This window comes from Dorea sp. AF24-7LB, from assembly GCF_003478575.1.
In the GTDB taxonomy this organism is placed as follows: Bacteria; Bacillota; Clostridia; order Lachnospirales; family Lachnospiraceae; genus Dorea_D; species Dorea_D hominis.
The window spans coordinates 1-57,671 of record NZ_QUFR01000001.1; the positions used below are offsets into that span (position 1 = coordinate 1).

A 57,671-nucleotide genomic window follows, 5' to 3' on the forward strand; every position below is an offset into this window, starting at 1 on the left:
AATGGAAAATACATATATGTGAATTCCTGGGATGCTCTGCGCCAGTATGATGCGGATGGAAAACTGGTTGTTGAGAGGAAGCTGGATGCGGATAAAAGAATTTTGCAGGCGTTTCTCGGAGAAAAATACATTTATATTATCTGTGGTGCGAATGAAGGTGACTCATATCAGCAGACGTTATATGTGTTAGATGCAGCAGATGTCCGGAAGACAGTGGATTTAGGCGAATTAAAAGAAAAGTCTGGTAAAGGTGCATTTATAGATAAGGACAAACATTGGGCAGAGCATAGGAAGATTACGACGCCGGATGTGAACCTTTATTATATTGGCAGTTGTCAGCGGGAAAAGGTAAAAGACGGAGAAGTGAGTTATAGTCTGACAATCAAAGATGCCTCCAAAGGATATTTCTTCAATCCGGTTATGGTAAATAAGCAAACAGGAGAGCGTGTACATCAAGAGGAATCTGATTTGCAAGATGGAAAATTACTGGCATCTTACAAAGACACCTTGTATGCATGGGATTTTCGTAATGAATCAAAGGAGTTTCGTATTTATAAAACAAATGCCGATGGAAAGAGCGAAGAGTTGTATCAGTCAGAAAAATACAAACCGGTAGATATGAAAGTATCCGGAAATATGCTCATGCTTCAACTGGAAGATTACCGTTTTGGTGGCATGGAACATTACACAGGAGCGGATTATGAAGCGGCAAGATACAGTGGCGGTGAACTGATTTACTATGATATGGAGAAGCAGAAGATTGCAGCGAAGTATGAGCTCAAAAAAGAGCAGGCTGTTTTCATGTCAACAGATGCCTATGCAACATTCAAGGATGGCAAGGTGAGTTATTACAAAACCGGTCAGGATACGCCGTTTTGGACAAAGAAGATAAAAGGTTACAAAACCGGTAAAGGTGACGAGATTATCCGTTATGATTTCCAGACATATGGAGACAAGCTGTATGTTGTGTACGTGGATGATGAAAGTGGGGAGAATATGCGGATAATGGATGTTATGGAACTGGAGAAATAAATTTACAAGGGAAGTGGATAATATGTACAGGAGAAAAGTCTGGAGCGTTGTGGCGATTTTGCTGGTGCTTGGAAGCATGATTTTCTTTGCGGGATCACCGGATCAGATGAATTGTCAGGTGACGATACGTGTAAATGGAAAACAGATTTCGTCGTATGACAATTTAAAAGTGAAAGTGTATAAAGAAGGAAAGTTGCAGAAAGTAACGGTGGCATCAGATAAGAAACAACTCAAGATAAATTGGGAACCGGATATTGATAAATATTTTCTGAAGCTGCAGATGCCGTTAAAAGATGAAATAGGTAATGTTCCGGATATGAATGCGGTAATGGAATATTATCACTTCCCGGATGGAACATCTACAGTTGCAAAGTGGGATATTAATTATGTGCAGGAGCATGGCAAATGGATTGTAAAACACACTTGCAAGATGAAAATGGGTGATAAGAAAGAGATGACAGACAAGTATAAGTTCAAACCGGATGAAAAACAATTTTTATATTATGGTGTGTAAAAACGAGCTGTAAAGAAGGCAGTGAAGAGCTGTGAAAAAATGAGCTGAAAAGAAAGCTACAAAAAGCTGTAAAGGAAGGATTACTATACAGTCAAAAATGCCCGCGTTCGGGCGAGAAATTCATTTTTGAGAAGAAGAGATAATTGAATATAGAAGTCCGGGGATGGGGTAGAACTTAGAAGTTTGTTTTGCGTAGATATTTTGATATGTGCAGGTGATTTTGAAATATTTTAGTAAAATAAACTAGCATAAAAACACAAATAAATGGAATATATTCCGGATATGAATTGAAAAAAGACTTGCAATTGCAAGTCTTTTTAAAGTAGCGGGAACTGGATTTGAACCAGCGACACCACGGGTATGAACCGTGTGCTCTAGCCAACTGAGCTATCCCGCCATGAAAATATTGCCCGTAAGTACTGTTAATATTACGGATGTAAAAAGACTTGCAAGAACAAGTCTTTTTAAAGTAGCGGGAACTGGATTTGAACCAGCGACACCACGGGTATGAACCGTGTGCTCTAGCCAACTGAGCTATCCCGCCATAAAGAAATATTTTTATAAGTATGGGACCAATAGGGCTCGAACCTATGACCCTCTGCTTGTAAGGCAGATGCTCTCCCAGCTGAGCTATGATCCCATATTTACCCGGCTCTCTCAAACCGACTTCGTTATTATACAATCAAAAGTGAGGAAATGTCAACACTTTTTTTGCAAAAAATTGTAAGTATGTGATATAATATGCTCAGATGTGCGAAAAACAGCCGATTTATGCGAATTGTAAGAAGTTTTATAGAAGTTATAAAATCGGCAGACATTAATAAAACACAGGCAGGAGGACATGAAATGACAAAAGGTCGCGTATTTTTTCGAATTATTGTAGGGGGATATCTTGGATATCTGGGAATTGATCTGATAAAGAAGACGATGACAAACAGGCCGGAGAATGCAACGCTTTATCTGGTGCTGGGTGTGGCATTTGCTGTACTTGGAATCGTATGGTGTGCGAAGGCAGTCGTGATGGCAGTGAAGCATGAGTATGTGGAAAATGACGGAGAAGAGCTGGACTGCGAGGAATTATTAGAGAGCGATGTGGATGAAGACGGTAAACTGAACCGGGACAAGCTGTTAGGCAATACAGATACACAGAAGAGTGATGAACCGGTGGGAGCAGATCACAGTGAAACCAAAAAACAGGAAGAGAATACAGATCACAATAATGTTACAGAATAAGAAATATATTCTGGGAAAGGAAATAACAGTATGAGAGTTGGAATGGGATATGATGTTCATAAACTGACAGAGAACCGCAAACTGATTCTTGGAGGAGTAGAGATCCCTTATGAGAAGGGGCTTCTGGGACATTCGGATGCGGATGTGCTGCTGCATGCGATTATGGATGCACTTCTGGGAGCGGCAGCTCTTGGTGATATCGGAAAACATTTTCCGGATACAGATCCGGCATATAAAGGAGCGTCCAGTATTGAACTTCTGAAACATGTTGGAAAGCTGATCGACGAGAAATTATATATCATCGGTAACATTGATGCAACCATTATTGCGCAGAGACCGAAGATGGCACCTCATATTGAGCAGATGCGTAAAAATGTGGCAGAAGCACTTCACATTGATGTAGATCAGGTAAATATTAAAGCAACTACAGAAGAAGGACTGGGATTTACCGGAACAGGTGAAGGAATCTCCTCACAGGCTATCGCATCACTGGATACGATTGCTAATTACAGTTACCAGGTCGGTCCGCAGACCGGCGGCTGCGCAGGATGTGGTGGCTGCCCGAATGTGGGAAAGTAAAGGCGGGCAGGACAAGATGTAAGTATTATAGTTGAGTTGGGAAATTACTATATCATTATATGAAATATAAAGGACTGGAAGAAGAATGGAGATTCGTAAGTTAAGTCAGGAAGAGCATAACAAAGTGCGTCTATTGTATGAGGAAGTATTTACGGAGGACAGCAAAGGATTTGTGGATTATTATTTTTCAGAAAAAACGAGAGATAATGATATATATGTAGTGGAAGAAGATGGTGAGATCTGCGCAATGCTGCATCTGAATCCATATACGTTAATGGTAAATGGTGTGGAAAAACAGGCGCATTACATCGTTGCAGTAGCGACAAGAAAAGAGTATCGCGGACGTGGGTTTATGGCGGCACTGTTAAGGCGGGCACTTCAGGATATGTATGCATCAGGAGAGAATTTTACATTCCTGATGCCGGCAGCAGAAGCAATCTATACACCACATGATTTCCGGACGGTTTATGAACAGGAACGCAGAGTATATAATTTAGCAGATGCGGTGAAGAAAGAAGCGGCAGGCATTTGTATTCGCCCGCTTACGGAAGAAGATTGCGATACATTTGCCGAGTGGGCAAATGAAAAGCTTGCGGCAGATAAAGATGTATATGTGAAACGTGACGGCGCATACTATCTAAGGTTAATGCGGGAATGTAGCAGTGACGGTGGAAAACTGATGCTGTTTCAGAATGAAACGGGGATTGAGGATTGCAGGATCTGGTTCCCGGATGAGGATGAAGATGAGACCCCGAAGATTATGACAAGGATTGTTGATGTACGCCGGATGTTGATGTCGCTCAGATTGCAGGAACTGTTATGCGTATGTTTTACAGTAACCGATTCTGCCATTGAAGAGAATAACCGCACACTGGTGCTCACCGGAACAGAGATTTCCGGGGCAATGCTGATGGATGGCAAACCGGAAAATTCCGAAGGGGAGATCCCGATTGCGGCACTTACAAGCTTTGTATTTGGTGCAAAGACAGTGGAAGAACTTTGTGAGGAAGATGGCGTCCATATGACCGAAAGAATGAAAGAGGAAATGAAAAAAATCATCCCTCTTTCCCAAATATACTTAAATGAAGTTGTATAATGCTTAACCGGAAAATAAAAGAAAAGTACTTAAATCTGGTTTAATACATCAAGAAGACGTCGGTTATCGGCAGGATTCATGATACAGAAACGGAAAAATTCACCGGCTAATGATTCAAAAGAGGAGCAATCCCGGATCATGAGCCGGTTTTTGATTGCTTTTTCAAATACATCAAAGGAAGTAACGCCCTCTTTCAAAATCTCAACAAGAATAAAGTTCGCATAGGCTTTGTATGGTTTGACGTTCGGATTTTTCTTGAGTTTATCAAACATGTATGTGCGTTCGGAACAGATCAGTTCGCGGGTTTTCTTATAATAATCAGTATCGGAAAACATGCGCTCACCGGCATATGCGGCAATGCTGTTCAGACTCCATGGATTCTGGTAGAGAAGCAGATCTTTTAAGAAAGCCTCATTGCTTGTCATACCATATCCGAAACGAAGCCCCGGGGCGGCATAGAATTTGGAGACGCCGCGGATGATCATGAAATTATCGTATTTTGGAATAAGACTGACTGCGCTGACTGCTTCAATATCCGGTGCAAATTCTACATAAGTTTCATCGATCATAACAAAGATTCCGTATTCCCGGCAAGCTGCGAGGATACGTTCCATCTCACCTGTTGTGAGCGCAGAAGAAGTCGGGTTATTCGGATTGCAGATGATCGCAAGCTGATAGTCTGTTTTTAACGTCGTTATAAAGTCATCGATATCTAATTGGAAATCCTGTTCCTTTTTCAGATTATAAAAATCCATGGAACCACCATTTAAAGATAATTCTCTGGCATATTCAGAATAAGTAGGTCCAAGTACCAGTGCCTTTTTCGGGGTGCGTGTGGAAATGAGAAGCGAGATCAGCTCTGTCGATCCGTTTCCTATAACAATATGATCGGCAGATACACCGGTGTATTTGCTGATTGCTTTTTTCAGAGATTTATAATCACGGTCCGGGTAACGTGTGATCACATCCAGATGCGAAGCCAGATCTTTCTTCAACTGCTCGGACAATCCAAGCGGGTTTACATTTGCACCGAAAGAGACGATTTCTTCTTTTGGAATATGATAATAGGCTTCGATCTGCTCCAGATCGCTTCCGTGAAATTCAGGTTTTTTATCCATATCTATGTTCCTTTCCGGGGTTATCCTTAGATTTTATTCTAACAGCATTGCAATTACCAAACAAACAATGCTATAATTCATTATAGTATGTTTTTTACAAAAAGCAACGAAAGATGCAGGTGTAAGTCTTGAAAAATAAGATACAAAGATTTTCTAAAGGAGACTTCAGCGTAGAACAGCCGGAAGTTGTGTTCGAAGAGACGAATCTGGTCATGATTATCGGCGAGGGAGAAGTATATAGAGGAAGTTTCTTAATAAAAAGCAATAATGACAGAAAGATACGGGGAATATTATACCCGTCTTCTTTTCGTATCCATTTTAAAGATCAGGGATTTGACGGAGTCACATCCAGGATTGAATTTACTTATGATGGGAAGGGATTAAAACCGGGACATGTAGAACGCGGTAAGATCACGGTCGTATGTTCCGGAGGTGAATATGAGCTTGCTTTTACAGCGATTATCGAAAAGCCATATGTTATGACAACTTATGGTAAAGTACAGAGTACAGATGATTTCAGGAAGCTTGCAATCAAGGATTTCTCGGAAGCAGGAAGACTGTTCCGCTCCAGAGAATTTTACGAGATTGTCAAATATGAGAATGAGCGGACGTTTTATCTCTATGATAATATGCGAAAATGGTCGCTCGGCGAACAGGCAATGGAAGAGTTCCTTGTCGGTATTAAGCAGAAAGAATGTATTTTCCTGACGCTGCAGGGAGAAGGAATGCTCTTTGAAGATATCAAAGAACCGAATAAAGGAACGATTACGATCGTAAAGAACACATGGGGCTTCATGCCGATCCATATTGAGACAGAAGGAGCGTTTTTACGTGTTACCAAGCCGGATCTGACAACAGAAGATTTTGTCGGAAACAGTTATGAGATGGAATATCTGGTACGTCCGGAATATTTGCATGGCGGAAGAAACTATGGAACGATCCGGTTCATTACTCCGTATGAGGCATTGTCCTACGAGATTGAAGTATTACAGAATCAGGAATATGATGAGGAACATTATGTACCGGAACTGTTATATGCGCAGTCTTTAAAAGAATATATCGGTTATATGGCAGGACGTATCGAGCTGGATACATGGGTGGAGAATGCGATTGAAAATGTTGCCGCTATCCGCAGAATTAAGCCGATGAGTGAGATTTACCAGCTTCTGCAGGCACATGTTTATATTATTGGTAAGAAGTTTGAAGAAGCAAAATGGATTTTGGAGAATTATAACTATAACCGTTTCGCAATCGGAAAGGATCCGATCACAAACTGTTATTACCTGTTCCTGACGGCGCTGATCCGTGAGAATGACAGCCATATGGAGCGTGTACTGGATGAGATTGGCAAGACCTATATGCGCCATCAGGATTCCTGGCTGCTTCTCTATATGATTTTACAGATAGACGGAAGATACAAGAATCCATACAAGAGACTGGAAGTGCTGGAACAGCAGTTTGAGTTTGAAACACATGGTGTTATGTTCTATCTGGAAGCTTATTTGTGCTATCAGGCGAAGCCGACACTTCTGAAAAAGCTTGGCAAATTTGAATTACAGGTGTTGAATTTTGCAACCAAATATCGGCTGATGACGAAGGAACTGGCATTATATGTGGCGAATTTTGCAAGTCAGCATAAGTCCTACAGTGATTTGTTATTCCGCATTTTAGAGCGGATTTATAAGGTTTATAAAGATCCGATGATACTCAATACGATCTGTATCCTTCTGATCAAGGGAAATAAGAATCAGAAAAAATATTTTCACTGGTATCAGGAAGCAGTAGATTCCGAGCTTAAGATTGCCCAGTTATATGAGTATTATATGAATACTTTGGATCCATCCAGTGTAAACGGACCGCTTCCGAAGTCTGTTTTCCTGTATTTTATGCATGGAAATACACTCGGATACGAGAAGGCTGCATTTCTTTACGCTAATCTTCTGACTTATGAAGCAGACAGTGAAGAACTGTATGAAGGATACAAAGAGCAGATGAAGACATTTGCGATGGATCAGCTCAGAAAGCGACATATCACAGAATATCTTCGTATTTTATATAAGCATTTCTGTACTGAAGATATGGATTCCGAGCATATGGAAGCAATGCGCGATGTTTGCTACGCATATTCGATCTCAACGAAAGTGCCACATATGAACTGTGTGCTTGTCATTGAGAAGAATGGAGAAATCAGACAGCGTGTCCCATATACCGAAGATGAGCCGGTGATTGTCTATCTGTATGACAAAGAAGCAAGGATCATCTGGGAGTCGATAGAGGGACGTTATTATACGGATTCTATTCCATATGAGACAAAGCGTCTGTTCTATGAACCGAGATTCCTGGAAATCTGTAAGAAATATGGTGCATCTGTCGGCAAATGGAAAGACAGCGAGGAGAAAGAGACTCCGACTTTTGAAAATATTTATGTTAAGGGCTTAAGCTATTTTGAAGATAAAGATGTGTTCTGCATTTGCAGCAGAAGGATCCGGGAAGAGAATTACGAAGAAGATGATTTCCTGACGTATCTGTGTTTTGAGATGTTCCGCAGACACCAGTATGACAAAGCAACGCTGACTTACCTGGCGAATTATTACTGTGGTGCAACTGCAGATATGAAGCGGCTCTGGAAAGTGCTGCGGGAATATCAGGTTGCATCCGGCAAGATCAGTGAACGGATCATTACGCAGATGTTATTTTCAGAAGATATGTTTGATGAGGAAGCTATTTTTGAAGATTATTATCTGTCTGATAATGTATATTTTCGCCTGAAACAGGCATACCTGACGTATGCGTCAAGAGAGTATGTAATAAATGGCAGAGATACGAAATCCAGTGTTTTTGAGATCATTGCTAACGAGTGTGAGAAGAAGGAAACGCTGCCGGATATCTGCAAGATTGCGCTACTTAAGTACTATGCCGGAAGAAAATATCCGGATGAACTGGAAGAAGTTCTGCACAGAGAACTCCGGAGACTGACGGAAAAGCAGCTGATCTTTCCGTTCTATATGAAGTACCGGGCGCAGTGGCTGACAGAGCTTCAGCTGTATGATCGTACTATGTTGGCATACCGTGCGGAGCCGGGACATAAGGTGAAGCTGTTCTACAAGATCCGCAAAGGTGGGAAAGAGACACTTGGATATAAGACAGAGAATCTGCTCCCGGCATATGAGAATATTTATGTAAAACAGTTCGTGTTGTATGAAGATGAAGAACTGCATTATTATTTCCAGGATACAATTGGAAATGAAATCACAACAACGGAGAAGAAAGTGCTGTCGAATGCGCATACAGTGAAGACCGGCAAATACGGAAAACTGAATGCAATGCTTTCTATGTCCCCTGCGAACCAGAGAAAAGCGATCATGGATTTTGAAGAGGAAGAGAAGATGGCAGACAGTCTTTTTAGGATGTATGAATAACAGAGAGGAAGAAATAACGTGAGAAGAGGCAGTATTATTGGCTATGATCTGAATGAAAATACCTGTCAGATCAGTTATTACGATGAGAAAAGCGACGAACCGCAGACGTTTGAGTATGCACAGGGACAGTCGCTGATCCCTCTGAAATTAGGTTATATAAAAGAACAATGGGTATATGGAAAGGAAGCAGAACTGCTGGAACAGAAGAATCCGTCCTGCGTGGTGTCAGATCTGTTCGGCAAGGCAGTGCAGCGTAAGAAAGTGCGGATTGGAAGTAAAGTCCACGATGCAGTCTGGCTTTTGGCAAAATTCGTAGGACTTACACTGGAGGATTTTGAAGATATCCGGTTTATTACATTTTCTACGCCATATACGAATATTGATATGTCTAAGATGCTCAAAGGAATCGGCAGGCATCTTGGCGTAGACAAGGAGAATATTTACGTGCAGGATTACAAAGAAGGATTCTGCCACTATATGTTTTATCAGCCAAAAGAGCTGTGGCAGTATGAATCAGCGATGTTTTTCTGCGATGGACAGACGATCAGAGCGTATATGCTCCGGAGGATGAATGTGGCAAATGGTCAGAACCGTGATATGTTTGTGACGGTAGATGAAGTCGCAAGTGCGCAGATCCAGGAGATGGAAGCGATTTACCCTGTGCTGAATAGGGAAAAAGCGAAGAGCGCGGATGAAAGTTTCCGGCTGTTTATCCAGAATGTGTTTGAGAAAAAGGTCGTATCGTCTGTGTATCTGACCGGGGCGGCATTTGAAAATAAATGGTATCCGAATTCATTGAAAGTGCTCTGCAACGGAAGACGTGCATTTGTGGGTGATAATCTGTACAGTAAAGGTGCCTGCTACACTTCCATGCGAAAATACCGCAATTATAATGAAGGACCGGTATATCTGGATGACACACGCATGACAGAACAGATCAGTCTGCGTATGCGCATTGGTGGCAAAGAAGGATGGTATCCGGTCGTTGCTTGGGGAACACACTGGTATGAAGCAGATGGACAATGGGAGGTAATCCTGGAAGATACATCTGATATTGAGATTCATGTGGAGACTCTTGCCGGAGATGAACTCCAGGTAGAAAAAGTATCTCTGGATGGTCTGAAAGAGCGGAGAGATTATTCACTCCGCCTGCGGATCGAAGTGATGTTTCTGGATGAAAGAACCTGTAAGATGACATTCAAGGATGTCGGCTTTGGAGAATTTTTTGAAGCTTCGGATTTTCAGGTGGAAAAGGTTATACATTTAGGAGGAATCAATGGGCAGTTTAATTCTATGTCATAAAAAACATGCCAGACAACCATATGTGATTGCCAGAGGCCATATCAGGATCTATACATTAGAGGAGCTGTGTTATTTCATCTGTAATAATCTCTATCTGATCGATTATACACTGATCAACAGACAGCTGTGTGAGTGGATCAGGACGGAGCTGCAGATGTATGAACTTGCAGATGCGCTGCAGGAAGAGCTGGATAACCATTGCACGGAAGAAGAGTTTATTCTTAAGATATTGCAGCAGTCAACAATGTATGCATCTTCGGAGATTATAAAGATACAGAGTATTCTGGAAAAGCTGCAGGATCAGAGAGAAGTGGAGAGATTCAAGCTGAAAGCGGACAGCCTGATGAAAAACGGAGAATACGCAGATGCGATTCTTGTTTACCGGACGATCATTGATGGTAAGCGGGATGATTCGGTAGGAAAGCCGTTTTATGCAAAAGTGTATGGTTGTCTGGGAAGTGCATACGGCAGACTTTTTTTGTATGAGGAAGCGGCACAGGCGTATGAAGAATCTTACAAACTGCAGGAGAACGAAGATGTGTTAAAAGCGTATCTTTACTGCAACTATCATGCGCTTCCGGAGGAGGAGTATACAAAGATGTTGTCAGGCAATTCCAGATATCTTGGTATTGATGCGGAATTAAAAGAAAAAAGAGCGGATATCCGTGCCGATATTGAGATTGGAGAAGAAGGAAAAGAAATTGAATACCGAAAACGCCGATATCGTGGGATTGACAAGAAATAAAGAATATGATACTATAACAGAGCAATTTAGCGTGGTAAAGTAATCAATTGATGAATTGATAAAACAACGCAGTATGCAAAGCAGACATACCATGAATACAGGAGGATGAAGTTATGAAAAAAAGACTGGCAATGGTGCTTGCAGTGACGTTACTTGCAATGACAGTGTTCGTAGGCTGTGGAAGCAAGGATAATAGCTCTGACAAAAATAGTAAGAAAGAATATACCGAGAAGAAGTCCGGTGACAAATTTACCGTAGGATTTGACCAGGATTTCCCACCGATGGGATTTGTTGGTGACGATGGCGAATATACAGGATTCGATCTGGAACTGGCACAGGAAGTGTGCAAGAGACAGGGATGGAAGTATGTCGCAAAACCAATCGCATGGGATTCTAAAGATGCAGAATTAAAATCCGGTGGAATTGATTGTATCTGGAACGGATTTACCATGGATGGAAGAAAAGATAAGTATACATGGTCCAAACCATATCTTAACAATGAACAGGTATTTGTAGTCAGAAAAGATTCTGGTATCAAATCCGAAAAAGATCTGGAAGGAAAAGTCGTAGACGTTCAGACAGATTCTTCTGCACAGGCTGCGTTAAAAGAAAAGGCAGATCTGTCTTCAACTTTTGGCAATCTGGAAGTTGTAGCAGATTATAATACAGGACTTATGAATCTGGAATCCGGATCCGCAGATGCAGTTGCTATGGATACAGTTGTAGCTGCTTACCAGATTGAGAAGAGAAAAGCTGATTTCACAATCCTGGATTATGAGATTGCAGCAGAGGAATACGGAGTAGGATTTGCCAAAGGAAATAAAGCAGTCCGTGATCAGGTAGAGAGCACATTGGAAGAGATGGCAAAAGACGGAACGATGGCTAAGATTTCCCAAAAGTGGTTTAAGAAAGATATTACGATCATTGGTAAATAATTAAAATAATTATAAAATAATCAAAAGGGGCTGTCTTTACAGACGGCCCATTTTTCTAGGAGAGGAGACATTCCTATGACAGTATCAATTATGTTATCGAAACTGGGGGAAGGAATGGTAGTCACATTAATGCTTTTTGTAGTGACACTGTTGTTTTCATTGCCGCTTGGGCTTCTGGTTTCGTTTGGACGTATGGCAAAAAATGTAGTTATCCGTACTATTTTTAAGGCATACATATCAATCATGCGTGGAACGCCGCTCATGTTACAGCTTATGGTAATTTATTTCGGCCCATATTATATATTCGGCATCACAAACAGTCCAAGCTGGAAGAACAGTGCAGTAGCAATCGGATTTGTGTTAAACTATGCGGCATATTTTGCCGAAATCTACAGAGGTGGCATTGAATCCATGCCGAAAGGACAGTATGAAGCTGCACAGATATTAGGATACAGCAAGGCACAGACATTTATGCGCATTATTCTTCCGCAGGTAATCAAGATCATCCTTCCATCTATTACGAATGAGACGATTACACTTGTGAAGGATACATCCCTTGCATTTACAATCGGAATTATGGAGATGTTTACAATTTCTAAAGCACTGGCTGCATCACAGACGACGATGCTTCCATATGTATTTGCGGGAATTTTCTATTATGTATTTAACCTGATTGTGGCATTTTTGCTTGAGCTTTTGGAAAAGAAACTGAATTATTATAGGTAGGAGGAGATGTCATGAGCTTATTGGAAATTAATCATATGAAAAAAAGTTTCGGAGAAGTGGAAGTTCTAAAAGACATTTCCATGAAAGTAGAAGAAGGAGAAGTGTTTGGTATTATTGGACCGTCCGGTTCGGGAAAATCCACACTGCTGCGTTGTGCAACGGGACTGGAGACACCGGATTCCGGCGAGATCCATTATAATGGTACATTCGGTCTTGTTTTCCAGAACTTTAATTTGTTCCCTCATTTTTCAGTTCTGAAAAATATTGTGGATGCGCCACTTCGTGTGCAGAAAAGAAACAAAGAAGAAGTATACAAAGAGGCACGGGAGCTTCTTAAAAAGATGGGACTTGCTGATAAGGAAAACGCATATCCTTTCCAGCTGTCGGGAGGACAGCAGCAGCGTGTATCTATCGCAAGAGCACTTGCAATGAAACCGGATATTCTCTTCTTTGATGAACCTACATCAGCACTTGATCCGGAGCTGACAGGTGAGATATTGAAAGTTATCAAAGACCTTGCGGCAGAGCATATGACGATGGTGATTGTTACACATGAGATGAATTTTGCAAAGAATGTATCCAACCATATCATATTTATGGACGGCGGTGTGATCGCACTCCAGGGAACGCCGGAAGAAGTATTTGGGTCGGACAACGAGCGTATGAAAGAGTTCTTAGGAAAGTTTGCCGAAAATTAAATGTATTGATTTTCGGCAGACCTTGTATTATACTAATCGAGTAATGGAGTAAATTGAAAACGAATAAGGAGTCTTGCATTCATGGGTGAATTGGAAAAAATGACAACAGGTTTGAGCGAGGAATGCGGAGTGTTTGGAGCCTATGATATGGACGGAGGCGATGTTGCCCCATCTGTATATTATGGGCTTTTTGCGTTACAGCACAGAGGACAGGAAAGCTGCGGTATTGCTGTGACAGATACATATGGTGAACGCAAAGTGCATTCAAAAAAGGGACTGGGACTTGTAAATGAAGTGTTTGATGAAGAAGCGTTACAGACACTGCACGGTAATCTGGGCGTTGGACATGTCAGGTATTCAACAGCCGGAGGAACGAGAGCAGAGAATGCGATGCCGCTTGTACTGAAATATGTCAAAGGTACACTGGTAATTGCGCATAACGGTAATCTAACGAATGCGATCGAGCTGAGAAGAGAACTGGAGTATACCGGAGCTATTTTCCAGACAACGATTGATTCGGAAGTGATCGCTTATCATATTGCGCGTGAAAGATTGAATGTTTCCTGCGCAGAAGATGCAGTAAAAAATGCGATGAAGAAGATCAAAGGTGCCTATGCGCTGGTCGTAAGTTCACCGCGTAAACTGATCGGAGCGAGAGATCCATTTGGATTGAAACCACTGTGTATCGGTAAGAGAGACAATACATATTTTCTCGCATCAGAGAGTTGTGCAATTGCTGCTGTAGATGCAGAGTTTGTACGTGATGTGGAGCCGGGAGAGATCGTAACAATTACGAAGAATGGTATTACTTCTGATAAGTCTATGGCAATTTCGCCTGAGAAGCAGGCAAGATGTATTTTTGAATATATTTATTTCGCGCGTATGGACAGTACGATCGATAATGTGAATGTTTATCATGCACGTATCCTTGCCGGAAAGGCACTGGCAGAGTCCTATCCGGTAGAGGCAGATCTGGTTGTTGGTGTGCCGGATTCCGGTCTGGTGGCTGCAAAAGGCTATTCTGAACAGTCAGGAATCCCTTATGGAATGGCATTTCATAAGAACAGCTATGTCGGAAGAACATTTATTAAGCCGAAACAGAGCCAGAGAGAGAGTAGTGTAAAGATCAAGCTGAATGTAATTGAAGAAGTTGTAAAAGGCAAGAGAATTGTTATGGTAGATGATTCGATTGTTCGCGGAACAACAAGTGCGAATATTATTAAGATGTTGAAGAAAGCAGGTGCAAAAGAAGTGCATGTAAGAATCAGCTCGCCGCCGTTTTTGCATCCATGTTATTTCGGTACAGATGTTCCGTCAGATGATCAGCTCATTGCACATTCACATACGACAGAACAGATTCGGGAGATGATCGGAGCCGATTCTCTTGGATATATGGAAGTTGAGAAGTTGAAAGATATGGTTGGGGATTTAAGTTACTGTGATGCCTGTTTTACAGGCAATTATCCGATGAAAGTGCCGGGCAGAGATGTATCCCTTGCCTTTGAGTAGAAGATATAAATTATTTAAATATAATTCAAAATAAGGAGAAAAAACGATGACAAACGACAGATATCAGAGCCCACTTTCAGAAAGATATGCCAGCAAAGAGATGCAGTATATTTTCTCGCCGGACAAGAAGTTCCGCACATGGAGAAAACTGTGGATCGCACTTGCAGAGACAGAGAAAGAGCTGGGACTTCCAATCACCCAGGAACAGATTGATGAATTAAAAGCGCATGCAGAAGACATTAATTATGATGTCGCAAAGGAACGTGAAAAGGTAGTGCGTCATGACGTAATGTCTCATGTATATGCATATGGAAAACAGTGTCCGAAGGCAAAAGGAATTATTCATCTTGGAGCAACATCCTGTTATGTAGGAGATAATACAGATATTATCCTGATGTCCGAGGCACTGGATATTGTGAAGAAAAAACTGGTAAATGTAATTGCAGAACTTGCCAAATTTGCGGATGAGCATAAGAATCTGCCGACGCTTGCATTTACACATTTCCAGCCGGCGCAGCCGACAACGGTTGGAAAACGTGCAACTTTGTGGATGCAGGAATTTATGATGGACTTGGAAGATCTGGAGTATGTAAAAGGAAGCTTGAAGATGCTTGGTTCAAAGGGGACTACCGGTACACAGGCAAGTTTCCAGGAACTGTTTGATGGAGATCAGGAGACGATTGATAAGATCGATCCAATGATCGCACAGAAGATGGGATTTGAGGCATGTTATCCGGTTTCAGGACAGACTTACTCCAGAAAAGTAGATACAAGAGTAATTAATGTACTGGCAGGAATTGCTGCGAGTGCACACAAATTCAGCAATGACATCCGTCTGCTTCAGCACTTAAAAGAAGTAGAAGAACCATTTGAAAAGACACAGATCGGATCATCCGCAATGGCTTACAAGCGTAATCCGATGAGAAGCGAGAGAATTGCATCTTTATCCAGATATGTGATAGTAGATGCGCTGAATCCGGCAATCACATCTGCAACGCAGTGGTTTGAGAGAACGCTGGATGATTCCGCAAATAAACGTCTGAGTGTGCCGGAAGGATTCCTTGCAATTGATGGTATTCTGGATCTCTGCCTGAATGTTGTAGATGGACTGGTTGTATATCCGAAAGTAATCGAGAAACGTCTGATGTCAGAGCTTCCATTTATGGCAACAGAGAATATTATGATGGATGCTGTAAAAGCAGGCGGTGACCGTCAGGAGTTACATGAAAGAATCCGTGAGCTTTCTATGGAAGCAGGACGCAATGTAAAAGAAAAAGGGCTGGACAATAATCTTCTGGAACTGATTGCAGCAGATCCGGCATTCAATCTGAGTGTTGATGAACTGAAGAAGACAATGGATCCGTCCAAATATGTTGGACGCGCACCGGTTCAGGTAGACAATTATCTGAACAATGTTGTACGCCCAATGCTTGAAGAGAATAAAGAAATTCTTGGAATGACAGCGGAAATTAACGTGTAAAATATATGGAATATATAAAGAATATCTATAGATGAAACGAATAGATAGAAGTTACAAACGTGCAATAGTAATTGTGACGAAAAAATCTTTAATGATGAAAATAACTTGACAAAAAAACGGTGTAAGCGAACGAGTTTACGCCGTTTTTTGTATGTAAAATAATAAGCGCGATTGCACACAATGTATAAAATACACAAAGAAAATATAGAAGGTTTTGTACATATTGCGCTGTATATAGATAAGTGTTATGATAGGTGTAATGAATAAGTTCGTATAAATATACGGAAAATCTATACAAAGAAAAGGGGGATGTAACAATGAAAACATTAAACGATCTTGTTCTGACAATTCAGCACTATCTGTCTGATTATGTGTTGATCATCGCACTTCTCGGAGGTGGAATCTGGTTCACATTTAAGCTTGGTTTTATTCAAGTACGTGGATTTGGAGAAGGAATGCGCCGGACTTTTGGCGGCCTGTTCAGTAAAAAAGGCAATGCTGACAAAGATGGAATGTCATCATTCCAGGCACTGGCAACAGCAATTGCAGCTCAGGTAGGAACCGGTAATATCGCCGGAGCGGCGACCGCTCTTGCAATCGGAGGACCGGGAGCTATTTTTTGGATGTGGATCGCAGCATTCCTGGGAATGGCAACGATCTTTGGCGAGGCTGTACTTGCACAGAAGTATAAGCAGGTAGGAGTTGACGGAGAGATCACAGGAGGACCTGTATATTATATCCGTGCAGCATTTAAAGGAACGTTTGGAAAAGTACTTGCCGGAATTTTTGCAATATTGATCATCCTGGCGCTTGGATTTATGGGTAATGCAGTACAGTCCAATTCCATCGCAGCAGCCTTCCATACAGCATTTGGTGTGCCACAGGCAGCAGTTGGTGTTGTAGTTGCACTGATCGCGTTATTTGTATTCGTAGGTGGTATGCAGCGTATCGCAAAAGTAACAGAGACGCTCGTACCAATCATGGCAGCTTTCTATATTCTTGGTGCGCTGATTGTTATTATTTATAATTATAAGAATATTCCATATGCATTCCAGGCAATTGTCGTTGGAGCATTTAATCCGTCAGCAGTATCCGGTGGTGCTGTGGGTGCGACATTAAAACTTGCACTTACAAAAGGTGTTGCAAGAGGATTGTTCTCTAATGAGGCTGGTATGGGTTCTACCCCACATGCGCATGCAGTTGCAAAAGTAGATCATCCGGTCGAGCAGGGATTTGTTGCAATGATCGGTGTATTTATCGATACGTTTATCGTACTAAACCTGACAGCATTTGTAATTATTACAACGAAGTCTATTCCAAGTGGTAAGACAGGTGCAGAGTTAAGCCAGTATGCATTCTCTACATTGTATGGAAAAGGTGGAGATATCTTTATCGCGATTTGTATGTTCTTCTTCGCATTTTCAACAATTATTGGCTGGTATTTCTTTGGACAGGCAAATATTAAGTATCTGTTTGGACCAAAAGCTGTAAAAGTATATTCCGTATTAGTTGCTGTGTGCGTAGTGCTTGGATCACTTGCACAGGTAGATCTCGTATGGAATATGGCAGACTGCTTCAACTCCATGATGGTAATTCCGAACTTTATCGGTCTGATTGTTCTGAGCGGTACGATTAAGAAGTTGCATGATGATTACTATCAGAACTTTAAAAAGAATAAATAGATATTATCTATAAGTGGATGAAATGCAGGACAATCATAAATGTTGTTTTTTATAGACGTTTTAATAAATATTATAAAATCGACTAATAAATATAACAAAAATCAGGAATGGAAATTGTGCATACTCACTAAAATAATATTAATTAGTATAATGGGTTGCAAAAAAAGTTACAATAAGTTATTATAGATACAGGCAATAAATAATATAAAAAATGTCTATGAAAATTGTGTAATGATTTTCTATGAAAAGAATATTCGTGGGATGATGTTTTCCAAGAGAGAGTTGAACGGATCAGCCGCCGAAGAGGCAAGCCGGACATACATGGTGGGTATGCAAAAAGGTGAAACTTTCAGGCAAAAGGACTGGAAAATGTACCACATTCTGAATCTTGTGCTGTGTGATAAAGCTTATCGATGATTTCAATTTATCAGGGCAAAAGACAGGAAGGACGCCGTAGATATAATGGTATATCTGGACGTCCTTTTTTATTTGGAATACCGATGACTTTTATTGTATTTATCGATTGCCGAGGCAACAGGCCGGAAAGGAGGATACGGTTCAGGATGAACAGGGGGAAATATATAGTCTTGACCAATAATCCACTGGTCTTCGATAAGCTTGAGAAGACGCACGAAGTAATATATCTGGAAACTACTTATGAAGGACTTCTCCGGGAAGTCAGAGACAGAATACATGACGGACATTTACTTCTGACGCATCCGTTATCCGGAAGCGTGAAGCCAAATGAGACACCATACAAATCGGTTTTGATTTCAGCTGGAAAGGAGGAAGTGGACAGAAGGTCGCTTACGATTATAGAAAATGCAATCGATGCATGCCATAAATTCCAAGATAAGACTGGACGATATGGAGAAAGCGTACTGGAAGATTTTCAGTTGATTGACTGGACTCTGCTGGAAAGCGGCCTGGCATCAGCAGATGCCTGGTAAGTCATTGAGTGAGGTTGTCGAGCGTTGCAGCTTAAACAATATAATTTTTTTAAGGAGGGAACTTAAAGTGAGATTAGAAATGGGACACATTTACATCAAGGATATTCAGTTTGCATCTGAGTCAAAGATTGAAGACGGAATCCTTTATGTATCCGAAGAAGCCGTTAAGGCAGTAGCTCTTGAGGACGAAAAGATTAAGAGCGTATCATTTGACATTGCAAAACCGGGTGAGTCTGTAAGAATCACACCTGTTAAAGATGTTATCGAACCTAGAGTTAAAGTTGAAGGAAGAGGAGGAATCTTCCCGGGAGTTATCTCTAAAGTAGACACAGTTGGAGAAGGAAAGACTTACGCATTAAAAGGAATGGCTGTTGTTACAGCTGGTAAGATCGTGGGATTCCAGGAAGGTATCATTGATATGACAGGTCCTGGAGCAGATTACACACCATTCTCCAAGACATTAAACCTGGTTATGGTATGTGAGCCAATTGACAATATCAAACAGCATGAATACGAAAAAGCAGTTCGTTTCGCTGGATTCAGAGTTGCAACTTACATTGGTGAGTTAGCACGTGATCTGACACCGGATGAGACAAAAGTTTACGAGACATGTACAATTAAAGAAGGAATGGAAAAATATCCGGATCTGCCGAGAGTTGCATATGTACAGATGCTTCAGAGCCAGGGACTTCTTCATGACACATATGTATATGGTGTAGATGCTAAGAAAATCGTTCCTACAATTTTAAGCCCTACAGAGATCATGGACGGAGCAATTGTTTCCGGTAACTGTGTATCTGCATGTGATAAGAACCCTACATATGTTCATCTGAACAACCCGGTTGTACATGACTTATTTGAACAGCACGGAAAAACATTAAACTTTGTTTGCCAGATTATCACAAACGAGAACGTATATCTTGCTGATAAACAGCGTTCTTCTGACTGGACAGCAAAACTTTGCAAGATGTTAGACCTGGATGGAGTTATTGTATCTCAGGAAGGATTCGGTAACCCGGATACAGACCTTATCATGAATTGTAAGAAGATTGAAGCAGAAGGCGTTAAGACTGTAATCATCACAGACGAGTATGCCGGACGTGATGGAAAATCTCAGTCACTTGCTGATGCTGATCAGGCTGCTGATGCAGTAGTAACAGGCGGAAATGCAAACCAGGTAGTTATCCTGCCGAAACTTGACAAAGTAATTGGAACTCTTGACTATGTAACAAAGATTGCTGGTGCAAGTGAAGAGACACTGCGCGAGGACGGATCTCTTGAAGTTGAGCTTCAGGTTCTGACAGGCGCAACAAACGAAACTGGTTTCAATAAACTGAGTGCAAGATAAGGAATGGAGGATATAGAATAATGGCTAAATTAAAAGTTGTTCATTACATCAATCAGTTCTTTGCACAGATTGGTGGAGAAGAAAAAGCAGATTACCCGGTTGAACTGCGTGTTGGCGAAGTTGTTGGACCAGGTATGGCATTAACACAGAATTTTAAAGATGAAGCAGAGATCATTGCAACAATCGTATGTGGTGACTCTTATTTCAACGAGAATCTTGAAAAAGCAAAAGCAGAGATTCTTGAGATGGTTAAAGAACAGGCTCCGGACATCTTTATTGCAGGACCGGCTTTCAACGCTGGACGTTACGGAGTTGCCTGCGGTACTATCGCAGCAGCAGTTCAGGAAGAACTTGGTATTCCTTCCCTGACTGGTATGTATGTAGAGAACCCAGGTGCTGATATGTTTAAAAACCAGGTATACATGGTCTCTACAAAGAACAGTGCAGCAGGTATGAGAGACGCTGTTAAGAAGATGGCTCCTCTGGCTGTTAAACTTGGAAAAGGTGAGAAAATCGGTTCTTCTGCAGAAGAAGGATATATGCCGAACGGTATTCGTGTAAACTTCTTTGAAAAAGAAAGAGGATCTCAGAGAGCTGTTAAGATGCTCATTAAGAAACTGGCTGGAAAACCTTTCGAGACAGAGTTCCCAATGCCAGACTTCGACAGAGTTGATCCGAATCCGGCTGTAAAAGACCTTGCACATGCTAAGATCGCATTAGTTACTTCCGGTGGTATCGTTCCGAAGGGAAATCCGGATCACATCGAAAGTTCAAGTGCTTCCCACTATGGTGAGTATGATATTACAGGTGTTACGGATCTGACAGAAGACACATATGAGACAGCTCATGGTGGATACGATCCAGTATACGCAAATGAAGACGCTGACCGTGTACTTCCTGTTGACGTTCTTCGTGATATGGAAAAAGAAGGAATTATCGGTGAGTTACATCACTTATTCTATACTACAACAGGAAATGGTACTGCTGTTGCATCTGCAAAAGCATTTGCTGATGAATTCTCCAAGAAACTGGTAGCTGATGGGGTAGATGCAGTAATCCTCACATCTACTTGAGGTACCTGTACACGTTGCGGTGCAACGATGGTAAAAGAAATTGAGAGAGCAGGAATTCCGGTAGTACATATCTGTACAGTAACACCAATTTCCATGACAGTTGGTGCTAACAGAATCGTTCCGGCTATCGCAATCCCTCATCCACTTGGAAATCCGGCACTGGATAAAGATGAGGAAAAAGAACTTCGTCGTAAGATCGTAGAGAAAGCTCTGAAAGCTCTTACAACAGAGGTTGACGGACAGACTATTTTCGAGTAGAGTATGAGAATACTATTAATGAAAAGGAGACGTAACAGACATGGATAAGATTTATGATGTTATCGTTCTTGGTGCAGGACCTGCCGGATTAGCGGCAGGACTGTATGCAGGAAGAAGTCGTCTTTCTGTACTGATTCTTGAAAAAGGACAGGACGGAGGACAGATTGCAATCACAGATGAGATCGAGAACTATCCGGGACAGATCGTAGAAGGTGAGTCCGGACCGTCCCTGATCGCAAGAATGACAGAACAGGCAGCTAAATTCGGAGCTGAGCGTGTATCTGACACAATTACAGAAGTATCTCTTGAGGGAGATGTGAAAGTGTTAAAGAGCTCAAAAGCAGAATACAAAGCAAGACATGTCATCCTCGCTACAGGAGCTCATGCAAGACCAATCGGATGCAAAGGGGAAGCAGAGTTTACAGGAAAAGGTGTTTCTTACTGTGCAACATGCGATGCAAACTTCTTTGAGGATTTCGAGGTATACGTAGTTGGTGGAGGAGACTCCGCAGTAGAAGAAGCTATGTATCTGACAAAATTTGCAAGAAAAGTTACAATCATTCACAGACGTGACGAACTTCGTGCTGCAAAATCCATTCAGGAAAAGGCTTTCAAGAACCCAAAACTGCACTTTATGTGGGATACAGTTGTAGAAGAAGTCGGTGGAGATGATATTCTCCAGTGGATGAAAGTGAAAAATGTGAAAACTGGTGAAGTTACAACAGTGGAAGCAGATGAAGAAGACGGAATGTTTGGTGTGTTCGGATTTATCGGAACAGTACCGAATACAAAACCGTTTGAAGGAATTATCGACATGGATGAGCGTGGATACATCAAGACAGATGCAGACATGCATACAAACATCCCGGGTGTATATGCAGCAGGTGATGTTCGCGTGAAGAGCCTGAGACAGGTAGTAACTGCAGCAGCTGACGGAGCAATCGCAGCCGTTCAGGTTGAGAGAAGTATGTCAGATTATTTCTAAAAACTTTTTAATTCGTCAAATTTTGTATTTAATAAGGAGAGATAAGCAATGTTAGAAGTAGATAAGAAAACATTTGAAGAAGAAGTATTAAAAGCAGAAGGATATGTATTTGTAGACTTTTTCGGTGATGGATGTGTTCCATGCCAGGCTCTGATGCCAAAAGTACATGAATATGCAGATACATATGGTGACAAGATGAAATTCACATGCCTGAATACAACAAAGGCACGTCGTCTTGCAATCTCTCAGAAAATCTTAGGTCTGCCGGTTATGGCAATATACAAAGACGGAGAGAAAGTAGAAGAGCTGGTAAAAGATGATTGTACACCAGAGTCTATCGAAGAGTTGATTAAGAAATACATCTAATCTGGATGTTGTTTCTATAATCATAGATGTTTGATCAAGTTGTTAGTATACAATACAAGAAAGGAGAAAGAGTAATTATGGCTATTTTAAAAGGCAAAAAAGCAATAATTATCGGAGACCGTGATGGAATTCCGGGACCGGCTATCGCAGAATGCGTAAAAACAGCTGGTGCTGAAGTAATTTTCTCATCAACGGAATGTTTCGTCTGAACAAGCGCAGGCGCAATGGATCTGGAAAACCAGAAGAGAGTAAAAGAGTTCGCAGAGGAGTATGGTGCAGAGAACTTAGTAGTAGTTCTTGGTGCAGCAGAAGGCGAAGCTGCAGGTCTTGCAGCTGAGACTGTAATGTTAGGCGATCCTACTTTCGCAGGTCCATTGACAGGAGTCCAGCTTGGACTTACGACTTATCACGTATGTGAGCCAGAGATCAAAGAGGAATTTGACGAAGCAGTTTATGATGAACAGGTAAGCATGATGGAAATGGTTCTTGACGTAGACGACATCGTAGATGAGATGAATGCTATCAGAGAGCAGGCAGCAGAAAACTAATCGTTTTTTGTTAAAGATCATGTTGTGTTTAGAGGGCGAACCCGGTGCGATCCCCGCATAAGGGGAGCCCTCTTTTTGTCTTGATTGTATACGACAAAGGAAAAGTTTACGTAAAAGGAAAGGTGGAAAACCAATGAACAGTGTAATTAAGGGAGCAAGCTATGTATTAGCACACACTCCAGATATGGTTTTATATAATGGAACAACTCAGACAACAGAAAGAATCGTTAACCCGGAATCAGAGTATCTGAAAGAGGTACCGAAGCACTTACGTTCTTATGAGGATGTTGTAGCTTACTGGCCGAACCAGACATACATCGGAAATGCTCATCCGGATCAGTTAGCTGAGATTGAGTTCCCATACTTCGACAAGAAGATGGAAGGCGCAGAGCGTTATGGAAAATATGGTGAGATCATGCCGGAAGAAGAGTTCCTTCTTTTAGTTCAGGCTTGTGATATGTTTGAAGTAGTAAGACTGGAGAAAGCATTCGTAGCAGCACACAAAGATGCATTTGCAGCTGATCCGGTTATCACTGAAGATATTGTAGCTCTGTTACATGAAGGTGTAGAGATCGATGAGATCGAAGCACTGATTAAAGACGATCACGCAGAGCCTCTTTACTTCGAAGACAAATTAGTTGGATGTGTAAAACCAGCTCATGATATCGATGTAAACTTATCTTCTCACGTTATGCATGAAAACTTAATGAGTAAAGCATCTAGTGTTTTAGCACTGCTTTACGGAGTTAAAAATGCAGGAATCGAAAAATCTGACGTAGAGTATGTTATCGATTGTGCTGAAGAAGCATGTGGAGATATGAACCAGAGAGGTGGAGGAAACTTCGCTAAAGCAGCAGCTGAGATTGCCGGACTGTCTAACGCTACAGGATCTGACGCAAGAGGATTCTGTGCAGCACCGACACACGCACTGATCGAAGCAGCAGCACTCGTTAAATCCGGAGCATACAAATGCGTAGCTGTTACAGCAGGTGGATGTACAGCTAAATTAGGAATGAACGGAAAAGACCATGTGAAAAAAGAACTTCCGATCTTAGAGGACTGCCTGGGCGGATTCTGTGTGATCATCGCAGAGAACGACGGAGTAAATCCGGAGATCGACCTGAACATGTTAGGACGCCACACAGTAGGAACTGGATCTGCACCGCAGAACGTAATCGGAAGCCTGGTAGCTGATCCGCTTGACAGAGCAGGAATGAAGATCACAGATATCGATAAATTCTCACCGGAGATGCAGAACCCGGATATCACAAAACCGGCAGGAGCAGGAGATGTACCGCTTGCAAACTATAAGATGATCGCTGCTCTGGCAGTAAAGAGAGGCGAGCTTGACAGAAAAGAGCTGGCAGCATTTACAAAAGATCACGGACTGACCGGATGGGCACCGACACAGGGACATATCCCGTCAGGAGTACCATTTGTAGGATTTGCACGTGAAGATATCTTAGAAGGAAAGATCAAAAATGCCATGATCATCGGAAAAGGAAGTCTGTTCCTTGGACGTATGACAAACTTATTCGATGGAGTATCTTTCGTAATTCACGGAAATACAGCAGCTGAAGAAGAAGCAGCATCCGGAGTATCAGAGGAAGAAGTAAAAGGCTTAATCGCAAAAGCAATGAAAGATTTTGCAGCGACCCTGATGGCAGAATAAGGGGGTACATTATAATGGCAGATAAAATTGAAAAAATGATCGCAGAGACCTTCCTTGAGATGGCGCAGGGACTGGAAACAGGAAGCTTTGGTAAAAGACCGAAGATCGCGCTTACAGGAATGGGATCTGAGCATGGCGAAGAGAATGCGATGGAAGCAGCGCTCATGGCTGCAAAAGAAGGGATTGATGTCTATTACATCGGATCTCTGGAAGCAGAAGGCGTTACAACCGTCAAAGTGGCAGATGATGAGGAAGGCCACAAAAAGATGGAAGAAATGCTGGCAAACAAGGAAGTAGACGGAGCAGTCACTATGCACTTCCCATTCCCGATCGGAGTATCCACAGTCGGACGTGCGATCACACCATCCAAGGGAAAAGAAATGTTCGTGGCAAATACAACCGGAACATCCAGTGCAGACCGTATCGAAGGAATGATCAAGAATACGATTTACGGAATCATTGCAGCAAAAGCATGTGGAAAAGTAAATCCTACAGTTGGAATCCTGAATGTAGACGGTGCACGCCAGACAGAAAAAGCATTAAAAGAATTAAAAGAAAACGGATATGACATTACATTTGCAGAGTCAGCAAGAGCAGACGGTGGATGTGTCATGAGAGGAAATGACGTACTGCAGGGAACTCCGGATATCATGGTAACAGATTCCCTTACCGGAAATATCCTGATTAAGATGCTGTCTTCATACACAACGGGAGGAAGCTATGAGGCAACAGGTTACGGATATGGACCTGGAATCGGAGAAGGATATGACCAGTTAGTCATGATCGTATCCAGAGCAAGTGGGGCACCGCTTATCGCAGGAGCTATCCGCTATGCAGCACAGCTTGTAAGAAGCAAAGTATTTGAAATTGCAAAAGCAGAGTTTGCAGCAGCAAACAAAGCTGGATTAAAAGAGATTCTTGAGGCAAGAAAAGCAGCGAACAAACCGGCAGCGGCTGAAGAAGATGTAAAAGAACCTCCGAAGGAGATCGTTACAAGCCAGATTGCAGGAATCGAAGTTATGGATCTTGAGGATGCAGTTAAAGTCCTGTGGAAACTCAATATTTATGCAGAGAGCGGAATGGGATGTACCGGACCGATCATCCGTGTATCGGATGCAAATCTTGCAAAAGCTGAAGAAGAATTAAAGAAAGCCGGATATATTAATTAGTCTGATGATAAAAAAGTCATAGTCTGACCGGGTGGCGTTTTGACAATGTGTCAAGACGCCACTTTCTTTTATTTGTGAGTCAATTTATAATGAACTTATAAGAGAAAGAACCGGAAAGGCTGGTGGCATTATGGAACTCGTATTAAAGAAATTAAATCAGGGATTGGAAGTGGAAGGAATATGTGCATTCCGCAGTAAGATGACAACAAGAAATACTGTGACCGGAATATTTGTTCTGGTAAGTCTGGCACTCTTATATCTGGGCGTGACAACCTGGAAGGGAAAAGGAGAAGGATTGCCGGATGGGGCCGCCATGCACCAGGCGGTGATAGAAGAAACACATACAGGACCGGCAGGAGCGAACCTATTTGCAGGAACAGCAGGAGCGAACCTATTTGCAGGAACAGCAGGAGCGAAAGTTAATTTTAAAGATATGTCTGAACATAGAAAAGCAGCTATGGGAATGACAGTGTCTGGAAAGACAGATGTAAAATCAGCACTTAAAACAAAAGCATCAGTTGCAAAATCGACCGCTGCAAAAGCACCAGTTGCGAGATCATCAGTTGCGAGATCAGCAACCAGAGTTTCAAAGCCTGCTATGAAAAAGTCTGTGAAGAGATCGTATGCAGCAACAGTTAGCGAATCTGAAAATGAGACAAAGGCGGCAACTGTCAAAGAATCTGTGAAGACGGCTCTTTCGGATTCTTCGGTGGCAGAAGATACAAAGAAAAAGCTGGAGACGGAAGTTCCATGGAGTGTGACACTTGATGCTAACGGTGGTATTCCGGCAATTCGTGAGTATTCTTTTGCAGAAAAGACATTTTCAGAAAAGGATTTTGAAGTACCGACAAGACCTGGAAAAGTATTTACCGGATGGTATGAAGATGTAGGATGTACAAAGCCATTTTCAGGAGTAATAGATGTGAAAAATATCCGTTTGTATGCCGGCTGGAAAGAATTTGATGGATTTGTATGTGATGCAAATGGTTACGTAACAGCATGTACCAATGCAGATACGATGCTGAGAGACGGATTTCTTGTGCTTCCAACATCTGCTTCATGCACAGGGATTGCGGCAAGTGCATTTGATGGAGTGGAAGATCGGATCATGGAAGTATATATTCCGGCGAACATTCATTATATCGCAGACGGAATTTTTGACAGACTTCCAAATCTTCTTTATATAGAAGCAGCGTCCGGAAATCCTTATTATTACAGTGAAGAAGGTGTATTGTACAGAACAACTGGAGAAATTGTTGCAACACCGCGAGGTTGATATTTGGAAAATGTGGTGATATAATGTGTTGGATTAGGTACATAGGAGCTACGCATGAGAATTCAACAAGTAAAAGACAACAAAATCCAATATCTTGATTTATTACAGTTTGCGGATCCGAACGAAGAAGCTTTGGAAAAAAAACTGGATACAATGGATCTGTTTCTGTTAAAGGAAGACGGAGTGATCAAAACGATCTGTGCTGTCAGATTCCGGAAAAACCGGAAGTGCGAGATTTTGAGCATTGTAACCATGGAAGAAGCGCGTGGATGTGGCTACGGTAAATATATGGTTCATTATATTTGTGAGCATTACAGTGACCGGTGTGACGAATTGTATGTGGGAATCGGAAATTGCAGAAAACTGCTTGGCTTTTTTGAAAAATGTGGATTTTCTAATTCTCATATTTTAGCAGGATATTTTCTGAAAAAATACAAAGAACCTGTTTATGATGATGGTATTCCGCTTACAGATATGGTATATTTTAAGAAGCGGCTAGAAGCAGAGATTGATATAAAAAAAGTCGTGGATGTGGCACTGGAAGCAGGAAGGATCCTTTTGAAGAATGGTGGCGAGATCTTCCGTGTAGAAGAGACGATGACGCGGATATGCAACCGTTTTCATATTGATCAGGTAGATATATTTACTCTGAGTCATGCCATCTTTGTTACGGCGAAGAGCGGAGAAGAGGAAGTGTACACAAAGGTGAAGAATGTACCTTTATCGGGAACACATCTGGGGATTGTTGCGGAAGTAAATTCGCTTTCCAGAGCGATATCAGCCGGGAGGATGTCACTGGAAGAGGCGCAGAAACGATTAAAAGAGATCGACAAAATTGAGCCGATACATCCGGGTGTACAGATCATAGGTGCCGGATTTGCAAGTGGATGTCTTGGATATCTTCTTGGAGCGACGGCGAGAGAAAGCGTTGTTGCGTTCTTTATTGGCTGTATCCTCTATTGCTGGGTACTGCTGGCGAGAAGATATCATATGTCTAAGATTATCAGTAATATTGCAGGTGGCGTGATCATTACCGGGCTGGCGCTTGCAGCGAGAGAGGTGCCATGGCTTGCACCGGTGCAGTTAAATGGTATGATCATTGGTGCGCTTATGCCTTTGGTTCCGGGAATGGCATTTGTCAATTCAATCCGCGAGATTGCAGACAGTGATTTTCTGTCGGGAACAGTCAGAATGATTGATACATTATTAGTATTTGTGTATATTGCGATCGGCGTCGGACTGACTCTTAGCATTTATCACACGTTAGGAGGAATTGTCGGATGATAGTAGAACTGATTGCCAATGGAGTCTGTGCATTTGCAGGAGCGGTTGCGTTTGCAGTATTATTTAGTGTACCGAGACATTTTTACATCGGATGTGGAATTACAGGTGCAGCAGGCTGGTGTGTGTATTTGATACTGGAAGAATATGCAGGACTTTCGGCTGCAATTGCTTCTTTTTGTGGTACACTGGTAGTGGTATTATTATCACGTATGCTGACCGTGCGGATGAAATGCCCAATCACAATATTCCTTGTATCCGGAGTGATTCCGATGGTGCCGGGTGCCGGGATTTATTATACAACTTATTATCTGGTTATGAATCAGTTGGGAATGGCAGCATCAAAAGGCCTGGAAGCAGTCAAGGTTTCGTTTGGAATAGTCCTTGGAATTGCCATTGTATTATCCATTCCGAGAGATGTGTTCCAGAAAGGCTACTGGAAGCAGCTGAAATATCACAGAAAAAAGAAAAATATTTTAAATTAATATATAGTTAGGAGATAAGAATCATGAGTAAAGTAAGAACAAGATTTGCCCCAAGTCCGACAGGAAGAATGCATGTCGGGAATTTAAGAACAGCATTGTATGCATATCTGATTGCAAAACATGAGGATGGAGATTTTATTCTTCGTATTGAAGATACAGACCAGGAGCGTTTCGTTGACGGAGCGCTGGAGATCATCTACCATACACTGGAAGAGACAGGACTCGTTCATGATGAAGGCCCGGACAAAGATGGTGGAGTTGGACCATATGTACAGAGCGAGAGAAACAAATCCGGACTGTATCTGAAATATGCCAAACAGCTGATTGAGCAGGGAGATGCTTATTATTGTTTCTGCGATAAGGAACGTCTGGAATCACTGAAAAGCAAAGTAGACGGAGAGGGAAGTGCAGAGATTGTTGTCTATGATAAACACTGCCTGGGACTGAGCAAAGAAGAAGTACAGGCAAATCTGGATGCAGGTAAGCCTTACGTTATCCGTTTTAATATGCCGACAGAAGGAACAACAACTTTCAAAGATGACATTTATGGAGATATTACGGTTCCGAATAATGAGCTGGAGGATCTGATCCTTATCAAATCTGACGGATATCCGACTTACAATTTTGCGAATGTTATTGATGACCATCTGATGGGAATTACACACGTTGTACGTGGAAATGAATATTTATCTTCTGCACCGAAGTACAACAAGATCTATGAAGCATTTGGATGGGAGATTCCGACTTATGTGCACTGTCCGCTGATCACAGACGAGACACATAAGAAACTGAGTAAGAGATGCGGACATTCTTCTTATGAAGATCTGATCGATCAGGGATTTGTGAAAGAAGCAGTTGTAAATTATGTTGCACTTCTTGGATGGTGCCCATCTGATAATCGGGAGATTTTCTCACTGGAAGAACTTGTGAAAGCATTTGACTACCGTCATATGAGCAAGTCTCCGGCTGTATTTGATATTGTGAAATTAAAATGGATGAACGGAGAATATCTGAAAGCCATGGACGAAGACAAATTCTTTGAAATGGCAAAACCGTATATTCAGGAAGTTATTACAAAAGATTATGATTTGAAGAAAATTGCCGGATTAGTTAAGACAAGAATTGAGATTTTCCCGGATATCAAGGATCAGATTGATTTCTTTGAAGAACTTCCGGAATATGACACAGCAATGTACTGTCATAAGAAGATGAAAACAAACGAAGAAAATTCTCTGGAAGTATTAAAAGAAGTACTTCCGCTCCTGGAAGAGCAGTATGATTTCAGCAATGATGCTTTATTTGCTCTTCTGAAGAAATATGTTGATGAAAAAGGTGTCAAGACTGGTTTCGTTATGTGGCCGATCCGTACTGCGGTATCCGGAAAACAGAGCACACCTGGCGGTGCTACAGAGATTATGGAGATTCTTGGCAAAGAAGAATCTGTAGCCAGAATTAAAAAAGGTATTGAATTATTAAGCAAATAGAGGTATATATGCAATTAAATCATGCTCAGAAAGAGGCGGTCGCCCATAAGGAAGGACCTTGTATGGTTCTTGCCGGTCCCGGTTCAGGGAAAACTCTTACCATTGCAAAAAGAATTGAATATCTGATTATGAATTATAAGGTAAGACCAGAAGAAATTCTGGTCCTTACCTTTACAAAGTATGCGGCAAAGTCAATGAAACAGCGGTTTGCCAAAGTTATGAAACAGCAGGCGTCTGCGGTGACATTTGGAACATTTCACGGTGTTTATTACGGGATTTTAAAGTGGGCTTACAAACTTACTTCCGCGAATCTTCTGACGGAAGAAGAACGAAAAAATCTGCTTACAGGGATCGTTTCGAAGACGGACTGGGGTGAGGATGAAGAGTTGCTACGGGAAGAAGATTTTCTTAAGAATCTGTCGGAGGAGATTGGAAATGTGAAGAATCACCGCTACAATATAGAAACATATGAAGCAAAGCAATATGGCGAAAATCGTTTTCGGGATATTTATACTGCTTATGAGAAGGAAAAGAAGCGTCTTCATAAGCTGGATTTTGAAGATATGCTGCTGGAGTGCAGCCTCCTGTTTGAGAGCAGACCGGATATACTGGCAAAATGGCAAAAACGTTTCCCGTATATTCTGGTGGATGAATTTCAGGATATTAACCGGGTACAGTATGATGTCCTGCGGATGCTGGCGGGCGAAAACGCCAATCTGTTTGTAGTGGGGGATGATGACCAGTCTATTTACGGATTCCGCGGAGCGAGTCCGGGAATTATGCAGCAGTTTATGAAAGATTATCCGCAGGCAAAGCAAATCCTGCTGGATGTGAATTACCGTTCAACAGCACATATTGTGAATGGAGCGCTGCGTGTGATCACAAATAATAAAAATCGCTTTTTGAAGAAAATCAAGGCAGAACAGAAAGCAGATCTGACAGTTCATGTACAGGAAGTGAGAGATCCGTTTGAAGAAAGCAGGTATATTCTGGACCGGATAAGGGAAACTTTAAAAAGTGGGATACAGTATGAAGAAATTGCAGTTTTATACCGCACTGCTGCTGAGGCAAGAGTGATGGCGGAAACATTGATGGAACATCAGATACCGTTTCAGATGAAAGAACATTTATATAATATATATGAACATTTTATCGGACAGGATATCAAAAGCTATCTGCACCTGGCAGAAGGAATTGTCACAAGGAAAGACCTTTTAAGGATTGCAAACCGCCCGAACCGCTACATCAGCCGAGACAGCATGCGCAGTGACAGGGCAGATTATGAAAGTCTGAGGAAATATTACCAGAATAAAAAATGGATGCAGGATCGCATTGATCAACTGGAATGGGATATGAAGATGATTGCAGGAAAAAGTCCGTATGCAGTGATCCAGTATATACGAAAAAGAGTCGGTTATGATGCATTTCTGAAAGAATATGCCGCTTACCGCAGACTGTGTACAGAAGAACTGTTTGAGGTGCTCGATGAGATTCAGGAGAGAGCAAAAGCGTATGCGACAATTCCAGAGTGGTTTGCGCACATTGAGCAATATGAAGAAAATTTATGGGAAAACAGCAGAAAAACGCAAAAAGAAGGCATTTGTATGCTGACAATGCACGGGGCGAAAGGATTGGAATATGATACCGTATTTATCCTTGGCGCAAATGAGGGCAGCATGCCATACAGGCGGGCTGTCATGCAGGATGAGACGGAAGAGGAGAGGCGCTTGTTCTATGTGGCGATGACACGGGCAAAACGCCAGCTTGTCATCAGTTATGTAAAAGAAAAAAACGGAAAAGACTGCAGTCCTTCCCGTTTTGTAAAAGAGCTCTTCTTATAATTCTTCAAATTCCTGCTCATCCATCCACTCGTCAAATGCATCGGCAGCGATGTCGTATTCGTCATCGTCTTCGATATTGCCAAGTGTCGGCTCGCCGTCTACTTCTTCGTAGCGGTAGAGATAAACATCACCGTCTTCACTCTCACCTTCTTCATTCAGAGGAAGCAGCGCAATATACTCTCTTCCGTTTGCTGAATATGTAGTTAAAACTGCGCAGTCAATCTCTTCATCATCTTCCATTGTAAGAGTTACTGTGATCTGCTCTTCATCTGTGTTCATATTCTGTTCACTCATAATATAATTCTCCTTTTTCTAAGATAACTTAACTCTATCAAAGGAACAGGCAAAAAGCAAGGATGTAGTAGCCAAATTAAGAAAAATGTTGTAAAATAAATCTGCGTGTACATAAGGAGGAAAACAGCATGTTAAGAAAAAAAATATCACTGCTTCTGGCAGTCCTGTTAGTCTGCATGTTAGGAATGACTGCATGCAAAAAAGATGTAGGAACACCGGAAGATAATGCAACAGCCGAAGAAGATACAGACGAAAATGCAGATCAGGAAAAGTACTTAATCGGCTTTTCCGTGATCGATATGGAGAACCCGTATTTTATTACATTGGAAAGTGCGACGAGAGAAGTTGTGGAAGCAGATGATTCTACTCTGATCACAAAAGATCCAGGCGGGAATGCGGACAAACAGGCAAAGCAGATTGATGAGATGATCAAGGATGGTATCAATGCCATTATTTTAAGCCCGGTAGACTGGGAGAAGATCACACCATCTCTTAAGAAACTTAAGGATGCCGGTGTGAAGATCATTAATGTAGATACGCAGGTAAAAGAGATGTCCTATGTGGATGCCTATGTAGGCTCTGATAATAAGAATGCAGGATATATCTGCGGAGAGGATCTGATCAAAAAGAGTCCGGACGGAGGAACCGTTGCAATTCTGGAATGCCCGACACAGAATTCCATGAATGAACGTATCACTGGATTTGAAGAGGCGATCTCCAAAGCAGAAAAAGGGTTTGAAGTAGTAGACAGAGCAGATACAAAAGGAAAATTTAACAAAGCATTGAAGGCAGCAGAGAAGATGTTGAAGAAATACCCGAATCTGACTGCGATCATGTGTGGCAATGACCAGCTTGCGGTTGCGGCAAAGACAGCAGTGAATGTTGTCGGTAATGATAAAGTACTGATTTACGGTGTGGATGGTTCACCGGATATTAAGAAAGAATTAAAGAAAAGAGAGAACCAGATTGTAGGAACAGCAGCACAGTCACCGATTAACATAGGAAAGAAAGCTGCAGAGACAGCAGACAATATTCTGGATGGAAACGATTATGAGAAGGAAGTCTATGAAGAAGTCTTTATGATCAATAAAGATAATGTAGATATGTACGGCACAGATGGTTGGCAATAGAGTACAGAAAGGGAAAAAGGACACAAAGAATGAAGAATACGCAAGGGCAGCAGTTACCGATGGGGGTTACGGTACAGGAAGATGGAGTCAGTTTTTCCGTTGCAGCGAAGAAGGGGAAGGCATGTTGCCTTCTCCTGTATCATGCAGGGGAAAAAGAACCATGTGCCAGATATCCGATGCGGCAAAGTGAAGGTGCGGTATATACAGTAAAGGTGACAGATATCCAGTCAGATGCATATTCCTATGAGTATCTGATGGATGAAGAAGTTGTGACTGATCCGTACACAAAAGCATTTACAAAAGAGAATAAGAGTCAGGTCCTGATCCCAGAATATGACTGGGAGGATGACAGATATCCGGCTTATGCATATAAGGATGTTATTGCGTACAGCCTTCACGTGCGTGGATTTACACAGGATAGTTATTCAAAGGTTGCACACAGAGGAACCTTTGAAGGTGTCATAGAAAAGCTTCCTTATCTGAAAGACCTGGGGATCAACCAGATTCAGTGTATGCCGGTTTATTCATTTCTGGAAGGAAAAAGAAAGCCAAATTACTGGGGATATGGACCGGGGTATTTCTTTGCACCGAAGAACAGCTATTCTGCTATATCTGACGGTGTGCGTTCGTTGAAAAACATGGTGAAAGCATGTCATGCGGCGGAGATTGAAGTCGTGCTGGAAATGCCCTTTTGTCCGGAGACGCCGATCTATCAGGTGCTGGACTGCCTGCGCTATTACAGGCAGGAATATCATATAGACGGATATATCCTGAATCCGGCAGCAGTATCAACCAGAGCAGCGTATGAAGATCCGTATTTACAGGACTGCAAGCTGATGGTACATCATACGGAATTTCAGAATGTGATGCGCCGGTTCTTAAAAGGAGACGAGGGTATGGTGGAAGCAGTGACTTACTGGCTACGTCATCTGTCGGAGAAAGAAGGAAGCTTCAATTATATTGCGTCACATAATGGCTTCACGCTTATGGATCTTGTATCCTATGAAGGAAAACACAATGAAGCGAACGGAGAAAGTAACCAGGATGGACCGGATTATAATTACAGCTGGAACTGCGGAGCAGAAGGCCCATCAAGGAAGAAAGCGGTTGTAAGCTTAAGGAGAGGACAGCTGTATAATGCGCTGTTTCTTGTATTTCTGGCACAGGGGACACCGTGTCTGCTGGCGGGGGATGAGTTTGGCAATTCACAGAAAGGAAATAACAATGTCTATTGTCAGGACAATTCAACAGGCTGGGTGAACTGGAAAAAACTGACGACGCATCAGGAACTGCATGATTTCGTGCGGGATCTGATCGCATTCCGCAAACGTTATAAAGTATTTCATCCGGCGCAGGAGATGAGCGGAACAGATACGACTAGATGCGGAGTTCCGGATGTATCCTACCACGGAGAATATGCATGGAGAATAGAGAAGGAAGTCGCAAGTAGACAGCTGGGTGTATATTACAGTGGAACATCGCTTGAAGCAGAGGACTGCTATGTCGCTTATAATATGCACTGGATCCGTCATACATTTGCTCTGCCATCTCTTCCGAAAAATAAAAAATGGTATCTTGCCGCTTCCACAAAAGACGGTATAAAAGCTGAAATGATCTGTTTGGGTGGACAGAAATCTATCGAAATTGAAGAAAGAACAATAGTTGTCCTGGTTGCAAAATAAGAAAACAGGGATACTCTCTTGAAAGTTATTGAAAAAAAGTGCATAATAAATATAAAGTATGTGAAAGAAATGACAAAGAATAAATGAAGAGGAATGGAGATATAAGTATGAAGGCGTTAAAACATCTGCAAACGATCAATCACCACAAACTATTGGTTATGAAACATTGTTTTAAAGTTGGATTATACAAGCAAGGGCTGCTTCACGATCTGTCCAAATATTCTCCGACAGAATTTCTGGTCGGCTGTAAGTATTATCAGGGAACAAGAAGCCCGAATAATGCAGAACGTGAAGCAACCGGATATTCTACAGCGTGGCTGCATCACAAAGGTCGTAATAAGCATCATTATGAATACTGGATTGATTACAGTATAGTTCCGGGAGAGGGGATTGTAGGGCAGAAGATGCCGGTAAAGTATGTGTATGAGATGTTTATGGACCGGATCGCAGCATCCAAAACTTATCTGGGTGATAAGTATACAGACAAAGAGCCGCTTCAGTATTATGAGAAAGGTGCGGCGAAGCTTGGCAAGATGATCCATCCGGAGACAGCGACACTTATACATAAGCTTTTGAAGATGTTGGCAGAAAAAGGTGAGCGTGCAACATTCAAGTATGTAAGAGAGCAGGTCAGAGAATTGAAACGCCAGCATATGATATAGGAAAATGTCACGATTGAAAAAAGATTTAAAAAAATTAAAAAAGTTTAAAAAATATGTTGACATTTGGGTTGGGCTATAGTATTATAATCTACGGACAGAGCGAGAGAGATAAATAAAAATAAGCTCAACGTCCTATGCGGAAGTGTCGGAACTGGCAGACGAGCAAGACTAAGGATCTTGTAAGCATTGCGCTTGTGTGGGTTCAAGTCCCATCTTCCGCATTTTTTATTTGTGGTGGGAATCCTTGATTTTTTCAAGGGTTCCCGCTCTTTTTTTTGAATAGGATTGTTTTAATGGTTCCTGTGATTCCCGTGATTCCCGTGATTCCCGCCTTAATTTAGAGTTGCTGTTCATTGACGGACAAAATCTAATTTTTTATAATAAAAGTAATATAGCATTGAAATATGTTGTTGTAAATATGCGGGAAGAGTCAAGGAGGGTACTGTTATGACGATCAGAGAGCAGCTCGAAGAGCGTGAATTAGAATATTTAAGTTCTTATGCAGCGAAAAGTATTGCATCACGGGGAAGAAAAAGACCGGAACCACAGTGTGATCTCAGACCGGTATTTCAAAGAGACAGAGACCGAATCTTACATTGTAAAGCATTCCGCAGGTTAAAACAGAAGACGCAGGTCTTTCTTTATCCGAAGGGGGATCATTACCGGACAAGACTTACACATACATTGGAAGTATCGCAGAATGCAAGAACAATCGCGAAAGCGTTGAGACTGAACGAAGATCTGGTGGAGGCAATCGCATTGGGACATGATCTGGGGCATACACCGTTCGGACACGCAGGGGAACGTGCGCTTGCCAGTGTCAGTCCATCTGGATTCAGTCATAATATACAGAGTGTGCGTGTAGTAGAATATCTGGAAAAACAGGGACAGGGACTGAATCTGACCTGGGAAGTAGTTGATGGGATTGAAAATCATAAGACTAGTGGAAATCCGCATACGCTGGAAGGACAGATCGTGAGATTGTCGGATAAAATTGCGTACGTCAATCACGATATTGATGATGCGATCCGTGGAGGAATCCTGAGGATAGAAGATATTCCGAAGTGTTATACGGATATTCTCGGAATGACGACAAGAGAAAGGCTGAATACGATGGTGCATGATGTGATCATATCCAGTATGGATCGTGATAAGATCGTGATGTCATCGGAGATCCAGGATGCGATGAGCGGACTCAGAGAATTTTTGTTTGAACGTGTTTATACAAATCAGGATGCAAAAGGTGAGGAAGGAAAAGCCATTCATATGATCACCAGTCTGTATCAGTATTATATGGAACATCTGGAGGCAATGCCGGAAGAATTTCTGACCATTCTGGAAGAACGAGGTGAGCCGGAAGAAATGATCGTGTGTGATTATATTGCCGGAATGACGGATAACTATGCCGTAAAGAAGTTTCAGGAATATTTTATCCCAGAATCTTGGAAATATTAAAAGGAAATCAAAGTTCTTTGTTGAATATTTAGCATGAGGGTATTTTTAAGACAAAGAAAAAGGGCGGAGTATATGTATTATTCTGATGAGATTATAGAGGAAGTCAGATCCCGCAATGACATTGTGGATGTGATTTCCAGCTATGTGAAATTACAAAAAAAGGGCAGCTCTTATTTCGGTCTGTGTCCTTTTCACAATGAGAAGTCTCCATCATTTTCAGTAAGCCGCGGGAAGCAGATGTATTATTGCTTTGGCTGTGGTGCAGGTGGGAATGTATTTACATTTTTGATGGAGTATGAAAATTATACTTTTCAGGAAGCACTGAAATATCTGGCTGACAAGGCCGGGGTAGAACTTCCGGAAATGGAATATTCTGCACAAGCGAAGGAGAGAGCTGATCTGAAGGCAATTCTGCTTGAGATCAATAAAATCGCAGCACAGTATTTTTATGTACAGCTTAAGAGTTCAAAAGGAGAAGCCGGACTTTCTTATTTAAAAAGGCGGGAACTGTCGGATGATACGATTAAGGCTTTTGGGCTGGGATATTCCAATAAGTATAGCGACGATTTGTACCGTTACCTGAAAGAAAGAGGATATAAGGACGAGATGATTGCGAAGGCTGGTTTGATCAGTATTGATGAGCGGCATGGTGCGCATGACAAGTTCTGGAATCGTGTGATGTTCCCAATCATGGATGTGAACAGCCGTGTGATTGGATTTGGCGGTCGCGTGATGGGAGATGCGAAACCAAAATATCTGAACTCTCCGGAGACACTGATTTTTGACAAGAGCAGGAACTTGTACGGATTGAACCGTGCAAGAAGCACAAGAAAGCCATATTTTCTTCTGTGCGAAGGGTATATGGATGTGATTTCGTTGCATCAGGCAGGATTTACCAATGCGGTTGCATCTTTAGGAACTGCATTGACACCGGGACATGCTTCACTGATCAAGCGTTACGTGAAGGAAGTATATCTGACTTACGACAGTGATGAGGCAGGGACGAAAGCAGCACTGCGTGCAATCCCGATTCTTAAGGATGTAGGGATTACGGCAAAGATTATCCGTATGGAACCTTACAAAGATCCGGATGAATTTATCAAGAATCTCGGAGCGGAAGCTTTTGAAGAACGGATTGGCAGAGCAAGGAATGGATTCATGTTCAGCCTGGAAGTTCTGGAGCGGGATTATGATATGCATTCACCGGAAGGAAAGACTGATTTTATGCGGGAAGTTGCAAGACGGCTTGGAGAGTTTGAAGAAGAGATTGAGCGCAATAATTACATAGAAGCTGTTGCGCAGGCATATCACGTGGGATATGAAGAGCTTCGCAAATTAGTTGTGAAGACTGCCGTACAGCAGGGACTGGCAAAGCCGGTTTCCAGACCGAAACAGACACGAAAAGAGAAGAAAGAAGATGGGAATATTACGTCCCAGAAGGTGCTTCTGACGTGGCTGATCGAAGATGAGAATATATTTTCACAGATCTGTAAATACATTTCACCGGAAGATTTTACCGGCGATATATATCGGACAGTTGCTTCTATATTGTATGAACAATATGAGAAACAGCAGGTGAATCCGGCACAGATCATGAATCATTTTACGGATGAGGAAGAACATCGCGAAGTTGCGAGTCTGTTCCACACGAAAATCAAGGAACTGACAACTCTTGGGGAGCAGGAGAAAGCATTGAAAGAAACAATCATCCGTGTGAAGAACCACAGCATTGAAGAGGCAGCAAGGAATCTTGCGCCGACAGATATTGCAGGACTGCAGCGTCTGATGGAAGCAAAACGTCAGCTGCAGGACCTCGAGAAACTGCATATTTCCATTAATTAGGGATAAAATATAAACAAGCAATGAGAGGATGGCATTACATGGACGAACACATGGCAAAATTTGAAGAGAGATTAAAAGAACTGGTGAAGCTTGGAAAGAAGAAAAAAGGGATTCTTGAGATTCAGGAAATCAATGACTTCTTCCATGATATCGATCTGGATTCTGAACAGATGGAGAAAGTATTTGAATATCTGGAAGGACAGAATATCGATGTGCTTCGTATCAGCTCCGATGATGACGATATTGATGATTCGGATATTGTAATCTCAGACGAGGATGAAGTAGATGTTGAGAAGATTGACCTGTCTGTTCCAGATGGAGTCAGCATTGAAGATCCGGTCAGAATGTATCTGAAAGAGATCGGTAAAGTTCCGCTTCTGACAGCGGAAGAAGAAGTAGATCTTGCAAAACGTATGGCAGAAGGCGATGAGAGCGCCAAGAAGAGACTGGCAGAAGCGAACCTTAGACTTGTTGTCAGCATTGCAAAGAGATATGTTGGACGAGGCATGTTGTTTCTTGACCTTATTCAGGAAGGTAACTTAGGGCTGATCAAAGCAGTAGAGAAATTCGATTATCATAAAGGATTTAAGTTTAGTACGTATGCAACATGGTGGATCCGTCAGGCGATTACAAGAGCAATTGCCGATCAGGCAAGAACGATCCGTATTCCAGTGCATATGGTAGAGACGATCAACAAATTGATCCGTGTTTCCAGACAGTTATTGCAGGATTTAGGACGTGAACCTACGCCGGAAGAGATCGCTGCGGAGCTGGACATGCCGGTAGACAGAGTGCGTGAGATCCTTAAGATTTCCCAGGAACCGGTGTCGCTGGAAACTCCGATCGGTGAAGAGGAGGACAGTCATCTTGGTGACTTTATTCAGGATGATAATGTACCGGTGCCGGCAGAGGCAGCAGCACAGACTCTTCTGAAAGAACAGCTGGATGAAGTACTGGACACGCTGACAGAGAGAGAACAGAAAGTATTGCGACTGCGTTTTGGTATGAATGACGGACGTGCACGTACACTGGAAGAAGTTGGTAAGGAATTTGACGTTACGCGTGAGCGTATCAGACAGATTGAAGCAAAAGCACTTCGTAAGCTTCGTCATCCGAGCCGCAGCAGAAAATTAAGAGATTATTTAGACTAAGAAAGAGGCGCCTATGGAACTATCAAAAAGACTGTACGCAGTTGCAGCTCTTGTGACAGAGGGCGCCTCTGTTGCAGATGTTGGAACTGACCATGGCTATATCCCGATTTATCTGATACAGGAGAAGATCGCATCACGGGTAATCGCTATGGATATTAATAAAGGACCGCTTGAGCGGGCGAGAATACATATTGAAGAACAGGGACTGTCGGATCGGATTGAGACAAGATTGTCGGATGGTACACAGGCACTTGTTCCGGGAGAAGCAGATACGCTTATCACCGCTGGAATGGGTGGTGGACTTGTGATCCATATTCTGGAAGATGGTAAAGATGTGATCAATCAGATGAAAACCTGTATTTTACAGCCACAGTCAGAGATTGACAAAGTACGACGGTATCTTACGCAGGAACAGTTTTTGATTGTCGATGAGGATATGGTGGAAGAAGATGGCAAATACTACCCGATTCTCAAAGTGGAGCATGGAGAGTCGGAAACTTATGAAGAGTATGAATACTATTATGGAAAGAAATTACTTGAAAAGAAGCATCCGGTGCTAAAGGATTTCCTGTTGCGGGAATGTGCGATCCAGGAGAAGATTTTGCAGCAGTTAAATAAACAGGCAGACAGTACAAGTATTCAGGTGAGGAAAGCAGAGCTTGCAGAAGAGATGCTAAGAACAAAAGAAGCACTGGAACGAATCACGGATGTGCATAATGCAGAATAATCTGCAAGTATTATAGCCGGAGATATCTGATTAACAGCATATTATAATAGAAAATAAATGAGAAACCCGGAAACGGGAATACAGGAAACAGAGGTGAATAGTATGCTCTGTAAAGAGATCATGGAAAAAATAGAAAATGTATATCCAAAGGATGCGGCGCTCTCCTGGGATAATGTCGGACTTCTTGCCGGAAGAGACGATAAAGAAGTCCGTAAAATCTACGTTGCGCTGGATGCGACAGATGAAGTGGTGGAGGATGTGATCTGTCAGAAAGCAGATATGCTTGTAACACATCATCCGTTGATTTTTGGCGGTATGAAACAGATCAACAACCGGGATTTTATCGGCAGACGTCTGTTACAGCTGCTCGGTAATGATATTTCTTATTATGCAATGCATACAAATTACGATGTATGCAGGATGGCTGAGCTTGCAGGCAATCTTCTGGGGCTCAATGATACAGAAGTACTGGATGTTACCGGAATGCGCATACAGCCGGAAACAGGTGAGGAGTATCCGGAAGGCATTGGTGAGATTGGCAGCTGGCAGAAACCGGTAACTTTAAAAGAATGCTGTGATAAAGTAAAGAAAGCATATGGGGTTCCGCAAGTGAAAGTATTTGGTGATCTTGCTCAACAGGTATCGCGGATCGCTCTCTGTCCGGGTTCCGGAAAAAGCGTGATCACACAGTCGCTGGCAAAAAAAGCGGATGTATTGATTACCGGAGATATCGGTCATCACGAGGGGATTGATGCAGTTGCACAGGAACTTGCAATCATTGATGCAGGACATTATGGTGTGGAACACATTTTTATAGAAGATATGAAGAATTATCTGCAGGAAGCGTTTCCGCAGACAGCGGTTATAAGTGCTGCCATCCATCATCCGTTTACGGTGGTATAGGAATGGCAGATGTTGCACAGACATTTTCGGACAGATGCAAAGAAAGGATGATGTGAAATGTATCAGGTAAAAATCCATGACGAGATCAGACAGTATGAAGCCGGAACAACCTATCTGGAGATCGCAAAAGAATATCAGAAAGAATATTCCCATGATATCGTACTTGTCACGGTTGATGGTAAATTACAGGAACTTCACAAGAAAGTAAACAGAGACTGTACACTTAACTTTGAGACAACAGCATGTGATAGTGGGCACAAAACATACAAAAGAAGCATGAGCCTTTTGCTTGTCAAAGCAATTTACGATGTAGCAGAACACGAGAATGTTGATAAAGTCCGGATCCACTATTCCGTCAGTAAGGGATATTATTGTACAATTGAAGGCAATGTTGTACTGGATCAGCAGTTCCTGGATCAGGTAGAAGCACGGATGCATCAGATGGTAGAGGCAGATCTTCCAATCAATAAGAAATCTGTAAATACCGATGATGCGATTGCGACATTTGCCAGATACGGTATGCATGATAAGGAGAAATTGTTTGCGTACCGCAGGGTTTCCAAAGTAAATATCTACAGCATTAATGAATTTGAAGACTATTATTATGGATATATGGTTCCGAGCACCGGGTATTTAAAATACTTTAAATTGTATCTTTATGATGACGGATTTGTGCTCCAGATGCCGGAACAGAAGGAACCGGAAATTGTTCCGCCATTTGAGCCGCAGAACAAATTATTCCATGTATTAAAAGAATCCACAAGTTGGGGTGATATGCAGGGGATTGAGACTGTTGGTGCACTGAATGACAGGATTACCAAAGGTGATGTGCGGGAGACAGTACTCGTCCAGGAAGCATTACAGGAGAAAAAAATTGCGGAAATAGCTGCAACGATCGCTGCCAGACCGGAATTAAAATTTATCCTGATTGCCGGTCCGTCATCATCCGGAAAGACAACATTTTCCCATCGACTGTCAGTACAGCTTCGTGCCTGTGGTCTGGTGCCGCATCCGATCGCGGTAGATAATTATTTTGTAGAACGGGAAGAGAATCCGGTGGACGAGAACGGAGATTTTGATTTTGAATGTCTGGAAGCAGTAGATGTGGAGTTATTTAACAGACAACTGGGAGATCTGCTTGCAGGAAAGGAAGTTGTTCTTCCAAGGTTTAATTTTGTGACCGGACATAAGGAATACGGATCGGACGTGAAGAAGCTGGGAAAAAATGATGTTCTCGTCATCGAAGGAATCCACTGCCTGAATCCGAAACTGACGCAGAGTCTTCCGGATGAAAATAAATTCAAGATCTATATCAGTGCACTGACACAGCTGAATATTGATGAACATAACCGGATTCCGACAACAGACGGACGTCTGCTCCGGAGAATTGTCCGGGATGCAAGAACAAGAGGCGCTTCGGTTGCGCGGACAATCAATATGTGGTCATCTGTAAGAAAAGGGGAAGAGAAGAATATTTTCCCATATCAGGAAGAAGCGGATGTGATGTTCAATTCGGCGTTGATTTATGAACTTGCTGTATTGAAACCATATGTGGAAGCACTTCTGTTCGGAGTGGACAGAAAAGCACCGGAATATGTAGAAGCAAAACGATTGTTAAAATTCCTGGATTATTTTGTGGGAATCGGAAGTGAAAACGTTCCAACGAACTCCCTACTGCGGGAATTCATTGGAGGTGGATGTTTTCAAATTTAATTCTTGAACATATGATTTGAGATAATTGCTGTGATAATTTAGGAACGGTAGAATTTGATGAGGCTGTCCAGTCGGGAACTCATGTTGCGCATGAGCAGATCCAGTACTGTGACAGCCGTCATTGCTTCTACGACAACGACAGCGCGGGGAACAATGACAGGATCGTGGCGCCCGGTAATCTCAATTGTAGTATCTGTAAGCTCCTGACAGTCTGTTCTCATGACGGTATCCTGTGGCTGGGAGATAGATGGCGTTGGCTTGACTGCTGCCCGCAGTATGATCGGACTGCCGTCGCTCATACCTCCGAGTGTACCGCCAGAGTGATTTGTTACTTTGGTAAGCTTACCAGCGTCAAGACGGAAAGAATCGTTGTTGTTACTTCCAAGTGCGGCAGCAGCCTGGAAACCGTCGCCAATCTCCACACCTTTGACTGCACCGATGGACATAACCGCACTGCAAAGTGCAGCGTCCAGTTTATGAAATACGGGCTCTCCGATACCGGCAGGTACACCAGTGATCACACATTCGATCATGCCGCCTGAGGAGTCCTGCTTTCTGATACATTCAGCAAGGTAGTCAGAAGCCCTGGCTGCGTAATCGTTATTTGGCATATAGAGTGCATTTTCTGTAATCTGATCGTAATGATATTCATTTTCCGGAATGACAATATCTCCGATGGAACGGGTATAAGCTGTAATGGTGATACCGAGTTGTCTTAATATCTTTGCGGCGATTGCTCCGGCTGCAACACGTCCGATCGTTTCGCGACCGGAAGAACGTCCGCCACCACGGTGGTCGCGAAAACCGTACTTGGCATCAAAAGTGTAATCTGCATGTCCCGGACGATAGCAGTCTTTGATCTTGCCATAATCTCTGGAACGCTGGTCTGTATTCTCGACCATGATGGAAATTGGCGTTCCGGTTGTATGACCTTCAAAAACGCCAGATAAAATACGTGCTTTATCGGACTCTTTTCTTGCAGTTGTAAAGCGGCTCTGTCCCGGTTTTCTGCGATCGAGATAGATTTGAATATCTTCTTCATCTAAAGAAAGTCCCGCAGGACATCCGTCTATAACAACCCCGATTGCGGCACCGTGTGACTCGCCCCAGGTTGTGATTGTAAATAAATTTCCTAAAGTTGAACCTGCCATAGTTGTTCTCCATTTCTTCTATAATATGTAGTCTTTGAAATTATTCGGTATGTAAAACGATACAACTTATTATATAGGAAGCAGAAGAAAAGCGCAACGGATGAATAAGGGCGGATATTCAAAAATTCTTCATATTTTCCTTAAAATTTAGTCTGTACTTTTATGGATATGCATATTATAATGGGACATGTGAATAAAAAAGGAGTAAGCGCTTATGAGTAAGAATGACAAAAGAGCCGATGAGATTATCGAAGAAACAATGCGGGAATTATATGGTGATCTTCATAAGTCTGAGATCCGTGATTCAATAGATGAAGATGATTTCGATGAAGATGGATTCGAAGAATTTGATGAAGATGATGAAGATGATTATGAAGAAATCAGCCACAGAAAAGCAAAGAAAACTCATGCGGCAGGTTATGATGAAGAACCGGATTATGAGGACTTTGAGGACTTTGAGGGTGAAGAAGGCGAGGTAGAGTCGGACGCAGTAAAAGAGGCATCAAAAGCATACAAGAAACGCAAACGTAAGAAAAAAGCAGGAAAAGTGATCGGAACTATCGTGGGGATCCTCGCAGTAGTTTATATCGGAATTGCACTTTATTTTGGAAGCCATTTTATGTTCTATACGAAGATCAATGGCAACGATGTTGCGCTTAAGAGTGTAAGCCAGGTGGAGAGCAAGTTAAAGAAAGATGTCGGAGATTATGTACTTACATTGAAAGAAGCTGACGGAAGTACAGAAGAGATTGACGGATCAGACATTTCCCTGGAGTATGTGCAGTCTGATGAACTTGCAAAATGTGTAAAACAGCAGAACAATTTCCTGTGGATCACATCACTTTGGAATCATCCGCAGATTGAGGCTTCAGTTGGTGTAAAATACGACAAAGAAGCACTGGCAGATGAGATCAGTGGTTTGAATTGTATGGATAAGAAGAACCAGACTAAATCAAAAAATGCATATCCGAAATTCATGGATACCCGATTTGAGATTGCACCGGAAGTTATCGGCACAGAGATTGATGAAGATGCGTTCAATAAAGCAATTAAGGAAGCATTAGACGGATTCCAGTCAGAACTGGATCTTACAAAAGAGGGATGCTATATTAAGCCGGATTATACTAAAGACTCACAGGAAGTCAAAGATGCTGCTGAGAAGATGAACAGCTATCTCGGAGCAAAGGTTACATATGATTTTAGTCCGAAGACAGAAGTCGTAGATTCTACTGTTATTTCACAATGGGTGAAAGTAAACAAGAAGATGAAAGTGAAGTTTGACAAAGATGCGGTGAAGAAGTATATTCAGAGTCTTGCGTCCAAATATAATACCAGGGGAAAGACACGCACTTTCAAAACCGCAACCGGAAACACAGTCAAAGTGGATGGCGGAGATTATGGCTGGTGCATAGCGCAGGACAGCGAATACAAAGAGCTGACAAAGAATATCAAAAAAGGTGAGACAGTCACCCGTGAACCGAAATATTTAAGTAAAGCAGCATCCCATGATACGATGGATATGGGAGATACTTATGCAGAGGTAGACTTAACGAATCAGAGAGCATACTTTATTAAGAAGGGTAAAGTTGTGCTCAGCACAGATGTTGTAACCGGTAATCCGAACAAAGGCAATGCAACACCGCCGGGCGTGTATTCTCTGACATATAAAACAAAGAATGCAACACTTCGTGGTGAGAGAAGACCGGATGGTACTTATTCCTATGAGACGCCGGTTAAATACTGGATGCCTTTCAATGGAGGAATTGGATTCCATGATGCTTCATGGCAGCCGACTTTCGGAGGAAGCCGTTATAAATCACACGGTTCCCATGGTTGTGTCAATTTACCGCCATCAGTTGCACCGAAGATGTATGAACTGGTATACAAAGATGTGCCGGTTGTATGTCATAATTAGAAAAGTGCTGCTGGCAGCAATTAAGGAATAAAGAGATAATAAGCAGTAAATGATGAAAATCACAGAAAGCAATGAGGATAAGATCATGTATGAATTAATTAAAAAAGATGGTCTTGCCAAAAGAGGAAGATTGCATACAGTGCACGGTGTTATAGAGACACCTGTATTTATGAATGTGGGAACGGCAGCCGCGATCAAGGGCGCAGTTTCCACAGATGACCTCCAGCAGATCAAGACGCAGGTGGAACTTTCAAATACGTATCATCTCCATGTACGTCCGGGAGATGAAGTTGTGAAAAAGCTGGGCGGTCTTCATAAATTTATGACCTGGGATAAGCCAATCCTTACAGATTCCGGCGGGTTTCAGGTTTTTTCTCTGGCAGGACTCAGAAGAATCAAAGAAGAAGGAGTTTATTTCAACTCCCATATAGACGGGCACAAGATTTTTATGGGACCGGAGGAAAGTATGCAGATTCAGTCTAATCTTGCGTCTACAATAGCAATGGCATTTGATGAATGTCCGTCGAGTATTGCAAAAAGAGATTATATGGAAAAATCGGTTGACCGGACAACCAGATGGCTGAAACGCTGTAAGGCAGAGATGAACCGTCTGAACAGTCTTCCGGATACGATCAATAAGCAGCAGATGCTTTTTGGAATTAACCAGGGTGGCGTCTATGAAGATATCCGTATCCGCCATGCACAGGAGATTGCACAACTTGATCTGGATGGTTATGCGATCGGCGGACTTGCGGTCGGAGAAACACATGAAGAGATGTACCGGATTCTGGATGCGGTTGTACCGCATCTGCCTGAGAACAAACCGACGTATCTGATGGGAGTCGGCACACCGGCAAACATTCTGGAGGCGGTTGACCGTGGAGTAGACTTCTTTGACTGTGTATATCCAAGCCGTAACGGAAGACATGGACATGTCTATACGAATCATGGAAAACTGAATCTTTTTAATGCCAGATTTGAACTGGATGATAAGCCGATCGAGGAAGGATGCCAGTGTCCGGCATGCCGTTCCTATTCCAGAGCGTATATCAGACATTTGCTGAAAGCAAAAGAGATGCTCGGCATGCGGCTCTGCGTGCTTCACAATCTGTATTTCTATAATACGATGATGGAAGAAATACGGGATGCTATAGAAGCGGGAAGATATAAGGAATATAAGAAATGGAAACTGGACGCAGTTTCGGGGAATAATTCGTAAAATTTCTATGAAATTGTGGGAAATAGCTTGCTAGAGCCTGCATTATTGTGTATGATAGCAATAGTGTTTAAAAATATTAGGAGGAAGAAATATGTTTACATTAGCAGCACAGAGTTCACCGGTAAACGGGATTGTTTTAGTTTTAATATATGCATTGATCTTTGGTGGATTCTGGTTTTTATTCATCAGACCACAGAAGAAAGAACAGAAGAGAGTACAGGCTATGATCGCAGAGATGGAAGTTGGAGATACAGTACTTACATCAAGCGGTTTTTACGGTGTGATCATCGACATCAGTGATGATGATCTGATCGTGGAATTCGGTAACAATAAGAATTGCCGTATCCCGATGCAGAAAGCAGCAATTGCACAGGTCGAGAAAGCATCTGCTGAATAAGAGATATAATTGAAGAAGATATCAGAAAGGGATGTCCGTAGAGGGCGTCCTTTTTTATATATTCCTGATATTAGCATATTGCATGCACCTATATAGATATAGAAAAACTATATAAAAAAGACCAGTTTTGTACGTGCGAAAATACATTGTAAGGCGCGAAAACAGGCAAAATTGCACAAAATCATGTACAAGCGTTGTAATGAGAACGATTATCAAAAATATGCTTGCTATTTTATTCACAAGATGATATACTTTGCAACGAAAAACAGAAAACGAAGGATGAAAGGAGTATGTGCGATGACACAGCGTGAACAGTGGGAAGGCTTCTCCGGAGAGAACTGGAGACATTCCATAGACGTAAGAGATTTTATTCAGGAAAACTACACACCATATGAGGGAGATGAGTCCTTCCTGGAAGGTCCTACAGAAGCAACCAACACATTATGGGAAAAGCTTCAGGAACTGCAGAAAGAAGAACGTGCCAAAGGCGGAGTCCTTGATATGGAGACAGAAGTTGTATCCGGACTTACAGCTTATGGACCGGGATACATCAGTGAGGAAACAAAGGATCTTGAAAAAGTAGTTGGTCTTCAGACAGACAAACCGCTTAAGAGAGCGTTTATGCCATATGGTGGTATTAAGATGGCTGAGCAGGCATGTACAACTTACGGATATCAGCCAAGCGAAAAGCTGCATGAGATTTTCACAAAATATCATAAAACACACAACCAGGGAGTATTTGATATCTATACACCGGAGATGAAAAAAGCAAGACATAACAAGATCATCACAGGTCTTCCGGATACTTACGGAAGAGGACGTATCGTAGGTGATTACCGTCGTGTTGCATTGTATGGTGTCGATTTCCTTATTGAAAAGAAACAGTATGATTTTGAGCGTTATGCAAGACATGGTATGAAAGGAACAGATTTCCGTCTCCGTGAAGAGCTTGCAGATCAGATCAAAGCGTTGAAAGAGATGAAGGAAATGGCTGCTGCTTACGGATTTGATATTTCAGAGCCGGCAAAAGATGCAAAAGAAGCAGCACAGTGGCTGTATTTCGGATACCTTGCAGCAATCAAGACTCAGAACGGAGCTGCAATGAGTGTCGGACGTATTTCTACATTCCTTGATATTTATATTGAAAGAGACTTAAAAGCCGGAAAACTGACAGAGAAAGAAGCTCAGGAACTGATCGACCATATGGTAATGAAGTTCCGTATGGTTAAATTTGCAAGAATCCCATCTTACAACGAGCTGTTCTCAGGAGATCCGACATGGGCAACACTGGAAGTAGCTGGTCTTGGACAGGATGGACGTTCTATGGTAACAAAGAATGATTATCGCTTCCTGCACACATTGAAGAACATGGGACCGTCACCGGAGCCAAACCTTACAGTATTATATTCTTCAAGACTGCCAGAGAACTTTAAGAAGTTTGCAGCTTTGATTTCCGTAGAGACAAGCTCAATCCAGTATGAGAACGATGATGTTATGCGTCCGGTATGGGGCGATGACTATTCAATCTGCTGCTGCGTATCGGCAACAGAGACAGGTAAAGAGATGCAGTTCTTCGGAGCACGTGCAAACCTTGCTAAGTGTCTGTTATACGCAATCAACGGTGGCATTGATGAGAAGAACAAAGTTCAGGTAGGACCTGCTTACCGACCAATCACATCGGAATATCTTGACTTCGATGAGGTGATGGAAAGATATGACGAGATGATGGAGTGGTTAAGCAAGCTGTATGTTGATACACTGAACATGATCCACTATATGCATGACAAATATTACTATGAGTCAGCACAGATGGCACTGATCGATACAGATGTAAAACGTTCTTTCGCAACTGGTATTGCAGGATTCTCTCATGTAGTAGATTCCCTTTGCGCTATCAAATATGCAAAGGTTAAACCAATCCGTGACGAAGACGGAATTACAACTGACTTTGAGATCGAGGGAGACTTCCCAAGATATGGTAACGATGATGACCGTGCAGATGACATGGCAATCTGGCTTCTGAAGACATTTATGCACAAGCTGAACAAATGCCACACTTACAGAAATTCTGTACCGACGACATCTATCCTTACAATTACTTCTAACGTTGTATATGGTAAAGCAACAGGATCTCTTCCGGATGGAAGAAAAGGTGGCGAGCCGTTATCACCAGGTGCTAACCCGTCATACGGCGCAGAGAAGAGCGGTTTGTTAGCTTCACTGAACTCCGTAGCTAAACTTCCATATGAGCTGGCGCTGGATGGTATTTCCAATACACAGACAATCAGTCCGAGCGCACTTGGACACAGCGATGATGAAAGAAAAGAAAACCTTGTACATGTTATGGATGGATACTTTGACCGCGGAGCACATCATCTGAATGTCAATGTATTTGGTGTAGACAAACTGCGTGATGCTATGGAACATCCGGAGAAACCGGAATACGCAAACTTTACAATCCGTGTATCCGGATACGCTGTTAAGTTCATTGACCTGACACGTGAGCAGCAGTTAGACGTAATCGCAAGAACATGCCACGAGCAGATGTAGTCTGAACATTTGATTTGAAAAATACTAAAGGAGCAAAACAATGATGAAAGGATATATCCATTCTCTGGAAAGTTTTGGCTCCGTTGACGGACCGGGTGTACGGTATGTGATCTTTTTATCTGGATGCGCAATGCGCTGTCAGTTCTGTCACAATCCGGACACTTGGAATATGCAGGCAGGAACGCCTTACACAGCAGATGAACTGCTTGAAAAAGCATTGAGATACCGCTCTTACTGGGGAAGTAAGGGCGGTATTACCGTCAGTGGAGGAGAACCACTTCTGCAGATTGATTTTCTGCTGGAGCTGTTTACAAAAGCGAAAGAAAAAGGAGTTCACACAACTTTAGATACCTGTGGTAATCCATTTACAAGAGAAGAACCATTCTTTTCTAAATTTGAAAAGCTGATGGAAGTAACAGATCTTGTAATGTTAGATATTAAGCATATGGATGAGGAGCAGCATGTGCTTCTGACCGGACAGAAGAATGACAACATTCTTGATATGGCAAAATACCTGTCGGATACAGGTAAATCTATGTGGATTCGTCATGTACTGGTACCGGAAAGAAGTGACAGGGACGACTATTTATGGAAACTGCATGATTTCATAGAGAAACTTGATCATGTAGAACGTGTGGAAGTGCTTCCATATCATACGCTGGGAGTATACAAGTGGAAAGAACTTGGTATCCCTTACGGACTGGAAGGCATCGAACCTCCGACGCAGGAAAGAATTCAGAATGCGAATGAGATTCTGAAGACTGCAAAATATTTATGATGCCAGGGACAAAAGCCAAAAAATCACAATGTGCTTGCACATGAGTGGTTTTTTGGCTTTTTCCCTTAATATCATATTTATAAAAGTATATGAAAATACTGGAATGTGCCAAGGCACTTTCTTTTTTTGCGACGAGGAAAATGCTGTGACAAATGGCAGCTATGGAGCTATCCGGGAAAACATGATATAATAAGAAGAAAAATGATAAGGGAGGATTTGGATATGGTGAATTATTCGGAAGATCCAAACAGACAGTATCATATACAGGTCGCACCCGGTGAAGTTGGAAAGTATGTTATTCTTCCGGGAGATCCAAAACGCTGTAAGAAGATTGCAGAACATCTGGATGATGCAAAACTGGTTGCAGACAGCCGGGAGTTTGTAACTTATACCGGAACACTGAACGGAGTAAAGGTCAGTGTCACATCTACCGGAATTGGAGGTCCTTCGGCGGCAATTGCTCTGGAGGAATTAGTAAAGGCAGGAGCAGATACATTCATCCGTGTCGGTACAAGCGGAGGAATTGATCTTTCCGTAAAAAGCGGAGATCTGGTTATTGCAACCGGAGCAGTCCGCATGGAAGGAACAAGTAAAGAATATGCGCCGATAGAATATCCTGCTGTAGCAGATATAGAAGTCGTGAATGCATTAATCGGAGCGGCGAAGGAGATGTGCGTTCCCTATCATGCCGGGGTAGTGGAAAGTAAAGATTCCTTTTACGGACAGCATACACCGGAGAGCAAACCAGTAAGCTATGAGCTGCTGAACAAATGGGAAGCATGGAAGAGAATGGGGTGCCTTGCGTCTGAGATGGAATCTGCTGCATTATATATAGTAGGAAGTTATCTTCGCGTGCGGATAGGAACCGTGCTTTTGGTGATGGCAAACCAGGAACGCGCAAAAGAAGGTCTGGACAATCCGGTAGTTCATGATACGGAACTTCCAATAAAAACTGCGATTGAGGCAATCCGTAGCCTGATAAGAGAAGATCGGAAAAAACAGAAAATATAAGGAAGGAGCGACAGATGGACAGTATACAACAACTGATCAGAGAAGCTTTTTCTGCGCTTGAATATGCCTATGTACCGTATTCGGGATTTAAAGTCGGTGCGGCGCTTCTTACAGAGAGTGGAAAAATCTACACCGGATGTAATATTGAAAATGCCGCATATACGCCAAGCAACTGTGCGGAGAGAACGGCATTTTTCAAAGCGGTCAGTGAAGGAGAACGACATTTTACAAAGATCTGTATTGTGAATGAAGATACAAAAGGTATGCATACTTATTGCCCGCCATGCGGAGTGTGCAGACAGGTGATGCAGGAGTTCGCAGATCCTGATAAATTAGAGATTATTCTGGCAAAAAGTCAGGATGAATATGTAACTTACAGCCTGAAAGAATTATTGCCACTTGGTTTCGGCGCAGACAATTTGTAATTTTAGCGTATTAAAGTCTTGAAAGCTGTAAGAAAATAAGATATTATAGGATGTATATTATTTATATTAACAGAGCGCACTCTGTTTTAAGTGATATAACATTCGAAAGATTTTGCCGGTGGCAGGTTCTTATAGATACGTGAGTGCGTTGAAAGATATATTTACACAGGAAGGAAGAGCGATTATGAATTTAAATATTGGTGTGATCAAAGGGGATGGAATCGGACCGGAGATTGTAACAGAAGCAATGAAGGTTCTCGACAAAGTTGCAGATGTTTACGGACATACATGCAATTACACACAGCTTCTGATGGGTGGAGCTTCTATTGATGTACACGGAGTACCGCTTACGAGTGAGACAGTTGCACAAGCAAAAGCAAGTGATGCAGTGCTGATGGGATCCATCGGAGGAGATGCAAAGACTTCACCTTGGTATCAGTTAGAGCCGTCCAAGAGACCGGAAGCAGGACTTTTAAAGATTCGTAAAGAACTGAATTTATTTGCTAACTTAAGACCGGCGATTCTTTATGATGAACTGAAAGGCGCATGCCCATTAAAAGAAGAAATCACAGAAGGCGGATTTGATCTGATGATCATGCGTGAACTGACAGGAGGTCTCTATTTCGGTGAGAGAAAGACCATAGAAGAAGACGGCGTGATAACTGCGCACGATTCACTTACATATAATGAAAATGAGATCCGCAGAATTGCAAAGCGTGGTTTTGACATCGCTATGAAGCGCAGAAAGAAGGTAACAAGTGTAGACAAAGCAAACGTACTTGATTCTTCCAGATTGTGGAGAAAAGTTGTAGAAGAAGTTGCAAAGGATTATCCGGAAGTAACACTGGAACATATGCTCGTTGACAACTGTGCAATGCAGCTTGTCAGAGATCCGAAACAGTTTGATGTAGTTCTTACAGAGAACATGTTTGGAGATATTTTATCTGATGAAGCAAGTATGGTAACCGGTTCCATCGGAATGCTGGCAAGTGCGAGCCTTAATGAAACCAAATTTGGCCTGTACGAGCCAAGCGGCGGTTCTGCGCCGGATATTGCAGGAAAAGGAATCGCAAACCCGATCGCAACAATTTTATCTGCGGCAATGATGTTAAGATTCAGCTTCGATCTGGATAAAGAAGCAGATGCAATTGAGAATGCGGTTGAAAAAGTATTAAAAGAAGGATATCGTACGATTGATATCATGTCAGAAGGAAAGACACAGGTTGGAACTGAGAAAATGGGAGACCTGATCGCAGGATATATCGAATAGGAATGTCAATAAGGTTACAGGAGGCAAAGAAACATGAGAAGTGATACAGTAACAAAAGGAAAACAGCAAGCACCGCATCGTTCATTATTTAATGCACTTGGTCTTACACAGGAAGAGATGGAAAGACCACTGGTCGGGATCGTAAGTTCATATAATGAGATTGTGCCGGGACATATGAATCTGGACAAAATCGTTAATGCGGTAAAACAGGGAGTTTCCATGGCAGGTGGAACACCGATTGTATTTCCGGCAATCGCTGTGTGTGACGGAATTGCAATGGGACATATCGGAATGAAATATTCCCTTGTAACAAGAGATCTGATCGCAGATTCTACGGAAGCAATGGCAATGGCACATCAGTTTGATGCACTGGTTATGGTGCCGAACTGCGATAAGAATGTACCGGGACTTCTGATGGCAGCGGCAAGAATTAATGTGCCGACAGTATTTGTAAGTGGCGGTCCTATGCTTGCAGGTCATGTAAAAGGACAAAAGAGAAGTTTGTCCAGCATGTTTGAGGCGGTTGGAGCCAATGCAGCAGGAACAATGACAGATGAAGATCTGTGTGAATTTGAAAATAAAGTATGTCCGACATGTGGATCCTGTTCCGGAATGTATACAGCGAACAGCATGAATTGTCTGACAGAAGTGCTTGGAATGGGACTCCGCGGTAACGGAACAATCCCGGCCGTATATTCTGAGAGAATCCGCCTTGCAAAACATGCAGGTATGAAAGTTATGGAGATGCTTGAGAAGAATATCCGCCCAAGAGATATTATGACAAAAGAAGCAATCTTAAATGCATTGACTGTAGATATGGCACTGGGATGTTCTACAAACAGTATGCTGCATCTGCCGGCAATCGCTCATGAGATCGGTATGGATTTTGAAATCGATTTTGCAAATGGCATTAGCGAGAAGACACCGAACCTCTGCCATCTGGCACCGGCAGGCCCGACTTACATGGAAGACCTGAATGAAGCCGGCGGTGTATATGCAGTTATGAACGAGCTGAATAAAAAAGGCTTACTGCATACAGAGTGTATGACGGTTACAGGTAAAACCGTCGGAGAAAATATTAAAGAAGCAGTCAACAAAAATCCGGAAGTTATCCGTCCAATCGACAATCCATATACACCAACAGGCGGACTTGCAGTATTGAAAGGTAATCTTGCACCGGACGGAAGTGTTGTAAAACGCTCCGCAGTTGTAGATGAGATGCTGGTACATGAAGGACCGGCAAGAGTATTTGAATGCGAAGAAGACGCAATCGCAGCAATCAAGGGTGGCAAGATTGTAAAAGGTGATGTAGTTGTAATCCGCTATGAAGGACCGAAAGGTGGACCGGGTATGCGTGAGATGCTGAACCCGACTTCTGCAATCGCAGGAATGGGACTTGGTTCCAGTGTTGCCTTAATTACAGACGGACGTTTCAGTGGAGCATCCAGAGGAGCATCCATCGGACATGTTTCACCGGAAGCCGCAGTTGGCGGACCGATTGCGTTAGTTGAAGAAGGAGATATTATTAAGATTGATATTCCGAAACTGAAACTGGAACTGGATGTATCTGATGAAGAACTGGCTAAGAGAAAAGCAGCATGGACACCGAGAGAGCCGAAAGTTACAACCGGTTATCTGGCAAGATATGCTTCTATGGTAACATCCGGAAACAGAGGAGCTATTCTGGAAGTTCCAAAACAGTCATAAGACAAGACATAAGAGAGTAAGGTTACAGAACAGGAGAAAGATAGGTATGCAGTTGACAGGATCAGAGATCGTCATCGAATGTCTGAAAGAGCAGGGCGTAGATACTGTTTTCGGATATCCGGGAGGCGCAATTTTAAATGTCTATGATGAATTATATAAACACAGTGATGAGATTACTCATATCCTGACTTCCCACGAACAGGGCGCAGCACATGCAGCGGATGGATATGCGAGAGCAACCGGTAAAGTTGGTGTATGTTTCGCCACCAGCGGACCGGGTGCTACGAATCTTGTGACAGGAATCGCTACCGCATACATGGATTCTATTCCGGTAGTAGCGATCACCTGTAATGTAGGAGTGTCACTTCTTGGAAAAGACAGTTTTCAGGAAATTGACATTACCGGTATTACAATGCCGATCACAAAGCATAATTATATTGTAAAAGATGTGGCCAATCTGGCTGACACGATCCGTAAAGCGTTCGTGATCGCCAAATCCGGAAGACCGGGACCGGTCCTTATTGATATTCCGAAAGATGTTACAGCAAATAAGACAGAATATATAAAAGAGGAGATCAAACCGGTAGAACCATCTGATAAGATTTCAGAAGAAGAACTAGCGGAAGCATTGGAATTAATTAAAAAATCTAAGAAACCGTACATATTTGTAGGTGGAGGAGCTGTCCTTTCCGAAGCAAGTGAAGAATTATATACATTTGCGAAGAAAGTAGATGCGCCAGTAACGGATTCCCTTATGGGAAAAGGTGCATTTCCAGGAAACGATCCGGCATATACAGGAATGCTTGGAATGCATGGAACAAAAGCATCCAACTACGGAGTCAGCGAGTGTGATCTTTTGATCGTAGTGGGTGCAAGATTTAGTGA

At 42.3% G+C, this 57,671-nt stretch carries 49 protein-coding genes, 4 tRNA genes and 1 riboswitch (1 of these 54 running past the window's edge); of the genes, 47 read left to right on the forward strand and 6 right to left on the reverse strand.

The window, feature by feature from the left end; all coding sequences use genetic code 11:
• Together DWY31_RS00005 and DWY31_RS00010 are read left to right on the forward strand one after the other, a co-directional pair.
• A partial coding sequence (locus tag DWY31_RS00005; protein WP_207663551.1) for a hypothetical protein occupies nucleotides 1-1,032 on the forward strand: 1,032 nt, incomplete at its 5' end.
• 22 nt (nucleotides 1,033-1,054) lie between these two features.
• Nucleotides 1,055-1,546 (forward strand): hypothetical protein, encoded by a 492-nt coding sequence (locus tag DWY31_RS00010; protein WP_147364879.1) that lies wholly within the window; start codon nucleotides 1,055-1,057, stop codon nucleotides 1,544-1,546.
• A gap of 323 nt (nucleotides 1,547-1,869) precedes the next feature.
• On the opposite strand, the gene DWY31_RS00015 is transcribed toward DWY31_RS00010, so the two are convergent.
• From DWY31_RS00015 to DWY31_RS00025, 3 genes are all read right to left on the reverse strand, one after another.
• A tRNA-Met gene (locus tag DWY31_RS00015) sits at nucleotides 1,870-1,943 on the reverse strand.
• A gap of 73 nt (nucleotides 1,944-2,016) precedes the next feature.
• Nucleotides 2,017-2,090 (reverse strand) — tRNA-Met (locus DWY31_RS00020).
• 23 nt (nucleotides 2,091-2,113) lie between these two features.
• Nucleotides 2,114-2,186, reverse strand: a tRNA-Val gene (locus tag DWY31_RS00025).
• A 206-nt stretch (nucleotides 2,187-2,392) separates the two neighbouring features.
• Here DWY31_RS00025 and DWY31_RS00030 point away from each other — a divergent pair.
• From DWY31_RS00030 to DWY31_RS00040, 3 genes are all read left to right on the forward strand, one after another.
• Nucleotides 2,393-2,779: a hypothetical protein gene (locus DWY31_RS00030; RefSeq protein WP_118519213.1), complete on the forward strand. Its 387-nt coding sequence runs from the start codon at nucleotides 2,393-2,395 to the stop codon at nucleotides 2,777-2,779.
• 30 nt (nucleotides 2,780-2,809) lie between these two features.
• A complete protein-coding gene (ispF, locus tag DWY31_RS00035; RefSeq protein WP_118519214.1) occupies nucleotides 2,810-3,358 on the forward strand; it encodes a 2-C-methyl-D-erythritol 2,4-cyclodiphosphate synthase in 549 nt (182 codons plus the stop codon).
• An 85-nt stretch (nucleotides 3,359-3,443) separates the two neighbouring features.
• Nucleotides 3,444-4,454 (forward strand): GNAT family N-acetyltransferase, encoded by a 1,011-nt coding sequence (locus tag DWY31_RS00040; protein ID WP_118519215.1) that lies wholly within the window; start codon nucleotides 3,444-3,446, stop codon nucleotides 4,452-4,454.
• A gap of 29 nt (nucleotides 4,455-4,483) precedes the next feature.
• Here the strand turns inward: DWY31_RS00040 and DWY31_RS00045 are convergent, their stop codons facing one another.
• Nucleotides 4,484-5,572, reverse strand: a complete 1,089-nt coding sequence (locus DWY31_RS00045) for a pyridoxal phosphate-dependent aminotransferase (RefSeq protein WP_118519216.1) — start codon at nucleotides 5,570-5,572, stop codon at nucleotides 4,484-4,486.
• A 128-nt stretch (nucleotides 5,573-5,700) separates the two neighbouring features.
• On the opposite strand from DWY31_RS00045, the gene DWY31_RS00050 reads away from it, so the two are divergent.
• The 22 genes from DWY31_RS00050 (at nucleotide 5,701) to DWY31_RS00155 (ending at nucleotide 32,804) form a co-directional block, all read left to right on the forward strand.
• Complete coding sequence (locus DWY31_RS00050) at nucleotides 5,701-8,991, forward strand: DUF5717 family protein (RefSeq protein WP_118519217.1); 3,291 nt, start codon at nucleotides 5,701-5,703, stop codon at nucleotides 8,989-8,991.
• 18 nt (nucleotides 8,992-9,009) lie between these two features.
• The gene (locus DWY31_RS00055; protein ID WP_021860727.1) at nucleotides 9,010-10,293 is read left to right on the forward strand and encodes a DUF5716 family protein; all 1,284 of its coding nucleotides are present in this window, start codon (nucleotides 9,010-9,012) and stop codon (nucleotides 10,291-10,293) included.
• Entirely contained in the window at nucleotides 10,268-11,038 is a 771-nt protein-coding gene (locus tag DWY31_RS00060; protein WP_118519218.1) for a hypothetical protein, read from the forward strand. Before DWY31_RS00055 ends, DWY31_RS00060 begins: the two co-directional genes overlap by 26 nt.
• A gap of 113 nt (nucleotides 11,039-11,151) precedes the next feature.
• Nucleotides 11,152-11,973, forward strand: a complete 822-nt coding sequence (locus DWY31_RS00065) for an amino acid ABC transporter substrate-binding protein (RefSeq protein WP_118519219.1) — start codon at nucleotides 11,152-11,154, stop codon at nucleotides 11,971-11,973.
• A 75-nt stretch (nucleotides 11,974-12,048) separates the two neighbouring features.
• Nucleotides 12,049-12,699: an amino acid ABC transporter permease gene (locus DWY31_RS00070; protein ID WP_118519220.1), complete on the forward strand. Its 651-nt coding sequence runs from the start codon at nucleotides 12,049-12,051 to the stop codon at nucleotides 12,697-12,699.
• A gap of 11 nt (nucleotides 12,700-12,710) precedes the next feature.
• Complete coding sequence (locus tag DWY31_RS00075; RefSeq protein ID WP_021860723.1) at nucleotides 12,711-13,397, forward strand: amino acid ABC transporter ATP-binding protein; 687 nt, start codon at nucleotides 12,711-12,713, stop codon at nucleotides 13,395-13,397.
• Nucleotides 13,398-13,478: 81 nt separating this feature from the next.
• Nucleotides 13,479-14,906 (forward strand): amidophosphoribosyltransferase, encoded by a 1,428-nt coding sequence (gene purF, locus DWY31_RS00080; RefSeq protein WP_021860722.1) that lies wholly within the window; start codon nucleotides 13,479-13,481, stop codon nucleotides 14,904-14,906.
• Nucleotides 14,907-14,952: 46 nt separating this feature from the next.
• Nucleotides 14,953-16,386 carry an adenylosuccinate lyase gene (purB, locus tag DWY31_RS00085; RefSeq protein ID WP_021860721.1) on the forward strand — a complete coding sequence of 478 codons (1,434 nt, stop codon included), beginning with the start codon at nucleotides 14,953-14,955 and terminating at the stop codon, nucleotides 16,384-16,386.
• A gap of 317 nt (nucleotides 16,387-16,703) precedes the next feature.
• On the forward strand, nucleotides 16,704-18,068 hold the full coding sequence (locus DWY31_RS00090) for an alanine/glycine:cation symporter family protein (protein ID WP_118288487.1): 1,365 nt from the start codon (nucleotides 16,704-16,706) through the stop codon (nucleotides 18,066-18,068).
• 262 nt (nucleotides 18,069-18,330) lie between these two features.
• Nucleotides 18,331-18,443: riboswitch (glycine riboswitch) on the forward strand.
• Nucleotides 18,444-18,631: 188 nt separating this feature from the next.
• On the forward strand, nucleotides 18,632-19,018 hold the full coding sequence (locus DWY31_RS00095) for a GrdX family protein (RefSeq protein WP_021860719.1): 387 nt from the start codon (nucleotides 18,632-18,634) through the stop codon (nucleotides 19,016-19,018).
• A gap of 67 nt (nucleotides 19,019-19,085) precedes the next feature.
• Nucleotides 19,086-20,366, forward strand: coding sequence for a glycine/sarcosine/betaine reductase component B subunit (locus tag DWY31_RS00100; RefSeq protein WP_021860718.1), 1,281 nt, complete (start codon nucleotides 19,086-19,088; stop codon nucleotides 20,364-20,366).
• Nucleotides 20,367-20,386: 20 nt separating this feature from the next.
• Nucleotides 20,387-21,697 (forward strand): glycine reductase complex selenoprotein B, encoded by a 1,311-nt coding sequence (gene grdB, locus DWY31_RS00105; protein WP_117537329.1) that lies wholly within the window; start codon nucleotides 20,387-20,389, stop codon nucleotides 21,695-21,697.
• A gap of 40 nt (nucleotides 21,698-21,737) precedes the next feature.
• A complete protein-coding gene (trxB, locus tag DWY31_RS00110) occupies nucleotides 21,738-22,682 on the forward strand; it encodes a thioredoxin-disulfide reductase (RefSeq protein WP_021860715.1) in 945 nt (314 codons plus the stop codon).
• Between the two features lie 48 nt (nucleotides 22,683-22,730).
• The gene (gene trxA, locus DWY31_RS00115; RefSeq protein WP_021860714.1) at nucleotides 22,731-23,048 is read left to right on the forward strand and encodes a thioredoxin TrxA; all 318 of its coding nucleotides are present in this window, start codon (nucleotides 22,731-22,733) and stop codon (nucleotides 23,046-23,048) included.
• Nucleotides 23,049-23,125: 77 nt separating this feature from the next.
• Complete coding sequence (grdA, locus tag DWY31_RS00120; RefSeq protein WP_118288488.1) at nucleotides 23,126-23,596, forward strand: glycine/sarcosine/betaine reductase complex selenoprotein A; 471 nt, start codon at nucleotides 23,126-23,128, stop codon at nucleotides 23,594-23,596.
• Between the two features lie 133 nt (nucleotides 23,597-23,729).
• The gene (gene grdC, locus DWY31_RS00125) at nucleotides 23,730-25,268 is read left to right on the forward strand and encodes a glycine/sarcosine/betaine reductase complex component C subunit beta (protein WP_021860711.1); all 1,539 of its coding nucleotides are present in this window, start codon (nucleotides 23,730-23,732) and stop codon (nucleotides 25,266-25,268) included.
• A 14-nt stretch (nucleotides 25,269-25,282) separates the two neighbouring features.
• Nucleotides 25,283-26,437 carry a glycine/sarcosine/betaine reductase complex component C subunit alpha gene (grdD, locus tag DWY31_RS00130; RefSeq protein WP_118519221.1) on the forward strand — a complete coding sequence of 385 codons (1,155 nt, stop codon included), beginning with the start codon at nucleotides 25,283-25,285 and terminating at the stop codon, nucleotides 26,435-26,437.
• 130 nt (nucleotides 26,438-26,567) lie between these two features.
• On the forward strand, nucleotides 26,568-27,713 hold the full coding sequence (locus DWY31_RS00135) for an InlB B-repeat-containing protein (RefSeq protein ID WP_118519222.1): 1,146 nt from the start codon (nucleotides 26,568-26,570) through the stop codon (nucleotides 27,711-27,713).
• Between the two features lie 54 nt (nucleotides 27,714-27,767).
• Nucleotides 27,768-28,997, forward strand: coding sequence for a GNAT family N-acetyltransferase (locus DWY31_RS00140; RefSeq protein WP_021860708.1), 1,230 nt, complete (start codon nucleotides 27,768-27,770; stop codon nucleotides 28,995-28,997).
• Nucleotides 28,994-29,479 carry a threonine/serine exporter family protein gene (locus DWY31_RS00145; protein WP_021860707.1) on the forward strand — a complete coding sequence of 162 codons (486 nt, stop codon included), beginning with the start codon at nucleotides 28,994-28,996 and terminating at the stop codon, nucleotides 29,477-29,479. Before DWY31_RS00140 ends, DWY31_RS00145 begins: the two co-directional genes overlap by 4 nt.
• Before the next feature lie 23 nt (nucleotides 29,480-29,502).
• Nucleotides 29,503-30,963: a glutamate--tRNA ligase gene (gene gltX / locus DWY31_RS00150; protein ID WP_021860706.1), complete on the forward strand. Its 1,461-nt coding sequence runs from the start codon at nucleotides 29,503-29,505 to the stop codon at nucleotides 30,961-30,963.
• Between the two features lie 8 nt (nucleotides 30,964-30,971).
• Nucleotides 30,972-32,804 carry an ATP-dependent helicase gene (locus DWY31_RS00155; RefSeq protein WP_118519223.1) on the forward strand — a complete coding sequence of 611 codons (1,833 nt, stop codon included), beginning with the start codon at nucleotides 30,972-30,974 and terminating at the stop codon, nucleotides 32,802-32,804.
• Here the strand turns inward: DWY31_RS00155 and DWY31_RS00160 are convergent.
• Nucleotides 32,799-33,098 (reverse strand): DUF1292 domain-containing protein, encoded by a 300-nt coding sequence (locus DWY31_RS00160; protein WP_021860704.1) that lies wholly within the window; start codon nucleotides 33,096-33,098, stop codon nucleotides 32,799-32,801. The genes DWY31_RS00155 and DWY31_RS00160 overlap by 6 nt on opposite strands.
• Nucleotides 33,099-33,226: 128 nt before the next feature.
• Between DWY31_RS00160 and DWY31_RS00165 the strand changes: the two genes are divergently transcribed.
• The 10 genes from DWY31_RS00165 to DWY31_RS00210 all read left to right on the forward strand — a co-directional run bounded on the left by DWY31_RS00165 (nucleotide 33,227) and on the right by DWY31_RS00210 (nucleotide 44,363).
• Nucleotides 33,227-34,228, forward strand: a complete 1,002-nt coding sequence (locus DWY31_RS00165) for a sugar ABC transporter substrate-binding protein (RefSeq protein ID WP_021860703.1) — start codon at nucleotides 33,227-33,229, stop codon at nucleotides 34,226-34,228.
• A 29-nt stretch (nucleotides 34,229-34,257) separates the two neighbouring features.
• Nucleotides 34,258-35,910 carry an alpha-amylase family glycosyl hydrolase gene (locus DWY31_RS00170; RefSeq protein WP_118519224.1) on the forward strand — a complete coding sequence of 551 codons (1,653 nt, stop codon included), beginning with the start codon at nucleotides 34,258-34,260 and terminating at the stop codon, nucleotides 35,908-35,910.
• A 107-nt stretch (nucleotides 35,911-36,017) separates the two neighbouring features.
• Nucleotides 36,018-36,572, forward strand: a complete 555-nt coding sequence (locus tag DWY31_RS00175; RefSeq protein WP_118519225.1) for a DUF5662 family protein — start codon at nucleotides 36,018-36,020, stop codon at nucleotides 36,570-36,572.
• Nucleotides 36,573-36,708: 136 nt separating this feature from the next.
• A tRNA-Leu gene (locus tag DWY31_RS00180) sits at nucleotides 36,709-36,793 on the forward strand.
• Between the two features lie 226 nt (nucleotides 36,794-37,019).
• Complete coding sequence (locus DWY31_RS00185) at nucleotides 37,020-38,027, forward strand: deoxyguanosinetriphosphate triphosphohydrolase (protein ID WP_118519226.1); 1,008 nt, start codon at nucleotides 37,020-37,022, stop codon at nucleotides 38,025-38,027.
• A gap of 72 nt (nucleotides 38,028-38,099) precedes the next feature.
• Nucleotides 38,100-39,869 (forward strand): DNA primase, encoded by a 1,770-nt coding sequence (gene dnaG / locus DWY31_RS00190; protein ID WP_118519227.1) that lies wholly within the window; start codon nucleotides 38,100-38,102, stop codon nucleotides 39,867-39,869.
• Nucleotides 39,870-39,907: 38 nt separating this feature from the next.
• Nucleotides 39,908-41,020, forward strand: coding sequence for an RNA polymerase sigma factor RpoD (gene rpoD / locus DWY31_RS00195; protein WP_021860698.1), 1,113 nt, complete (start codon nucleotides 39,908-39,910; stop codon nucleotides 41,018-41,020).
• Between the two features lie 13 nt (nucleotides 41,021-41,033).
• Complete coding sequence (locus tag DWY31_RS00200) at nucleotides 41,034-41,747, forward strand: tRNA (adenine(22)-N(1))-methyltransferase (RefSeq protein WP_118519228.1); 714 nt, start codon at nucleotides 41,034-41,036, stop codon at nucleotides 41,745-41,747.
• Between the two features lie 102 nt (nucleotides 41,748-41,849).
• A complete protein-coding gene (locus tag DWY31_RS00205) occupies nucleotides 41,850-42,650 on the forward strand; it encodes a Nif3-like dinuclear metal center hexameric protein (RefSeq protein ID WP_021860696.1) in 801 nt (266 codons plus the stop codon).
• 57 nt (nucleotides 42,651-42,707) lie between these two features.
• Complete coding sequence (locus DWY31_RS00210; protein WP_118519229.1) at nucleotides 42,708-44,363, forward strand: nucleoside kinase; 1,656 nt, start codon at nucleotides 42,708-42,710, stop codon at nucleotides 44,361-44,363.
• A 38-nt stretch (nucleotides 44,364-44,401) separates the two neighbouring features.
• On the opposite strand, the gene aroC is transcribed toward DWY31_RS00210, so the two are convergent.
• Nucleotides 44,402-45,514, reverse strand: a complete 1,113-nt coding sequence (aroC, locus tag DWY31_RS00215) for a chorismate synthase (RefSeq protein ID WP_118519230.1) — start codon at nucleotides 45,512-45,514, stop codon at nucleotides 44,402-44,404.
• Between the two features lie 214 nt (nucleotides 45,515-45,728).
• On the opposite strand from aroC, the gene DWY31_RS00220 reads away from it, so the two are divergent.
• The 10 genes from DWY31_RS00220 to ilvB all read left to right on the forward strand — a co-directional run.
• Nucleotides 45,729-47,429, forward strand: coding sequence for a L,D-transpeptidase family protein (locus DWY31_RS00220; RefSeq protein ID WP_118519231.1), 1,701 nt, complete (start codon nucleotides 45,729-45,731; stop codon nucleotides 47,427-47,429).
• Between the two features lie 85 nt (nucleotides 47,430-47,514).
• The gene (tgt, locus tag DWY31_RS00225; protein ID WP_117537419.1) at nucleotides 47,515-48,648 is read left to right on the forward strand and encodes a tRNA guanosine(34) transglycosylase Tgt; all 1,134 of its coding nucleotides are present in this window, start codon (nucleotides 47,515-47,517) and stop codon (nucleotides 48,646-48,648) included.
• 91 nt (nucleotides 48,649-48,739) lie between these two features.
• Nucleotides 48,740-49,045, forward strand: coding sequence for a preprotein translocase subunit YajC (gene yajC, locus DWY31_RS00230; protein ID WP_021860691.1), 306 nt, complete (start codon nucleotides 48,740-48,742; stop codon nucleotides 49,043-49,045).
• A 297-nt stretch (nucleotides 49,046-49,342) separates the two neighbouring features.
• Complete coding sequence (pflB, locus tag DWY31_RS00235; protein ID WP_117537326.1) at nucleotides 49,343-51,595, forward strand: formate C-acetyltransferase; 2,253 nt, start codon at nucleotides 49,343-49,345, stop codon at nucleotides 51,593-51,595.
• A gap of 43 nt (nucleotides 51,596-51,638) precedes the next feature.
• Complete coding sequence (gene pflA / locus DWY31_RS00240) at nucleotides 51,639-52,373, forward strand: pyruvate formate-lyase-activating protein (RefSeq protein ID WP_199671904.1); 735 nt, start codon at nucleotides 51,639-51,641, stop codon at nucleotides 52,371-52,373.
• 222 nt (nucleotides 52,374-52,595) lie between these two features.
• Complete coding sequence (udp, locus tag DWY31_RS00245; RefSeq protein ID WP_118519233.1) at nucleotides 52,596-53,384, forward strand: uridine phosphorylase; 789 nt, start codon at nucleotides 52,596-52,598, stop codon at nucleotides 53,382-53,384.
• 14 nt (nucleotides 53,385-53,398) lie between these two features.
• Complete coding sequence (gene cdd / locus DWY31_RS00250) at nucleotides 53,399-53,809, forward strand: cytidine deaminase (RefSeq protein ID WP_117537324.1); 411 nt, start codon at nucleotides 53,399-53,401, stop codon at nucleotides 53,807-53,809.
• 184 nt (nucleotides 53,810-53,993) lie between these two features.
• Nucleotides 53,994-55,079 carry a 3-isopropylmalate dehydrogenase gene (gene leuB, locus DWY31_RS00255; protein ID WP_021860686.1) on the forward strand — a complete coding sequence of 362 codons (1,086 nt, stop codon included), beginning with the start codon at nucleotides 53,994-53,996 and terminating at the stop codon, nucleotides 55,077-55,079.
• A gap of 33 nt (nucleotides 55,080-55,112) precedes the next feature.
• On the forward strand, nucleotides 55,113-56,786 hold the full coding sequence (gene ilvD, locus DWY31_RS00260) for a dihydroxy-acid dehydratase (protein WP_118519234.1): 1,674 nt from the start codon (nucleotides 55,113-55,115) through the stop codon (nucleotides 56,784-56,786).
• A gap of 46 nt (nucleotides 56,787-56,832) precedes the next feature.
• Nucleotides 56,833-57,671, forward strand: partial view of a biosynthetic-type acetolactate synthase large subunit gene (gene ilvB / locus DWY31_RS00265; protein ID WP_118519235.1) — the 5' portion only. It continues 838 nt past the right edge of the window; only the first 839 of its 1,677 coding nucleotides appear in the window; it begins with the start codon at nucleotides 56,833-56,835; its stop codon lies beyond the right edge, outside the window.

Bases quoted from the DNA above. Each gene is read 5' to 3' on its own strand.
- DWY31_RS00170 (WP_118519224.1), top strand. From the start codon at position 34,258: ATGAAGAATACGCAAGGGCAGCAGTTACCGATGGGGGTTACGGTACAG.
- DWY31_RS00185 (WP_118519226.1), top strand. From the start codon at position 37,020: ATGACGATCAGAGAGCAGCTCGAAGAGCGTGAATTAGAATATTTAAGT.
- gltX (WP_021860706.1), top strand. From the start codon at position 29,503: ATGAGTAAAGTAAGAACAAGATTTGCCCCAAGTCCGACAGGAAGAATG.
- DWY31_RS00135 (WP_118519222.1), top strand. From the start codon at position 26,568: ATGGAACTCGTATTAAAGAAATTAAATCAGGGATTGGAAGTGGAAGGA.
- cdd (WP_117537324.1), top strand. From the start codon at position 53,399: ATGGACAGTATACAACAACTGATCAGAGAAGCTTTTTCTGCGCTTGAA.
- purF (WP_021860722.1), top strand. From the start codon at position 13,479: ATGGGTGAATTGGAAAAAATGACAACAGGTTTGAGCGAGGAATGCGGA.
- grdC (WP_021860711.1), top strand. From the start codon at position 23,730: ATGAACAGTGTAATTAAGGGAGCAAGCTATGTATTAGCACACACTCCA.
- DWY31_RS00010 (WP_147364879.1), top strand. From the start codon at position 1,055: ATGTACAGGAGAAAAGTCTGGAGCGTTGTGGCGATTTTGCTGGTGCTT.
- DWY31_RS00210 (WP_118519229.1), top strand. From the start codon at position 42,708: ATGTATCAGGTAAAAATCCATGACGAGATCAGACAGTATGAAGCCGGA.
- DWY31_RS00065 (WP_118519219.1), top strand. From the start codon at position 11,152: ATGAAAAAAAGACTGGCAATGGTGCTTGCAGTGACGTTACTTGCAATG.
- pflB (WP_117537326.1), top strand. From the start codon at position 49,343: ATGACACAGCGTGAACAGTGGGAAGGCTTCTCCGGAGAGAACTGGAGA.
- leuB (WP_021860686.1), top strand. From the start codon at position 53,994: ATGAATTTAAATATTGGTGTGATCAAAGGGGATGGAATCGGACCGGAG.
- grdD (WP_118519221.1), top strand. From the start codon at position 25,283: ATGGCAGATAAAATTGAAAAAATGATCGCAGAGACCTTCCTTGAGATG.
- DWY31_RS00200 (WP_118519228.1), top strand. From the start codon at position 41,034: ATGGAACTATCAAAAAGACTGTACGCAGTTGCAGCTCTTGTGACAGAG.
- tgt (WP_117537419.1), top strand. From the start codon at position 47,515: ATGTATGAATTAATTAAAAAAGATGGTCTTGCCAAAAGAGGAAGATTG.
- DWY31_RS00140 (WP_021860708.1), top strand. From the start codon at position 27,768: ATGAGAATTCAACAAGTAAAAGACAACAAAATCCAATATCTTGATTTA.
- dnaG (WP_118519227.1), top strand. From the start codon at position 38,100: ATGTATTATTCTGATGAGATTATAGAGGAAGTCAGATCCCGCAATGAC.
- DWY31_RS00165 (WP_021860703.1), top strand. From the start codon at position 33,227: ATGTTAAGAAAAAAAATATCACTGCTTCTGGCAGTCCTGTTAGTCTGC.
- ilvD (WP_118519234.1), top strand. From the start codon at position 55,113: ATGAGAAGTGATACAGTAACAAAAGGAAAACAGCAAGCACCGCATCGT.
- DWY31_RS00175 (WP_118519225.1), top strand. From the start codon at position 36,018: ATGAAGGCGTTAAAACATCTGCAAACGATCAATCACCACAAACTATTG.
- trxB (WP_021860715.1), top strand. From the start codon at position 21,738: ATGGATAAGATTTATGATGTTATCGTTCTTGGTGCAGGACCTGCCGGA.
- DWY31_RS00095 (WP_021860719.1), top strand. From the start codon at position 18,632: ATGAACAGGGGGAAATATATAGTCTTGACCAATAATCCACTGGTCTTC.
- DWY31_RS00155 (WP_118519223.1), top strand. From the start codon at position 30,972: ATGCAATTAAATCATGCTCAGAAAGAGGCGGTCGCCCATAAGGAAGGA.
- DWY31_RS00220 (WP_118519231.1), top strand. From the start codon at position 45,729: ATGAGTAAGAATGACAAAAGAGCCGATGAGATTATCGAAGAAACAATG.
- DWY31_RS00030 (WP_118519213.1), top strand. From the start codon at position 2,393: ATGACAAAAGGTCGCGTATTTTTTCGAATTATTGTAGGGGGATATCTT.
- DWY31_RS00145 (WP_021860707.1), top strand. From the start codon at position 28,994: ATGATAGTAGAACTGATTGCCAATGGAGTCTGTGCATTTGCAGGAGCG.
- DWY31_RS00060 (WP_118519218.1), top strand. From the start codon at position 10,268: ATGGGCAGTTTAATTCTATGTCATAAAAAACATGCCAGACAACCATAT.
- pflA (WP_199671904.1), top strand. From the start codon at position 51,639: ATGAAAGGATATATCCATTCTCTGGAAAGTTTTGGCTCCGTTGACGGA.
- DWY31_RS00205 (WP_021860696.1), top strand. From the start codon at position 41,850: ATGCTCTGTAAAGAGATCATGGAAAAAATAGAAAATGTATATCCAAAG.
- purB (WP_021860721.1), top strand. From the start codon at position 14,953: ATGACAAACGACAGATATCAGAGCCCACTTTCAGAAAGATATGCCAGC.
- DWY31_RS00070 (WP_118519220.1), top strand. From the start codon at position 12,049: ATGACAGTATCAATTATGTTATCGAAACTGGGGGAAGGAATGGTAGTC.
- DWY31_RS00045 (WP_118519216.1), bottom strand. From the start codon at position 5,572: ATGGATAAAAAACCTGAATTTCACGGAAGCGATCTGGAGCAGATCGAA.
- udp (WP_118519233.1), top strand. From the start codon at position 52,596: ATGGTGAATTATTCGGAAGATCCAAACAGACAGTATCATATACAGGTC.
- trxA (WP_021860714.1), top strand. From the start codon at position 22,731: ATGTTAGAAGTAGATAAGAAAACATTTGAAGAAGAAGTATTAAAAGCA.
- DWY31_RS00040 (WP_118519215.1), top strand. From the start codon at position 3,444: ATGGAGATTCGTAAGTTAAGTCAGGAAGAGCATAACAAAGTGCGTCTA.
- rpoD (WP_021860698.1), top strand. From the start codon at position 39,908: ATGGACGAACACATGGCAAAATTTGAAGAGAGATTAAAAGAACTGGTG.
- DWY31_RS00160 (WP_021860704.1), bottom strand. From the start codon at position 33,098: ATGAGTGAACAGAATATGAACACAGATGAAGAGCAGATCACAGTAACT.
- DWY31_RS00075 (WP_021860723.1), top strand. From the start codon at position 12,711: ATGAGCTTATTGGAAATTAATCATATGAAAAAAAGTTTCGGAGAAGTG.
- DWY31_RS00090 (WP_118288487.1), top strand. From the start codon at position 16,704: ATGAAAACATTAAACGATCTTGTTCTGACAATTCAGCACTATCTGTCT.
- ispF (WP_118519214.1), top strand. From the start codon at position 2,810: ATGAGAGTTGGAATGGGATATGATGTTCATAAACTGACAGAGAACCGC.
- yajC (WP_021860691.1), top strand. From the start codon at position 48,740: ATGTTTACATTAGCAGCACAGAGTTCACCGGTAAACGGGATTGTTTTA.
- aroC (WP_118519230.1), bottom strand. From the start codon at position 45,514: ATGGCAGGTTCAACTTTAGGAAATTTATTTACAATCACAACCTGGGGC.